This is a genomic window from Neobacillus kokaensis, from assembly GCF_014656545.1.
GTDB lineage: Bacteria > Bacillota > Bacilli > Bacillales > Cytobacillaceae > Neobacillus > Neobacillus kokaensis.
In genome coordinates, this window is record NZ_BNDS01000014.1 from 57,672 (window position 1) to 115,342 (window position 57,671).

Consider the following 57,671-nt stretch of genomic DNA (forward strand, 5'->3'; position numbering starts at 1 on the left):
GGTAAAAATTAAACCCTTTCAGAGGTGAAAAAACATGACAATCGTGCGGCTTGGTTATGTTGCCATGAGTATGGAACTAAAAAACGCATCGCCATCGAAAACAATGACGTTTGCTCAATTTCAGAAAATCGATGACCGGGAAGCAGCCATTCGCAAATTAGAGCGGATTGCACTAACGAATTTGGAACATACATTAAGACTGCTTAGGCATAATGCGGCTTCTGATATTCATTTTTACCGCTTAACCTCCCGCCTAATTCCATTAGCGAATCATGAGGAGCTTCTTGATTGGAACTATCTAAAGCCGTTAAAAGGGCTTCTTCGTGAGATTGGGGATTTTGCCAAAACTCATAATATCAGAGTTGATTTTCATCCAGACCACTTTGTTCTCATTAATTCTATGCAAGAGCATATATTAAAAAATTCAATACAAACATTAAAACTGCATTATTTACTATTAAAAGCGATGGGAATTAACCCGGTTCATCGCTGTGTCATGCATGTTGGAGGCAATTATAAAGAAACGGAAAAATCGCTTGAACGGTTTGTTGACAATTGGATGGACGTCCCAAGACCGATTCAAAAAATGATCATGCTGGAAAATGATGATACATCTTTTACCTTAGAAGATACCCTTTACTTATGCGAAAAACTGGAAATACCCCTTGTATTCGATTATCATCATCACCTTGCCCATCATCAAAATCCAAATTGGGAGGACAGCTGGGATCGAGTGATTCAAACATGGCGGCATTCCCCGCTTCCTATCAAAATGCATATATCTAGTCCGAAGAGTGATAAGGAGTTTCGCCATCATGCGGATTATGTAAATAGTGAAATGTTTTTCGATTTTCTCCGAGTCATTAAGGGCAGTGTTGAGCTAATTGATTGTATGATTGAGGCTAAGCGAAAAGATGAGGCGCTTTTTCATTTAATGGATGAAATTAAAAAAAGGCAGGATGTTGAAATTATTGACGGTTCTTCTTTCCACTTAAAATAATGGTTCTATATACCGATGCTAAATTTTTCACCAACTCGGACAATAGAACCATTGTTTAAGCTTTGCATCACTGAAGGCTTTCCATGTAGACGGATTCAATTGAAAATATATTTATTTTTCAATAACACAGCATTATAATTTTAGTCTCTAGACCCAAATCCGATTCCATGCAAGATATAGGGAACAACTGATTTGATAAAATCCTCCGGCGGCTGTACCTTCTCACTATTTCTTCTCCACTCTGTTGAAGCACCGTAAATTCCCCAGCTCAACATAACAGTAGCAGTCTTTAAGGCTTCATCCTTTTCCGTTGTATGTTGTTTTACCAACATTTTATAAAGTGTAATTTCAAGCTGTTCCCTTATAATTCGTGCAATAGTATCCTCGTATCCTCGATGGCAGCGATTGGATAAGGATGTTTGGAAGTTCGTTATAGCTATGAACATACTAACAATCGATTCTTCATTCAGTTCGTTCTTCTCAAAGACCTCGTAATCTAAATTAATCAACAATACTTCTGATAAGACCTTTTCCAATAAGTCATATATATCTTCAAAATGGTAATAGAATGTTGCCCGATTAATCATGGCCTCTGTTGTTATATCCTTAACGGTAATATCTTTGAATTCCTTTTTACCCGAAAGTTCAATGAAAGAATCCATGATTAATTTGCGGGTCCGCACAATCCGGGGGTCCGTTTTTGATTGCGTCACTCATTATCCCTCCCACTTTTTCAACAATTTTTACAATGTGTTGGATAAACGACAAATCCACCGAACTATTGGTGTTGATGGTTTAAATTATGTACTAAGATACAATTGTAAAGCAAATAAGTGGACCTATTTAAAACATAGATAAAGTAAAACAAAGTTATAGTTTAGGGAGGAAAATGAACATGACGAACAAAAATAATATGATTTGCGATTTGGAAACAGGTGTATGTGGGGTATCTGGCGAAGAAGAGATGGAAATGATTGATTTGAATCAGCCTAAAAAGTCCATTGAAGTTTATTATGTAACGGACCCCATTTGCTCTCACTGCTGGGCACTTGAACCAGTTCTTCGCCGTTTTACCGAGCAGTATGGCGATTATTTCAATTTCCACACTGTTATGGGAGGGTTGCTGGAAAAATGGGGAGACGGACCAGTTGATCCGGCAAACGGTATTTCAGGACCTGCTGATGTTGCCGGCCACTGGAGGGAAGTTGGAGAATACTCACGGATGCCTATCGATGGGGCACTCATGATTGACAATCCAGTTCAATCATCCTACCCGCCTTCACGTGTATTTAAAGTCATACAAAAAAATCATAATGACGAAAAAGCGTATGAATACTTACGCCGTGCAAGGGAGGCTCTTTTTGCATTTAATCAAAATATTGCCGAACCGTCCGTCATGATAGAAATTGTAAATAAACTTGGACTTGATGGAAAAGCCATTGTAAAGGAAGCAGAGCAGCCACTCGGGCAGCAATTATTGAATGAAGACTTCGCTCTTGCAAGAAGCCTGGGTGTCAGAGGATTTCCAACGATCGTCGTAATCAATGAAGAAAACAAAGGCATAAAAATTGTTGGCAGCCGTCCATTTGAATACTATGTTGAAGGATTAAAACAAGTTCTAAATAGAGAAGAACTGCAGCCAAAACAGCAGCCATCCCTTTCAACCCTGCTCAAAAAAGAAAAACTGCTTTTTTCGAAAGAAATTGAAGTGATGTACAATGTGAATAAATCAGATATCCACTCTTTTATTGAACAAGAGCTAACACCGAATAGTTATGAAGTGAAGGAACTTCTAGGGGAAGCATATTTTAAAACCACACAAGAATAATCACGGCATATTTAGAAAAAAACGTGGGCAGCGCTGCTCACGTTCTTTTTTTACCGATTTGGGTAAGAGAAATCTTTTCTTTTTACCGGGAGCTCGTTTTTTTCGCCGCCTTGGGCAATAGAGACCATTTTTTATGATTAATTTTGTTAATTTATAGCCCAGAAGGTGAAAAAAGAGGCTCTCCAAAAGTTTATTCAACACTAAGAAAACCTCTTATTATTTATCTTTTGAAGCCGCATTATAATTTTTTAATTTTGCAGGCAGCTTTTTCTTTTTAACGTACCTTTCGTTAAGTACAAGAACTTTCCCGTTCTCAGCCGTATCGTATTTGCGATAAACTGATTTATATTTTTCAAAGGCAAAGTGGCCTAGAACATAAATTGGTATGATCATAATCATGAGAATCACTAACGGCAACAGCAATTTGAATTCATTCCCAAAGAAGTAATTATTCATTACAGCCTGTGCCGCAAAAGAAACCATTAAAATAATGACAACATTACATATATGAAAAGGGGCCACATCTTTTTTTTCACGAAACAGGCGCTCAAGTTCATACTTGACACAAAGGGTAATAAAAACTGAAATTATAATCACAATAAGGGAAACTACATATGTAAGAACCGTATGCATTTTGCCAATCCCCCCGCTCTCATTAACCATATTTATATACCCATTATAACCAATTATAGGGAGCGAGGGAATATTACTATTTTAACGGCTGATATTAGAATTTATAGTAGGAAAACTTCTGCTATTCATTGGAGGACATTATGATTGAATGAAAAGAATAACTTTCTAAAAAACCACTCCTTAGTTCCATTGGAAGTGTTTTTTGCCGTTGCACTATTTTTCAAGCGAATATGATGAGATTTTTTAACTTTCTCGGCGGTAATTCCTATCCTTTATTTCCATCATCTTTTACTATTTTTTCTAAAAAACTCCTCACCTCTTCAAGTTGCATCCCCATATTTTTTGCTTCGATAATTAAACCTACCCATTCCTCGTCCAGTACCAACAGATCGACCATGTTTTCCGATTTAATCTTCCTCGCCCCCATATATTTATTTATGATTCCGTGTTTTGCAGTCCATATAAATAGATATCCACAATTTCGTTTGCTAATTGCTGTGGAGTACTTTCATTTGTGAATAGCTTCGTGATGGTGAGTCGCTCTATGGCACCGATGATGCACTCTGCAACTATTTGCATATTTAAATCCTGCCGAAAGTATTTATCTTGTTGCTCCGCTAGCAGATTCTCAGTAATATGCGCTACCATCCCTCGCTTTATTTCCTCCGCTTCGTCCGCGATGAAAAAGCCAATCTTCGTCAAGTGACGATGATCATCAAAGAACTTAAAAATTGAAATCAGACCTCTAGCTATTTTAGAAGCGAGTATGTTTTTATCCAGATTTGGTTCTATTCTACTGTTTTTCGTTAGATGGATTAGTTTGTGATGAAATGTATGTATGAGTTCTTGAAAGATAGCTTCCTTACTGGAGAAATAGAGGTAAAAACTTGGTTGCGTTAGACCAGCCTTTTTTACAATCGTACTTATTTTTGTTTCATGAAATCCATGTTCTGCGAATTCTTCTGCTGCAATCGTAAGAATCGCCTCTTTACTTTTGACCCCAACCGATCCTTTCTGTCTGCCACGTTGACCCATTATGCATGCCTCTTGTCTTTATAAAAATTATATTACTCATGAGTATTATCTTACAGAAAATACCTTTTTGTCAACGAAATAGTTGATAAAAAAGACTGCCTCCAAGCATTTTATTAACTTCTTCTATACTACAATAGGAGAAAAAGCTTCATTGTTAATACGTTCCCTTAAACATGTATGGTACAATCCTTTGAAAATGATGTGTTGAATCTAACAGAAAAAGGGGAAGTGTGAAAGTTAAAGTTTGATGAAAAATAAATGGGCGGGAGCAATCCCGCTTTTTTAAAACACCAAGCTCCTCTATTTTTTGTCGATATTCACTCATAATTTGTAGATATTTCCCGGGAATTTTGTTGAAAGTTGAAATATAGTAAACCTAATAATCGAAACAAAAGAATTTTTCCTTTTTATTTAGTTTCCTTAAGTGTTATGAACTCTACTTTACACCTTGGCCGTATCGCCTAACGATATAAGCGCTACGATGTCTGAATGAACAAAGATACGTTGATTCCCCTCCTTCAAAAACTCATATCCACTCCGCTCTAAGATTTGGCTATACTTTCTTAACAGTAGGAGCTGCAATCCCTACTTTTTCTGCTCCTTCCTTGGTAGAGAAAGCTTGTTCATTTGGTTGTATGTTGCTTCGCATATGAACCTCCTTTTCTATTAATAGGAGAGTTTTTAGATTTATAATGCAAAGGTCATATCGCCTAGCGATACGAAACAAAAAAGGCTCCATTCAGTCCTTTTTATGGAATACTATTTAGTATAGTTTTGTCGCCCTTTTTAGCGGAGAAAATAAAATAAGAGGCTTCCAGTAAGTTTGCTCAACTAATGGAAAACCTCTTAATTCTTATATTCCCCTGATTTTTCCTTTGATATAGGGAAATAGCAAATATTTTTCTATTTGTTATAGCATTAAACTCGTTGTTTTAGCCTGCATATGCAATATGAGATAATCAGGACCGCCAGCCTTGGAGTCTGTACCTGACATATTAAATCCTCCGAACGGTTGATATCCAACAATGGCTCCTGTGCAGCCGCGATTAAAGTAAAGATTTCCTACATGAAATTCCTTTTCCGCCCGTTTGATATGCTCTTGATTATTCGTAATTAATGCACCGGTTAAACCATAATCTGTGTTGTTTGCAACCTTCATTAGATGGTCAAAATCTCTTGCTTTGCAGAAAGCAACAACGGGACCAAAGATTTCTTCCTGCATTAAACGTGCATTTTCGTCTACATCTGCAATAATGGTTGGCTGGATAAAGTAACCATCCTGATGATTTCCTTCTCCCCCCGTTACTAAACGTCCTTCCTCCTTGCCGATTGCGATATATTTCATGATCTTATCATAAGCAGCTTGGCTGATAACAGGTCCCATGTAGGTATTTACATCTTCAGGGCAGCCTACTTTTAATGTTTTTGTTAATGCGGCAGCCTTCTCAAGTACTTCATCATATACATCCTGATGGATGACCGCACGAGAGCCGGCTGAACATTTTTGTCCGGAGAAGCCAAAAGCAGAATAAACAATAGAAGAAGCTGCTAAATCCAAATCAGCATCTTTATCCACCAATACCGTGTCCTTGCCACCCATCTCAGCTATAACACGCTTCAGCCAAATTTGACCCGGCTGTACTTTCGCTGCACGCTCATATATGCGGCAGCCTACTTCACGAGAGCCTGTAAATGAAATAAAACGTGTCTTAGGATGCTCCACAAGATAATCACCAATCTCTGCACCATCTCCAGGAATATAATTAATGACGCCATCAGGAAGGCCTGCTTCTTCTAACACTTCAACAAACTTGGCTGCTACAACCGGTGTATGGTCAGAAGGTTTGAGAAGGATAGTGTTTCCAGTTACAATAGCCGCTGCAGCAGTTCCTGCCATAATGGCGAGCGGAAAATTAAATGGTGAAATGATTATTCCTACTCCTAGCGGGATATAAGAATACTTATTACTTTCCCCATCCCTGCTTTGAACTGGTACACCGTCTTTTAATTGCTGCATTTGACGACCATAATATTCTAGGAAATCGATCGCTTCCGCTGTATCAGCGTCCGCCTCCTTCCAAGGTTTCCCTGCCTCTTTTACAAGATATGCTGAGAACTCGTGCTTACGCTCACGGATAATAGCTGCAGCACGGAATAAAATAGAGGAGCGGATCTTCGGGTCCTCAAACTTCCATGTTTCAAATGCAGAAAGGGCTGCTTGCATTGCTTTTTCTGCCCATTCTTTATCTGCTTTAGAAACCGTGCCGATTACCTCATTTTTATTACTTGGATTAATAGAAACGGTTTCGTTATTGGTCTTAAATCGCTGGCCCCCGATTACAAGCGGATATTCTTTGCCTAATTGTGATTGAACAATTTTTAAGGCACCCTCAAACGCAAGTTTATTTTCTTCTATTGAAAAATCAGTAAATGGTTCATGTTTATAAGCTTTTACAATGTTTTTTTCTTGAGTAATCATAAGAATCTCTCCTCTTACTTTTTTTAGATTTGTGTATTTATGCTAGATTTTCTTAATTAATCTTTTGGCCTGCAATATCTATCAAAATGGCAGGTTCTTTCCTGGCTTTTGCTATAAAAAGCCCCATCAAAAATCCAATAATCCCTGTAACAATCCATCCTGTGCCATTTGTAAATAATGGGATAAAACCAAAAACATGATTAATAGTTTCCGGTGCAATGTTTGCCTCCTTTAATGCATCAAGTATTGCTACAAAGCCAACTCCAATCATAGTAGCGGAATAAACTGTTTTATGTCCGTTAAATAGATTATTCGCAAAGATTAAGGCAATCAAAGCAATGGCTAATGGATAAAGCAGCAGAAGTATAGGCGATGCCAAAGTTAAAATGGTATTTAAACCAAAGTTTGTAATGATTAAACTTAAAGCAGAAAAAATAATGAGCCACTTTTTATAAGAAACGGAAGGAACAATCCTTTCAAAATATTCAGCAACAGCAGCTAAACATGCAACATTTGTTGTGATTCCTGTTAAAAAGATAACGGTTCCAATCATATAAATTCCAACTTGGCCAAACAGGGCCATGGCACTTTGGGCTAATAATTCTCCCCCATTTTCTTTAAAGCCAATTGCCTCCACACTGGTAGCACCTATCCATGCCATTGACATTTGCAAAGCAACTAATCCAATAATGGTGATTAAACCTGCTTTAATAAATAGCTTAGACACTTCCTTTTCAGAATGGATGCCTAAAGAACTAATCGTTTTAATAAAAATACCTCCAAAAACAAAAGCCGCAAGCACGTCCATTGTGTAATACCCTTGAGTGAACCCTTTTATAAATACACCGCTCAAATAATCCTTTTGCGGCTCACCGATTCTTCCCATCGGAGTAATAAATGACTTAGCAATTAGTACTATTAATAATATTGAAAAAATTGGTGTGATAATTTTTCCTAGTCGATCAACAAACTTGGAAGTATTCCAGGAGAGGTAAATCGTCAGGATAATAAATAAGGCAGAGAAAGTAAATAAATAAAGACTTGTATTTGACTTATTTTGAACTAAAGGATTTACAGCAATTTCATATACAACAGAAGTGGTCCGTGGAATAACATAAATGGGACCAAGCGATAAGAAAAGTAAAATAGAAAATATCGTTGCAAAAAGCGGGCTTACTCTTCCTGCAAGTCTTTCCACCGTACCGCCTCCGCGGGTTAACGCAACGATTGCCAATAAAACTAAACCGACACCTGTAATTAAAAATCCAGCCATAGCAATCCAGACATTTGTTCCCGCCTGCTGACCTACCATTGGAGCAAAAATTACATTACCGGCACCTAAAAACATTGAGAACAGCATAAGTCCAATCGCCAGCACTTGAGAAAAAGGCAGTTTTTTATCCATTAAGCTTCCTCCTTTTTATGGAAGGGGAATGTGAAAAAAGCATCCCCTTTTTTGTTCATCAATAGTAATTCAATTTTTATATGAAATTATAAATTATACAAGCAGATTAAAATGCCGTTATTTGGAAGGGAAGTCATTTATCTCGATGCTTTCTTTTTGCTTACTCTTCCGGCTATAAAAGCGCCGGTGCCAATTCCCAATAAAGTATTAGTTCTCTTGTTAAACAGTTGTTTAAATACAAGATTTAAATTTTGAGGACGTTCTGCTAGACGCCGCATGAAGTAACCATACCAATCCTTCCCGAACGGCACATAGGTACAGAAGTTATATCCCTCCTTCGCGAGCTCCAACTGTAAATCGTTCCTGAATCCATAAAGCATTTGAAATTCATATTTATCTTTAGAAATTTGATGTTTCTCGGCAAAAGCCTTTACATGATTAATAATGTGATGGTCATGTGTTGCAATTGATGTGAATTTTCCATTCAATAAGTGGTATTCAATTAAACGAATAAAGTTTTGATCAATTTCCTTTTTATCCTGATAAGCTAAGTTTTCGGGTTCTTTATATGCGCCTTTTACAATTCTTAACCGATAGTTCTTATATTTCTTAATATTTTCTTCAGCTTTATAGAAATACGCTGAATGACCGTACCAATATTATCGTATTCTTTAGAAAGTTCATCCAAAATATCAAAGGATGGCTTTAGATGGCCATAATCCTCCATATCAAAATTAATAAATATGTTATACTTATGGGCTAAAGAGACAATTTCCCTTAGATTCTCGAGGCAAAACTTAAATTCAATATCCAAGCCGAGCTGCGTTGGCTTCAAAGAAATATGAGCATCCAGGTCATGTTCGTGGATAGCCTTAATCACTTTCAAAATTTGATCCTTTGCCTCAAGTGCTTCTTCCTTCTTAAAAACAAATTCACCTAAATTATCAATTGTCGCTGAAATACCATTCGCATTTAATGTCTTAACACTTTCCACCATTTCTGCAATATTCGTACCCGCAACAACTGACTGTGCCCCCAGCTTTAATCCCCAGCGTTTAGCCCCGCTGTTTAACATTTTATTTTGTGAAAGATGGATAAAAAAATCTCTAGTAAGTCCCACTGTTGTTCCCTCCGTGTAAAAAAATAATTATGCTACTGATTATTTCAATAAAAAGCCTTCCTTATATGGGTCAGATAGATCCAATGAGAATTTATGAATCCCCGTCACCCAAGCTGATCCTGTAATTTTGGGAATAATAGCTTTATAGTCTTCAACCACTGTGTAATCTACTATCACTCCTTTGAATTGCGACCCAATAATACTTTCCTGAATAATATGCTCACCACAATCAAGGGTCAATGTCGAAAGCTTTGCACATGTACCTGTTCCGCAAGGTGAACGATCAATTTGTCCATCGCCGAAAACAACTGTATTCCGATAATAATTTTTTCCTAATTTTAAACTGAATTCTACAAGATCGATTGTGTTAATCTCTGGAATTTCAGGATGGATAACAGTCAATTGTTCATTTGCTGCCTTTCTAATAGCAGTCCCAAGAGCGGCAATTTTGTCTTGTTCATCGATCGTCAGCTTCAGATTAAATGGCTCTGCATCCACAATTGCAAAGAAGCTGCCGCCAAATGCTATATCCATATATACATAACCAGTATTCTCTACATAAACGCTTACATTCTTTTTTAGTACAAAGGCCGGTACATTAATAAATGAAACCTCTTTTACCCTATTACCCTCATACGATACATAGCATTCAACCATTCCAGAGGGCGTATCTAGTAATACTTTTTCCTTTTTTTCAATTAAGCCATTATTAATTGCCACTGTAACCGATGCAATCGTTCCGTGGCCGCACATGTTTAAATAGCCGCCGCTGTCCATAAATATGACGCCCATATCACATTTTTCCTGGCAAGGCTCGGTTAATATAGCTCCGAACATATTTAGATGTCCCCTAGGTTCATGCATCAGCAGCTTTCTTATATGGTCCATAGTGGACTTCATATAGTTTTTTTTATCCATCATAGACTGTCCATGGATCTCTGGTATACCGCCCACGACTATTCTAGCTGCCTCGCCCATGGCATGAGCATCAATTGTTTCGATATAACCCTCTAATGTCACCATTCATTGATCCCCCCGTTAGCAAAATTGTTTGTATATATTTTATTTTGCAAATATCGTGCCAATATGAAAGAGACCCTTTAACCTCATATATTGCTGTTTTTTGGACAATAACGTACAATAATAATGTTTAATAACTTTACAATGTTGTAAATTTTACATTTACACTTTACATTCACTTTAATAAGGATGCTGATTATGACAACTCATTCCCTAAAACATTCCTACTATTATTTAAAAACTTTAATAGAAACCAGCTCAGATGCTATTACCATTATTAATTCGTCAGGAGAGGTTGAATATTGGAATACTCAGGCAGAAGAGATTTATGGAATCCCTTTAGAGGAAATTAAACACAATAAAATAAGTAAGTTTTTTAAAAAAAGGGATTTAAAATTACTTGAGATACTAGAAACGAAGAAACCCGTCTATAACGTATATCACCAACCTCGGCCGGACAAGCATGTATTAATCAGTTCAGCTCCCATTTTTGATGAAAAAGGAGATTTAATAGGGGCCATTTCTATTGATCAAGATATTACGAATATTGTTCAGTTAAATGAAAAATTAACTTTACAAGCAACACAATTACAAAAAATAAAACAACAATATAAATTACAGGAACAAATTGGCCCTTTAGCTGAAATCAAAGGGCATAGTGATGCAATCCATCTTGCAAAGGAATTAGCGCTAAGGGTAGCAAAAACTGACGCAACAGTGATCGTCTTCGGAGAAAGCGGCGTCGGCAAGGAACTGTTTGCTCAAGGCATCCATGAAGCCAGCATGAGAAATAATCAGCCGTTTATTCCTATTAACTGCGGCGCTATTCCTGAAGCCCTTTTTGAAAGCGAGTTTTTTGGATACGAAAAAGGATCTTTTACTGGTGCACATAGGGATGGTAAGCCGGGTAAAGTGGAAATGGCCGATGGCGGTACATTATTTTTAGATGAAATTGGCATGCTTCCCCTCGATATGCAGGTTAAATTATTAAGAGTCCTGCAAGAAAGAGAAGTCTATCGCATTGGTGGTAATACGCCTATAAAAGTAAATATTAGAATTGTCGCTGCCACCAACAGAGATTTAGATGACATGGTGAAACAAGGTACCTTTCGCGAGGATCTTTACTATCGGTTAAATGTAGTTACTTTAGCCCTTCCGCCGCTTCGGGAAAGAATTGAGGACATCCCGCTATTAGTGAGAAATTTTGTTCAGGAGTATTCTACAAAGTATCAAAAGGAAATTCCAACGCTTGGAGACAGTGCTGTGGAGATGTTCCAAAACTACGAGTGGCCCGGAAATGTCCGTGAACTTAGAAATGTGGTTGAACGATTAATTATTTTTACAGACAAACCTGTTATCCAAGCGGAAGATATACTAACGCTCTTTCCAAAATCCACAGGTAAAAAGGAAGGTAAGGAAGGGCTGGCAAAAGAAAAAGCTCTATTAGAAAAGGACCGAATTGAAGCAGTACTGAAGGAAACCTTTGGCAATAAAAGTGCAGCCGCAAAAATATTGGGAATATCCAGGGTTAGCTTATATAGTAAAATTAAACAGTATAATATCCAACTTTAAACAAGCTTCTATTTTTTGTCGATATCTACTCATAATTTGTAGATATTTCCCGGGAATTTTGTTGAAATTTGAATAATAGTGAATTTTGATAACCGAAAAGTTTCCTTATGTTTAAGTAGACATTAACTATAATTTATCACTTATATATTATAAAGATGGAAAAGAAGTGCAGGGGAAATTTTCATGTATAGCGGCTATGACAATCTCCGTTTCAGTGGATTCATCTAATCTTTCTTTTAGCTGATATTCAAGGTCTTTTGCTGAAACGTCTAGCGGTTTGACGTATCGCCTGCCGCTATAAGCGCTGTGAGTGTACTCAGATACGGCGAACTCTTTCACACCCTTGTATCAATTTCCCTTTTAAATTCGGCCAAAACAGCGGTAACTACATTTCCGCTTATTGGATAATGATGCTCGTTTTTTCCGATGTATATCGTATCGCATATCGTGATTCTCTTTCCTAAAAGACGAAGGTTCCGGGGATATATTTACGATTATATCGCCCAGCGATATGAACAAAAATAGGAGCGATACGCCCCATGTCTTGTAGAACTCTATTAAGAATGACTCTTGTTTTTGACTGAGTTTCTTAACTGCCTTAACATCTTATTTTCGGAATAGGGAGGAAAGCCATCCCCGTTTTTCTTTAGGCTTTTGTATCGCTTCTTCCAATCGTTTATTAAATTCATTTTGTGAACTCCATTCTTTTTTCTGTTCGTCCCGCATATTTTGTATTTCCTTTTGTAAGAGTTCACTTTTTTGTTTTTCTAGCTGCAACAATGTTTCGTAGTTGGTATTTTGCTGTTCTGCTAATTTTTCAATTTTAGTGTTCGTTTTTTTTGCTGAATTTCCAATAGTGGCACTTATAACATGATGATCCTGCTGGAGTCGGGAAACGGTTGTTTTAAGCTGTGCCATATCGTTTGTCAGTCTGTCATTCATTTCTCGTGTAACTGCGAGTTCATTGACTAAAAACATTAAGGCCTCTTTTAATTGACTCGAATCATAAGGTAAATTTTCATATGTACCGGGTATCGCAATCTCTATTTCATTGGATTCTTCTAATCTTTCCTTTTGCTGATACACAAGGTCTTTAGCCATATCGTCCAGCGGCTTGTCCGTATCGCGTAACGCTATAAGCGCTTTGATGTCTGACTGAACAAAGATACGGCGATCACCATCTTTCAAAAACTCATATCCATTCCGCTCTAAGATTTGGCCATACTTCCGTACAGTGGGAGTTGCAATACCTACTTCTTCAGCCACTTCCTTAGTAGAGAAAGCTTGTTCATTTGGTTTTATATCGCTTCGCATATCGAACCTCCTTTTCTATTACTATGAAGGTTTTTAGAATGATTTGCAAGGGTCATATCGCCCAGCGATACGCAGGCATCCTTCAATCCTTAATTAAGAAAAACAATTTAGCATAAACTTGTGTTTAATAGAAACTCCTTACCGCCTAATCTTTCACCAATTACTATAGTTGTTATCACAGAAATGCATTCCTCTTTCTCCTTTACTATAAAAAAGAAGATACCCCCTAAGTTGCTTAACCTATGGGTATCCTCTTGCTTAGTAAAGAAAGATATTCGGTCATTCTCTATTTCCTGTATGGATTAACTTAGTGGTTTTCCCTATTAAAATAAGTTGTTTATAGGACTTTTACAAAACGAAGCTAATGATGATACCGTTAAATCTATTCCATTCTTCCGACAACTTTTACTCTTAATCTCGTTGCGTTTTCTGGATGATAAGCAAGTGGAGTTTCTTCCACTTCAACTAATTCAATCGTATTAGCAGCCGCTCCAGCTAATACAGCTTGTTTCACTGCCTTTGCTTGTGCGTCTTTCAATGATTCCTCGCGTGGTTCTCTAGAATAGATATAGATTTGCTCATATTGCCCGCTGATTTGAGCAATGGATGCACCAATCGCATTTGCTACATCACCATTCTCAGCTTGAATAATATTGGAGACCCCTTGAATAGAGTCTGGAATAATAATACTGCCCCCGCCTACTAAAACCAGTTGAACATCTTCTGAGGATGTCTTCATTTTATCAATAGCCTGTTCAATTAGTGATGATATTTTTAATTGAACGTCTTTGGCGAACTCTTCATCAATATGTTCTACTAAACTCTTATCACCCACATCAGCCAAGCCAAGACGAACAGCGATGTCCGTTGTAGTGAGTGTATTACCGCCAAAGACAAGTGCTTCTTCACCAATCTTGTATCCTACGCTATCAGGACCCACAGTAATTGTGCCATTGTCTACACGAACAATACTTCCTCCACCTAGTCCAACAGAAATTATGTCCGGCATTCTAAAATTGGTTCGGATATCACCTACCTCAACCGCTACAGAAGACTCTCTTGGAAACCCATCTTGTAATACCCCGATATCGGATGTGGTACCGCCAACATCAAGGACCATCGTATTTTTAATCTGTGCTAAATATGAAGCACCTCGTATACTATTTGTTGGTCCGCATGCAATGGTTAATATAGGGAAATGTTTAGCATATTCGACCGACATTAATGTTCCGTCATTCTGGCATAAATACACTTCTACATTAGTAATTCCCTCTTCTTCCAATGCATGTACAAACCCTTCGGTTGTCGTTTTTATTACCTTGCATAATGCCGCATTTAAAATCGTTGCATTTTCACGTTCAATTAAACCTACAGAACCAATCTGCGAAGAGCAAGAAACAGGAAATTCTTCTCCATATACTTCATGTATAAGATCTCGAACTCTGAGTTCTTGATCATTCTTGATGGAGGAAAAAACCCCAACAATCGCTATTGATTCCACTTTCTCCTGCCATTCCTCCAAATGTGCTTTAATCTCACCCTCATCAAGTTCGCTCAGTAATTGACCATCGTATTCATAACCGCCATGAACTAAGCAATAGTTCCCTGAAAGGTTTTCAACCATATCTTTTGGCCAGGCAGTATATGGAAGGACAGAGGCAGTTGCAGGATATCCTAAACGAATTACACCGACCTTGGCTAATTTTTTACGTTCTACAATAGCGTTTGTACACTGCGTAGTCCCTAACATGGCATGGGTAATTTTGGACTTATCAATGTTTACTTCTTTTAATAAATTACGTAAAGCTGTTTCAATACCCGTTTTAATATCTAAACTTGTTGGAGATTTTACACTATGAATTAAATGATGATTTTGATCTAAAATTATAGCATCTGTATTTGTGCCGCCAACGTCAATTCCAATTCTATACATGTTCGATAACCACCTTTTCAACCAAGTCCTCAATTGGAACATAATCATAATCATAGCCAAAATATTTCGGACCTGCTGTTTCAATCCCCTTTGCTGTTCTCCATTTTTGATGAGCTGGTAATCCAATCACACGTACACGTTTTCCATATTTTAAACTTTCAGTTGTAACAGGTAATAGCGTTTCATAATCCACTAGACAAATTAAATCCGGAGTCATAGCTACCACTTGATCATTTTTTTCTGCAATTAGATTTTCATTTTGAAAATGCACCTTCATATTTTCGTTTTTATTCACATCAATTCCTTCGAGATCCATTTTCCCAAGGTTAAAGCCACCCTTGGTCTCTCGAATAACATCCACAATTTTACCTTGGAACAATTGATAGCCAGAAACCAGTTTTAACAATTCTTGAAGTTTTTCTTTTGACTCTCTGCGTTTTGAGGAAATAATTTCACCAATCTTTTCAGAAAGCGTAATGATATGATGAACTCCACTCTTTTTGATTTGAGCACCAGTCGTTGGATACAAACTAACCAATGAACTGGCTCCCATTTCAACAGTTGCTGCACGAGCTATACGTTCTGTCCATTTATTATTAATTGTTTCAAAAATCCCTATATTTCCTTTTTCATCTGTTATCGCCATTGGTGTAGCTGAGATCCCATCTAAGTGAAATGTTACCATTTGCAATTCTGGGAATGCTCTTCCCATACCATCACAATCAATTAGCGGTAAACCAAGCTGTGCTGCCACTACAATTGGAACCATGGAATTCACTCCGCCTGCTTCCATGGGATACGTTCCTGCAATTTTCTCTTTTCCTAAATACTTAGCGAGCTTTTGAAAAACCTTAACAAACTCGTCCCCTTTTGGGAATTTCTCCACTAAAACAGATGGCGCTCCCATCATTGCTGCGGGAATAAAAAATTCTTCATCTTCAATTTCATCTACAGAAAATAACCGTACAGGTCCATTTTTTTCAATTGCAGAAAGCGCCATTAATTTCCCTATATAAGGATCTCCTCCTCCGCCTGTACCTAAAAATGCAGCACCAACGGCGATATTTTCAATAGCTTCTTTATCTAAATATCTCATTTATTTTCCTCCAATATAGCTGTTTTTTGAGCAGTAAAATGTTGTCCAACATAGTAAATAACAAATGAAATGACTATCCCAATCAATGGCTGATTAGATATTTGCGGCAAACTTGGAAATAAAGATAACACAACGGGAAGACTGGCAATGACTGCTCCAACCAGCCAAGAAAAAACCCCTAAACGATTTATGCCTTCTATTTCTTTCCAACAATGTTTATTGCCTTTATTCATCACCCAATAAGAAGCAATCATGACACCGGCTACTGGCGGAATCATCGCAGAAAGGATAGACATAATAGGTGTGAAGTAATTTAATATGCCTACTACAGCCAACACGGTCCCAATTGTTCCAGCAATACCGACTGCTAACTTTTCCTTTTCTTTGGAGGTGTTAAAAACATTAATCAATGCAAAGCCACCCGAAATGGCATTTACCAGATTTGTTTTCCATGTAGCTAAAATTAATGCGACACCACCAATAAATGGAGTTGCGATTCTTAAAAAGACAGCTGTGATATCACTTGTTTGATAGGCGATCGTTAAAACAGCTCCTACTCCAATCATTAGCACTCCAGCTGGAATAATTCCAAAGATTGCTGCTTTTATAACATCCGAACGTTTTTTTGAGAATTGAGAATAATCACCTGCAATCACCGCACCTAATGCAAAGGAACCAATCGTTACGGCCAGCCCATCCATAAAACTCATATTCCCTTTTGGTTTGTAATCCTGAATTACCTGTAATTGCTCTCCTGTCAAAGTGTGAACCAAACCATACACACAAATGACAACTAATAAAGGTACGGCAATATAACTTAATACTCTTAGTACTTTTATTCCGTAAATAGCCGATATTACCATCACCATCCCACTAAAGAAAGAGGCTAATGGAACTGGCACACTAATATTAAATGCAGCTAACAAACTAGCTAACGCAGCCCCGCAAACATTGGCTTGGATTCCAAACCAGCCTAAGCAGGCAATTGCCAAAATAATGGATATTATGGTCCGTGACCCTTTCTTACCAAAAACTTGGCCAGCGACTTGAACGGCTGGCTTACCTAAATCACTGCTTTGAATCCCTTGCAGAATCATGAGCAGGACTACGATTGAATATCCAACAAACGTTGCTAATAATGCTTTTGGTAGGCTCATGCCACTTATCAGTGCATTTCCTACTAAAAGGCTTGGTATGCAAACCAGCGCCCCAGCCCAGATAATTCCTAGACTAAACCATGACTGATATTTTCGATCACTTCCCATATCGTCCCTCCTGTGTTTCTTAATAAATTGATTTTTCTTATTATAAAAGAAAAATAGAGGAGAGTCTTTTTCGAAAATGAAAAAAAAATCCGACTTTTTGTTGTTTTTGACAAAAAGTCGGATAAATTTATCGATTAATTAATCGATAGATCATACAGGCTATATAAACATCGTAAAACTCGGAATAAACGGTTACGTCATATCCAATTAGTTCACTAATCTTTTTGATTCGATACTTAACCGTATTTTTGTGAATAAATAGCAGTTTTGCACAATTGTCAAAATCGCCATTTGCATCCAGAAGGAAGGTCATCAATGTCCTCAAAGATTCTTGGTCATTCCGAATAGGAGCAATGACTGACAAACTTTCTTCAATTGTTTCTTCCCCTTGCTTACTTAAATCCACGGCTCGCTTCATGGATCGGATTTCCGCTGCTGTAAACAATTTACGCATTTGATAAACTGTATGAACTTTCTTTCCTACATTATTTACTAACTGATACATACGACGAACATCTAGCGTATTTCTCATTTTCGGACAATAAACAATTTCCGAAATTTGCGAGAAGTAATTTGTTGTTTCGATAAACTCCCTAGCAATTTCAAACTCATGGTATTTATAGGAGTAATCGCCTAACAGTACGATAGTACAATGATCGATCGTTTGAATGACCGCAGTTTTATAATATTTTGAAAGCTGCTCTGCCAATTCTTCTCTAATTTTCTTTTCATCTGACAAATCCTTAATATAAACTAGCCACATCATTTCGATTGCAGAAACATCAATATGAAGCAGATTGGCTAATCTTCGCATCTTTTCACTTTCATCATTCACAATCGCTTTGACTAAAGCATATTCACTAACTTCCGCATGTTTGTCTCCCCATAGATTTATAGCCACTTGTACCACTTCGCTAGTTTTTTCGATGGTCTTAGCCGGTAATTTCATATTCTCTTTAATCAGAAAGAGATAAAGGATCTCTCCATTTTTTTGGTGAATACTTTTATATTCAACAAAACAGGGTATATGATTGATTTCCAATTTCTCTTTTTTCTCTTTGCCATTCGTAATATAGGGCGAAAATTCTTGGATTACTTTCAAGACATCTAAAGATGAATTTCGCGGCCACATTACTTGGTTCATAATATCAAAATTGGCATTTGTGATCAGGATATTAACTTTCAAGCGATCAGATAAAAATTTAAGTGTAATTTCCACACTCCGTAAATGTTCTGGAAGCAAAGAAACCTTTTCAAGAGATTCATTAACAAAATTCTCATTAACAGCCTGATTACTCACAATCGCTTCCATTACTTCATAAATTACTTCATTATAACGAAGGGAATAATCGTTTTTTGGCATACAAATAATAATAAAACCTTGAGAGTCTGCTAAGCGGAGCACCTCTTCTGGTATCTCTGGCAAGATAATTCCCACATAATATAAAATAAGACCTAATTCCCCTAGATCATGTAAATGTTGAATAGCTGTACATTGTTTTTCCACACTATCTTTAATGGAATACAAGGAGCTTATGACAAGTTCTTCGGCATACCATTCTTCTTGAACAGTTTGGATGCTCTGGGAGAAAAAATCTACATTCGAAACTTCTAATACCGATAAAGAGGAGACCGTTCGATTCAAGTTATCTTTTCCGGCTAACACCTCTGCACCTCTAAATGATGGCAATTGCAGTAAATCTTTTACTGTTACCCCATTTTCAATCACCACTTTTTCTCAATTATTTTGGCTAACAGTTTGCTTAATTTTAATTATATCCTAACGGGACATAGAATTATGGTTAGAAATTAACATATTTTAGATACCGTCATTGCAAGCGAGAAAAGTCCATTATTAAGAATATTATTAGAGGCAGCTCCCCCTAGCTCATGATCCTATTTTCTGTATCATTGTTTTATGTGCCTATTTTAAAAAAACCTAACACTTTTAGTGTTAGGTTCAGACAGCAAACGTTCAATGTGATCGTCTTTTGTTTATTCTCATTAAGCACTTTGCTCGGTTTGTTCCGCTAAAAGCTGGTTATATAGCTGTAAATCATTCTCATATAAATTCAAATAAGTCGACATTCCTAGATTCTTCACTTTTTCAAAGCTTTCCCAATCAACAATACCATATTCCATATTTAACTTTTGAGCATTCACCCAAGCAGTTTCTTCAAAAACAATATTCATTTGATGCTCTTCGATAAGCATCGCAAGAAGAGTGTAATCACTGTAACGTTCGTATATTGTATGGTTTTTTTTCATTTCGTGATATTCAATAGTTTTTGTCATTGACTCCATTAAAGCTTTCCGGTCTAACACATGCCCTAACTCATGAAGTGTAAAAGCTTTAATATACGTTTCGAGTGATACTAGAGACTGCATTTCCTTTAGGGCTTCTTCTATACGATCAACATCATAACCTATATAATCAAGGATAAAATTATAGCTCATATTCACACCGGTAAGTGTTCGCTTCAGTTCAATGTCTAATCCAACATTTGTCATCGTTGACTGTATCAATTCCTCAATCAACTTTATTCTATTTTGCTGGTTCAATTTTTCCCCTTACTTTCTAAATTAATTTATCTTTTGGGATCATAATATGTTACTTATTAAATTATTATTCCAAATACAGGAGATGGAAATTCTCCCAACTATAGAATATATCAAGATAAATTTGTTTTCAACAGGGAATAATATGTACTAACATTTAAAATTTATCAAAAAAAAAGCTGGTGAAAAACGAAATGTTTTTCACCAGCTTTTTGCTATATTAGGGACCTTTCAACAGGCCAGCTCGTATTTAATTTCAATAAATGTTTTTTAAGATTTAATCGTTATCACGTTTTCTGGCACGAGCCTCGCCGCCTTTACGGCCTGCTTCTTCTCTGCTCATTTTGCCATCACGATCGTCGTCGCGTTGGTTAGCGCGCGCTTCGCCGCCCTTTTGTCCAATTTCCTCGTAAAATTCTCTGTCATGATTTTTTGAAGTTGCTTCGCCGCCTTTGCGACCAATCTCCTCATAAAAATCTCTGTCATGGTTTTCTGCCGTCGTTTCTCCGCCTTTGCGGCCGATTTCCTCATAAAACTCTCTGCCGTGGGATTCTGCCGTAGCTTCTCCGCCTTTGCGGCCGATTTCCTCATAAAACTCTCTGCCATGGGTTTCTGCCGTAGCTTCTCCGCCTTTGCGGCCTGCTTCCTCGACAGTCATCTTTCCGTCATCATGATTATTTCGTTTTTTGTCAGCCATTTAAAATCCCTCCATTTTTTTACTTAATTTCGACTACACTCTTTATATTCCCACCTTCTATTAAATTAAACACCTTTTTTCTATTACTCTTTGAATTTCTAAAAAAAATGATAGACCTGTCTGCTTTGTTTCCCTGCTGCAAATAGCGGGAATATACAAATAAATAAGTTACAACAGGTGGTTGATATTATGAAACTAAAGGTGTCTCTATTTACTATACTTTTTCTGTCCTTTCCCTCTATTATTTTGGGGGCTGAATCCAACCATTCCACCGATATGGTGATTTCGTTTGACGGTATGCGGCATGACTTTTTAGAAGAATATATGGAACAACAACAGCTGCCGCATTTTAAACAGGTGGTGAGCAGGGGCAAAATGGCTGACAATATCCGTACAATATTTCCTTCTTTAACGTCTGCCTCCCATGCTGCCATAGCAACCGGTGCTGCATCGGGTGCCACAGGCATGGTAAGCAATGAACTACATAAGCCGAATAAAAAGTTGACTGATAGCGAAAGTGCCTTCTATTCAGGACTGGACGCTAAACCGCTCTGGTCGGTCGTACGTAAGGAAGGTAAGAAAACGGCGACTATCCTTTTTCCAGGTTCTAACCCCAAATACGGCCACCAAGCGGATTATTCGATATATTATGGGAACACATTGGCAGAAAGTGAATTAATTTCGCTTGGATTTAAAAAAAACACCAAAGAACGTCAATCTGCCGTTTTTCCTTTAAAAATAGGAAATGGCCATAATCTGAAGGTGTATGTTACGACAGAAACACCTGGAGAGTTTTATCTCTCCTTTGATAGAAACATGCAGAATAAAGAAAAAGTTAGCCTTGATGAGTGGGGTTCTCTTTCATTTCAAACCCACGATAAAGAGATGGCAGGATTTGCTTTTAAAATTAAAGCGACAAAACCTGACCTTTCCGATGCCAAACTATATAGGACTGCCGTATCTTCCGGAGTTGTCAAAGGTCCAAAACATTTTAAGGAAGATATCTATAAGCACTTTGGATATTTCCCCATCCAAGAAGATGACAAAGCTTTGGATAAAAAGTGGATAACAAGAAAGGAATATGAAGAAATTAGTATAAGGTTTGCACAATGGACGACAGATGTTTCCCTGTACATAAAAAAGAAGTACAAGCCAGATCTACTATTTTTCTATTATCCACAGATTGATCATGAGTCCCACAAATACCTGCTTTCTGACCCAAGACAGCCAGGTTATACAAGCGATAGGTCCAAACAATACTTAAGCTACATTCGCTGGTCTTACAAATTGGCTGACGAAATGCTTGGACAAGTTTTAGCAGAAACGGGCCAGGATGATCGTCTTTTCATAGTGTCTGATCATGGAATGGAGCCAGTTCATTCACGGCTTTCTCCAAATGAAGAATTGGAGAAAAAAGGGCTCTTGGTAAAATACAACAACGGAAAAGTAAATATTAAAAAATCGAAAGCCTTCGCGGTAGCTAGCGGCTCCATAGCGCACGTTTACATCAATTTGAAAGGCCGGGAAGAAGGCGGCATAGTGGACCAAACCCAATATGACAAAATCCAAAAAGAGATTGCTGATATTTTCAAAGGTGTAGAAGTAGATGAGAAGAAAATACCGTTAACCACCTTCTTCTCAATCGCCCCCATCCAATTGTGGGGCAAAATAGTTCATAACAATGAAAAGCTCCCTGGTTCGTTTAATAGCTTTACTAAGACAGCGAAAATGACCTTTTTCCATAAAAAAATCCATCCTTACGACAAAGTCATTCTAACTGGAACCGATAATAGCTATGAGAAAGGGCAAATCCAACATCCGAACGCGGGTGATATCATCCTCGTCGCCCAAAAGGGATATTATATGGCTCAAGGCAGCGGTGATGAGGTAATGGAGCCCGGGGATTTAGGGAATCATGGCGGCAATCCCTCAAGAAAAGAGCTGCGCCCTGTATTTTTGGCCGTTGGGAAAGGGATTAAAAAAGGAACGATCGACACGAAGATTAGCACACTAGACATTGCCCCTACCCTGTACCAGCTAATCGGCATACAGCCTCCCGATTTTGTAGAAGGAAAAGCTATTGGTGAACTGACAGAAAAAGCGGAAAGAAAAGTCCAACAAAGGGATTGATGAGAAAGAAGTTATGCTAATCCTTCAAAAGAGTATCGCTCATTTTTTTCTCTGGCATCAGGAAAGACCCCTTTCAAAATGCTTCAAATGGAAAAATAAGAAAGCATCCTCCACTTGTAATCCAGTGGAGGATGCTTTTTATAAAATGACTAGACGATTCGTTTCTCCTTTAATCGTGGCTCTACGGTCACAACTCCTGCCCGCTTTAATTTCCCCCAGCCTACCCGGGTTCCTTTTAATGCAGTAAAAAAGGATTTCCACGTTACCCATAATAATAAGTAGCGGTAAACAATTCTTTGCAGGAACAAGAAAAGGAGCGGTTTAATGCTTAGCTTCTCCATTCTAAAAGCAACTAAGCAAGCAAGGAAATCAACCAAAAGGTAACTAGCAAAAATAATTAAAGATTTTTGGGTATTCCCTGTCATGATCCCTAATATAAACAATAAATCTAAAAGCGGAGCACATAAAGGAACAATAAATTGAAATAAAAGCATATTAGGGAGGGCAATGAATCCCAGTGATTTATGCTTTATTCCCCCAAACGCTTTCTTATGCTTCCAAAAACATTGTAAAGTTCCAAAAGTCCATCTGAATCGCTGTTTCAGGAAATCTCTAGTCGTTTTAGGTGCCTCCGTATAGGCACATGCTTGTTCATCAATCACCACTTTATAGCCTTGGCGGAGAATTTTTAATGTCATGTCTGTATCTTCTGCAAGAGTATCATTGGTAAAATAGCCCAGCTCTTGAACAACCTGTTTACGCCACGCCCCCAAAGCTCCCGGAACGACAGGGACACAATTAAGAGTGGCAAAGCTGCGTTTCTCCAAGTTAAATCCAGTTACATACTCAATATGCTGCCAGGCAGTTAACAGGTTTTCCCTGTTCCCAACCCTTACATTTCCAGATACCGCCGCAATATTTTCATCAGCAAAATGCCGAATAAGCTTTGAAATCGAATCAGGAGGAATAATAGTGTCCGCATCAATGGCAACAAGGATGTCCCCCTTTGCCTTCCTAACGCCTAGATTGATGGCTGTAGCTTTTCCCCCGTTCTCTTTGTGGAAAAGAAAGACTTTTTTATTCGCTTGGTACTTACGGGATACAACCAAGGAGGTCTGGTCTTTGGAACCATCGTCAACAACAATGATCTCTAGGTTTGGATAATCGCTTTTCAAAATCGATTCGATGGTTCTACCTATAACCTTCTCTTCATTGTAGGCCGCAATAATGACACTTACAAACGGAGCAGACTGCCCTACAGGATGGCTGACATGCTTTTTATGTATAAAAGCTAAAATGCCTAGGATCAAAATGCGCAGGGCTAAAATGAACATCGCACTATAAAGCAAAAAAGATATAACTTCTTTAAAGTTGGCTAGATTGAACAGCATCACTTTGTAGCTTTGCATAATCGGATTTTCTGCCTTTGTGACAGGAGGCATGATTTTACTTTTGCTTTGGCCCATTAAATCGTTGATTGTCACAAATTTATATCCTTTATTCTGTAACACTTCAATAATTTCAGGCAGTGCCTCAACGGTAGCCTGTCTATCTCCTCCGCCGTCGTGAAGTAAAATAATATCGCCGCTTGATACCTGGCTCAAGACATTCTTAACAATAGCCTCGCTATCACGCAGCTTCCAGTCCTTTGAATCGATATCATAATTGACAGTGACGTAGCCCATTTGCGTTACATCCTGTAACTTTTGAAAATGCGATGGCAAATACTTTGCCTCCTCATCTCCATATGGGGACCGATACAACGAGGTCGTATGTCCAGTAATTCCTTGAATGATGCGTTGAGTACTATTTAGCTCAAACTTTATCTGTTTATCAGACATTTCTATTGTTTTAGGGTGAGAAAACGTATGGTTGCCAATTCCATGGCCATCCTGATAAATTCGTTTCAGAATATCTTGATTGTGGATTGCCTTATTACCTATGACAAAGAACGAAGCCTTTACTTGGTGTTGTTTCAGGATCTTCAATATGCTTTCCGTATATTTAGGATCGGGCCCATCATCAAAGGTTAGTGCAATCTCTTTTTCCCCCGGCTGGCTTAAACGCTCAAATTCGGATGATATTGGGTTAGATATATAGGTTTCACCCGTAATAAAGCCAGAGCCATCAAACCGAAGGCTGCGTTCCCCCTCTTTCCAACTCTTTTTCGCTCGGAAAATCTCCCCTTTTCCTGTGCTGTAAATATTTCCTCCATTCTTGACGGTAAGTAATTCCTCCGTTTTATGCCCTTTGAGAATATCCCAAACAGATGGATCCTCCGACCCTAGCCTCCAGAGTGCAATTCCCTGCGCTCCAGCTTCAGTAGACATTTTCAATTGGTTGTAGAAGGTTGCACTATCTAGGAACCATAATTCATGTACTTTGTTGTTCTCCGTATATTTAAGGTAAGGAGTTTGGCTCATATCGTCCCATTGGATATTCAAGTTTGCTTTTTCAGCGAGTCTTGTGACGTCATCAAAGGAAACGACTTCTCCCGGCTGCTGGCTTTCCCACTCCCAGTCGTATCCATAATTCCCAAGCCCAACAATAAGCTTTTCCTTAGATAATTTTGATAGAGTCTCTTTAAACCAGGAGGATGAAGCAATGGTGCCAGGGTTGTTCACATTCTCATCGTATGCCATCACAATCATCTGATCAACATACTTTTCCAGTTCTTTATAATCAAACGCCTCATTAGCAGCCTGTACAGCAATGGATACAGAGAGGCCGTCAGCATGGAAAACCGTATCAAGCTCCTTTAAAAACTGGGGCAATAAATCCCGGTCGTTCTTGTTTAGATTCTCAAAGTCAATATTGATCCCGTCAAAGCCCTGCTTTTTTATTAGTTCATGCAGTTTTTTAATTAATTTCGCTTGTTCTTCAGGAGAATTTAACAGTTGATGCACTGTCTCCTGATTCCACTTGCCATCCTGTATGTTGTGAATTAACGGTACAATCTTCACATTATTCTTTTTAGCGAGCTCTACTATTTCCGGCTGAATATTGCTTTCAAGCTCCAGGTCTTCATTTAAACTCAACCATTGCGGGATTAGAACATCGATTGTATCAATATTTTTCCTGAGCGATAGCTCACTGTTGCTGTCCCAATTGACATAGAATGCGTATACATCATCCTTATAGGCAATTTTCTGTTTAAGATAATCCCCATTCGTATCGGTATTTACAGTTGCATTCTGATGGGAAGTCATGGTTGCAGATGAACGGATGTGTGAAAATTCATTATTTTCTTTTGTCTCCAATGTGGGGAGATGGGGATTAGCATAAAGACCCAGCCCCCCAAAAAAGATCATCAGAAAGAATAGAACAACTAGAAGGGCCGAAAGAATGATAAGTATATTCCACCGCTTGCTCGATTCACTCTTAAAAATAAAATCTTTTTGACCTGGCTCAGATCCCAAATGTGTTTTTTTATTTTTACCTTCATTCCGGAAAATCCTTTTTTTCATTTTTAATACCTACCTCAAATCATTATTTATCCTTACATTCGAAAAATCTCCAAGGATCTACCTATTCTCTATTTAAGAACAGTGTATTGTTCATAGTTTCACAATAGCTAGGTATTTCAAATTTGAATGGAAACTGTAGATATCAAAAGCCGTAAATTCTACCAGTCTTCCAATCCATTAATAAGAGTAACAAATGGATCTATAAGAAAAAATAAGCTGATTTATCCAATTTTCATGGACATCAACCACTTCTAGCAAAACAATTACCTACTTACCAATATACCTAGTTCCTTAGCTCTATTTTTCTCTTTGTAATATTCCTTTTTATTGTTTAACCAAAGAATTTCAAGTGGGATCCAGTTACTATTTCAGTAATATAACGATTCTTAATATTTTCGCAATAAATTTTTAATATGGCAGAAACGTTTTGTTAATAAAAAAAGGGCCCTCTCGCCTAGGTACATTAATCTATTTAAGAAGAATTACTGGCGTTTTGTCGTTTCTCTAGTTATTTTGTCGAATACCGATATATTTTTTTGATGCTAAAATAAAACGAGATTACTGCAAAGGAAGTGTTTGAATGGAACAGGAACACACATCTCCAACACCTAAAAAAAGGAAGCTGGGCTTTAAAATTACACTTGGAGTCATTTTCCTTCTTATTATAGGAGCTTGCGCATACGGATTTTCCGTATATCACTCTGTTGCCGGCACACTCAAAAAAACACATGAACCACTAAAACGTTCAGCATCTGAGCAGCGTGTTATTAATTTGGCAGCAGGAGATCCCATCTCTGTTTTATTATTTGGGGTGGATCAGCGTGACGGAGACCGCGGGCGTCCAGACTCGTTAATTCTATTAACGGCAAATCCAGGAGATAAATCTATTAAAATGGTAAGCATTCCTCGTGATACATACACCGAAATTATCGGCAAGGGAATAAAGGATAAAATCAATCATTCGTATACATATGGCGGAGTTGACATGACCATTAAAACCGTTGAAAATTTCCTAGGTGTCCCGATTGACTACTTTGTGGAAGTAAATATGGATGGTTTTAAGGATCTTGTAGATGCTGTCGGCGGTGTGACCGTCAATAACACCCTGAACTTTTCTTATGAAGGGACAGATTTTCCTATTGGTAAAATGGAATTGAATGGTGAAGAAGCCCTAAAGTATTCTCGTATGCGTGCTTTTGACCCGCAGGGTGACTTAGGGAGACAAGAACGCCAACGTAAAATTATTAAAGCTTTTATAAAAGAAGCAGTACAAATCGAAACCCTAACAAACTATGGAAATATATTGGAGGTAATTGGCAAGAATGTAAAAACAAATTTAACGTTTGAGGAAATAAAAGACATTCAGAAATACTATTCCCAAACACGTCACAGCCTTGAACAAATCCACATAAATGGCAACGGCAAGGAAGTAAAGGGTGTCTATTACTACATTGTGCCTGAGAAAGAACGGACAAAGCTGTCTAAGATGGTTAAAAAACACTTGGATATTCAGTAGTCTCCGTTAAATCAAGAGTTTCTAAACCTTATTACATCATGCCGCCTTTATGATGAGAGCGTGTAATATCTTTAACGATGTGTGGAAAGGGTACGGTATATCGGATTCAGCAGAATCTGGTGTGTATCATCTTGTACCGGGAATTTACCGTTCTCATAAATGATACAGAGTCATTTGTGGTCTTAAAGTAAGTAAAGTGTCTGTTGTCAAACTGTTATTTTCCATTAACTAAACTGTAAACAAACTATGGTATGTTAGATACACCAAGGTTTTCTCCAGCAAATAGCCGGCAATCCTTTATTTAATAGGAAAGTCGGCCTTTTTAGTTTCAAAGGCAAGAGCAGTTTCCATGATTAAGCCATAAAGAAGAGGTAAATCAACTTAAGCTTAAAATTATTTACATTTAGAAATAGATATTATTCAAAGAAAAGGGGAAGAGGATAGAGATGATGGACAAAGAATGTAATTGTACTCTTTATGGAATTAATAAAGATGTTTTGAAACATTTGGAACAAAAAAGAAGGGGAATAATTACAAACATTTCGGATTTACCTCCTTTAAAAAAAGAAATCATAATTAAAAACATCGATGAATTAATTTTATTAGTAAATAAAGCCCATCAATAGTTTTTTATCTACTATATCTTAACCCATTCAAACCATAGCAATCAGAAAATATACATCTTAGATTGGAGGATTCTAGTTGAGAAATAGGGTGATTTACGCTGATATATTAAGGGTATTTGCAACATTTGCTGTGATGATTATACATGTTAGTGCCACTAATTTTGGAGAATTAAAGCCTTCTTCCTACGAGTGGAATATTTTAAACTTTTACGATTCATTAGCAAGATGGTGCGTTCCTGTGTTTGCCATGTTAAGCGGGATGTTCTTTTTAAATCCAAATAAACCGATTAGCATGAAAAAGCTTTATACGAAATCAATCTTTCGAGTTCTACTTGCGCTTTTTTTCTGGGGATTTATTTATGAATTGTATAAAAGGATATTAGAGCAGGCACCATTGAACATTCATTTTTTTAAAGACGCGGTAATAAGTATTTTTCAAGGAGACACACACTATCATTTATGGTTTTTATATATGATTTTGGGATTGTACATTGTTACCCCCATTTTTAGAATATTTATAAAAGCTGCCAGGAAAAAAGATATAGAATATTTTCTAGTGATTGGGTTTCTCTTTTCAAGTTTTTTACCAACCTTGGAATACTTTTATCCATTTAACTATCTCGTACCTTTTCTCATAAACTTTGATGTTAATTTAGCATTGGGCTGGGCGGTTTACTATATAATGGGCTATTACCTATCACAGTACGGCGTAAATGGAAAACTGAAAAAGGGAATATATATACTGGGCATATTGGGTGTTCTTATAACGATTGTAGGGAATAGCTTCCTTTCCATCGAAAAAGGCTCGCCTGATAACTTTTTATATTATTATTTAAGAGTAAATGTATTTTTTACTACCATTGCTTTATTTTTATTTATGGAAGATTTCTTTAGAAATAGGAATTTAAACAACATCAGCCTATCCATTATCTCCATTATTTCTAAATATAGCTTTGGTATGTATTTAATTCATGACATGGTGCGTACTTTAATAATGAATGCCGGATTTGACAACCTTTCATTTAATCCTATTATTTCTGTTCCGATCCTCGCTTTGTGCATATTTATTATTAGTTTCTTGGCAACTTCATTTATTAGAAAAATTCCTTATTTAGGGGAAAGAATTACTTAAAAAACGCATAACTTTAGGTTCTAGTCTTATGAGGGCGTCATCGATTCAATAAGTTTCTATGTTTGTAAAGGTTTTATACAAGGATAGGAACTTTTTTGTTTCGATGCTTTTCATTCGTATGTACCACCAAATGAGATTGATAAACAATTTCCCCCCTATCAGGTAAACTTATCAGGTACAGCTGGATCATTAAAATTATCCGTGAACTATTAGCTTCTCCACCATCCCAAGAAAGCGTCCATAACCCCATGGGGACCTGAGACATTTCTCTCAACCTTCAGTTGTAAACTTATATCCAATTCCTCTTAACGTCACGATAAAAGGATAATCTGTATACTTTGCAATTTTTTCTCTTAGATTTTTGATATGGACATCTACTGTTCGTTCGTTGATTACCTTTTCATTCTTTTTATAAATGGTATTAATGATTTGTTCCCTTGAGAAAATTTGATCTGGGTGGGTCATAAATAGATATAGTAAGCTGTATTCGAAATAAGTTAATTCAAGTACCTCATCGTGAAATTTCACGATTCCTTTTAATGGTTTAATTGTTAACCCTTTATAGCTTAGTTTACTGCAGCGATTGGCGGTTCTTCGTAAAACCGTTTCAATTCTAACCGACAATTCCTCTACATTATATGGTTTACCGATGTAGTCATCGGCCCCTTGTTTCAATCCTATGATTCTATCCTGTTCCGTATTATTAGAAGATACAATGATGATTGGTACGTTACTGTCTAGATCATAACGCATCCAGGAGCACACTTCGAGTCCATCCATATCAGGAAGCGATGTTTCTAGAAGTACAAAACAAGGGTCGTGTTTTAAGTACAATTCACGAGCCGTTTGTCCATTAGCAGCTTCCAATATTTCGAAACCTTGCCTAGTCAGATGAAATCTTAATACCGCTCTATTTTCACTATTGCTATCTATAATTAATATGGTTTTACCTCTTAATTTTTTATCTTCCAACTTTTTCAGCCCCTTGCCTCTATTATAATGATAGAAAAGAGTTTCACAAAAGGTTGTGTTTTATTATAGAAAAACGACCCGCTGTTAACGGGTCATTTTCTATTATTTCTTTTCTGCAGCCTTTTTCCCTGCAAGTGTTTCGTAGGCTGCATCATCCGGCGCATCGCCTTTCGGCCAGTCATAAATTTTATCAGGAAAATCAGGTCTAGTCATAGAGTTAATATATGCTGCGATATTCAACGCTTCTTCATCTGTGAAGGAACCTGCTTCATAACCAGCCATCGGTGCTTTAGGCATATATTTTTTGATAAAGCCTCCTGCCGTTCTTACTCGAGCCATACCCGCTCCAATGTTATAGGATTTTTCTCCCCAAAGAGGAAGTCCCGTGGCCCCCCCTTCTCCACCTTCACCATGACAGGTGATGCATGCTTTATTGTAAAGTTCTCGGCCGGCATCTACATTTAACTTAGTTAGATCACCGTCAGCTTTTGGCATTTTAGCCCAAGGTCTTTCTTTCGTATCATCTGGAACATTGGTTGAAATATAATTATAATAAGCTACCATTGCTTTCATTTCCTTGCTATCTAAAGGAAGCGGTTTTCCATTCATACTTCTTTTAAAACACCCGTTAATACGGTCTTGGATTGTAACTACTTTCCCAGCACGCGGATTGTATTGGGGATAGGTTTTTGAAATACCAACTAGGTCAAGAGAAGAACCAACGCCACCATCCGCATGACAGCTAGCACAACTTAGTTTATTTCCTACATATCCATCCAAAACCGTGCTTGTTTCATTATGTTCTTTTAACCCTAATTTGATTAATTCCCCTTCTTCCCCTGCAGGAACATCGTCCATACTAGGTGGTAAATAAGGATGTTCTGGTTTAGTTTCTGTTTGTTCCATAGGCGCTGATGCTCCAGAACTTACCGCCGGCTGCCCCTTTGAATCTTGTACAAATAGGAAAAATACAGTGAACCCCAGTGCGATCGTGGCAACAATAGCCGCAACGGATGAAATAAAAAATTTACTCATGTTTAAGCTCCTCTCCATATTAGGGGGACTTCTCATAAGAGAAGATTTTCCGAATCGTTTTTACAAGCTCATTATCCAAAAGTTTTGTTAAGATTGGGTTAATTAAAATTGAGCGTTTCGTGAACATCGGGTAAATGGGAGGAGAGTTCACTAAATCTACAAAAAGTGGGGCTAAGGCAGCTGTTAAAAAACATTATGGACAGACGAGGGCACTCAGGTGATGAAACAACTAGGAAGGTGTCATTCAAGTTCATTTAATAAAAGTCCAAGCAAAAATACCGTTCATAAATATATTAAGTAATAAATTTAGTTGTTGTTAAAAAAGTTAATGCCCTTTGAAAGGAATGAGCGGGAATGTTAAGAGTAAGCAAATGGGATAAATATATATTTTTAAAAAATAATGAAGAGGTTGAACGGCATCTTCCCAAGACGATAAATTTCTCCTCACAAGAGGAATTATGGGACTTTGTTAAAGAGCATCATACGGTGGTTATAAAACCCAGGTCAGGAAATAAGGGGAAGAGTATATTTAAAATTACTGCTTTAGAATCAGATGAAATCGAGATCCATTATTTAAATAGAAAAAGGAAATTTAGCAACAAAGATAGCGCCTTTGCCTACTTACAAAAAGCTAAAGCTCCTAAACATTATATTGCTCAAAGTTATATCCCTCTTGCCAATATCCAGGGTTACCCCTTTGATATTCGGGTAGTTGTCCAAAGACCAATAAACGCAAATGAGTGGGTCGTAACAGGGAAAGTTGCAAAATTAGCCGGGAATGGCTTCTTTGTTACCAACACTGCACTAAGCAGAGGATCATTATTACCTATTGCCGAAGCTATTAAAGCCTCAAATATTCATACATCAGATGAAAATAGCGAAAAGCTCATATCAGAATTAGAACGAATTACCTTGCTTGCTGTGAAGTCATTAGAGGAGCTTAATCCAGGCCATCGTATATATGGTTTTGATATCGGAATAGATAGTGACGGTTATATCTGGATTATTGAGGCAAACGTATATCCTGCTCTTTCTCACTTTTCAAAGCTCCAAGATAAAACGATGTACCATAAAATAAGAAAAATGTTAGGAGGAAACAGGGGGAAAATACGCAAAATAAAAAAATTACGCAGAAGAAAAAAATAAGAAGAACTTTCTGTTTAAAGGGCATGCCAAGGAACTCTTGGATAATCCAAGTAAAGATATGAGTATTGTTTAACAGCAAAAATCACTTCCTACTGTATTAGGAAGTGGTTTTGCTGTTTCACTATTTTTTAAATGAAGCGGAGTTTATACTATGCTTCGATTCTATAATCATAATAAATAGAAATTAAAAATTATATGATCAGATATTACAAGCATTCTACGTTATATTAACATTGAAAAGTTCCTACTTATAACTTACAATAGCACCAGATATTGTTTAAAAAATGAAATAATTAGCATTGTGTAACTCTTGATTAGGTATGGTGTTACAAGCTTGTTTACAATTGTTGCTGCTTTTTTTTTACATGATAATCAAGACCCAGCTTATGCTACATAAGGAGAGATGTCGAAATGGATAAAGGCAATCCAAATGCTCAAAAGCTATCTAATTTAAAAGGAGAGGAATTAGCCGGCTTAGCATTGCCAATCGTTCAATCATATAAAGTAGACTCAAAATATTATCAATGGACGATGAATGAATCTACTAGATTGGTGATCCCGAATACGGAAGAATACTTACAGAATGCAAGACTTAAAGAGGTTGTAGAATTAATTTCGTCTGAATTTTTCAAAAAGAAAATCCCTGCCGCTTTGAAAATCAATAAAATATATGCAGAGGGATCAGAAATAACGCCTCAAGATATTGTTATCACATTAGATGAGAACAGCTCAATTACAACAAAAAGTAATAGTGAAGAAGCCTATAAAATTGAAATCGGGGCTGAAGGAGTAAAAATAGTTGCTGCATCAGAAAACGCTGCTTTGTATGCATTACGTACCATACAACAACTCATGATTACGAATGGAAATAGTTTAGTTTATGGAACGATCATTGATTATCCCGATTTACCAGAACGACGTGTTCATGTTGATATCGCTAGAAAATATGTATCAAAAGATTGGATTATTCAACATATAAGAGAATTTTCTTACATGAAATTGAATACATTGCAACTTCACTTTTCAGAGAACCTGGGATTTAGAATTGAGAGTGATGTGGATCCGGCCATAGTTTCACAAGATGGGTATTTGAAAAAAACAGAAATAAAGGAAATTCTAGCAGAAGCAAAAAAATATGGGATTAATATCATACCTTCTTTAGATACGCCGGGTCATGTTGAACATATTTTAAAAGTCCATCCAGAATTCGGACAGGTGGATAAAAACGGAAACAAAAGCAAAGTAGCATTAGATGTTACAAATCCTGAAGCTGTTAATTATGTAAAAAGCCTTTATAGTGAATACATGGAACTATTTGAAGGTTTTACAGATTTTCATATTGGCGCTGACGAATATATGGAATTCGATCGACCACCATTTACCACTGATTACAAGGAAGTTTTAAATGACTATGCACATGAAACACTCGGAGAAGGATTTACATGGAAAGATGTAATAGCTAATTACATTAACATAATAGCAGCTCATGTGTATAATGGCGGGTTTAAACCAAGAATTTTCAATGATGGCATTTATTATGGAGAAAATGATGTAAATGAGCCAAAGCAGCAAATCCAAATGCATGATTATATTGGTATAGATTACTGGTCACAAATGAGCTGGAACCCAAGTATTGCAAACCTTCATACGTTTGTAGAAAAGAAACATAAAGATATATATAATCTAAATGCAGGTTATTTTTATTATGTATTGAGAAATGATATGCCAATGGATGGACGTAAACAACATTCATTTGACTTTTTAGATCAGGATAAAAGAATATTTAATGAGTGGACACCAGGAAAATTTGATCAAAATACTGTTGAAGATCATTCAGAATTTATTAAAGGAGCATGTTTATCTATCTGGAATGATAATCCTAACCTGGTGAGTGAAGACGTGATAACGGAGGATATCGCTAAAGAATTACGCTCCTTAGCAACAAAATCTTGGAATACTAAAAGTAATGAAGTAACTAACTTTCATACATTTGCAGAAAACCGCCAAAGATTAGGAAATGTTGCTGGATTTGAAAAAGGCAGTGAATTACCTGAAATCCAACCTTTTTCACCTATAGGTGATGTTAGCATTAAGTAAACCGATATGAAGAAAAAGGTAAATAAATAGCCGTACATTTAGTACATTAAAAAAAGCTTGGAGATTCCAAGCTTTTTTTTCATTTATGTTAATATCTATCCCTTCATCCAAGAACCTTTATTCCGCTGATTAGGACACAGTATTACAGAAAAGTGGAAAGAACACTTCTAGTCTCGCAGGAGTAAATTAGTTTCCAATGTTGTTAAACCGGGTAAGTATTATTTGTAAGCTTTGTAAGCAAACAAAAAACGGAATGGAGGCTATAACTATGAGTAAAACAGTTTTAGGTGTTTATAATTCTAGTGAAGAAGTGATTCGAGCCATTGAGGAATTCCGAAACGAAGGATATTCTGTAAACGACTTGTCGATAATTGCTAATACAACAGATGTCCCTTCCTCCATCGAAGAGGAAACAGGTGTAACATCCCAGGAGATAAACACAAGTAATCACACCCAAACAGTGGAAGACCAAGGGTTCTTAGCCAGTCTGTTTTCCCCGTTTGAGGATAATATGAATCAACAAAATGGGAGAAATACCTATCATGATCATTTGATCGCCCAGGGTATCAGTGAAGCAGATGCGCTAAAATACGAAGAGGATATCAATTCCGGAATGGTGCTGCTTCTTGCTGAAAAAGGACAAGAGAATTTTAGTGCTGCCGAGTTCTCGACAGGAACCATTGATCGTGAACATACTAACCTGGAAGACACTCTCGACACAGATAATCAGCGCTCACTAAAGCTCCGCGAAGAGCAATTGGATGTTAATAAAAACCGTATTCAGACAGGTGCAGTAGAGGTTAAAAAAGATGTTATTGAAGAACAGGAAACAGTAAATGTTCCAGTAAAACATGAAGAGGTTTATGTAGAGAGACGGGCAGTGGACAGTACTGATGCAGACACAACCACACCTATAGGTGATGATGAAACTATTCGCGTTCCAATTATCGAAGAAAGAATCGAAGTTACCAAGAAACCTGTCGTTACCGAAGAACTGGTAATTGACAAAAAGCAAGTTACGGAAACCCAACAGGTAACTGAAAATGTGAAGCGTGAAGAAGCAAAAGTGAAAAAAGAGGGCGATGCTTCTATCAATGAAACTACTACTGACAGCAATTGTGTGGATTCCGATAGATTCTAATGTTTAAAAAATATGGCTGTACTAAGAGGTTAATTTTATAGCACCTTTATTATTTAAGGATGATAATTAAGATGGTTTTTGTAAAAAATGCTCATCCTTTTGCTTACTAGAGCAAAAGGATGAGCATTTATCTTTCTATATTGCAGGTGAAATCCTATATCAAGGCTTTATGATGTTTATTACATCATGCCGCCCGTAGTCTGCGAGTGTGTAACATCGTTAACGAGAGGTGCAAAAATCGCGGTAAATAAACGTCTTTGATATTATTGACTGTAATATCTTTAACGGTGATTTACCGTTTTTTATAGGATGGTGTTAGCAAAATGTTAGCATTTTTCCTGACGCATTGTATCTTTATTCTAAAATACCCATTTCATATAAAAATCTTGAAGGTTGCTTTGGCCATCCATTGTATCTAATCGCATATGTTAATGTAAGCGTAGAGAGTGTACGTGTTATTGCGACAAAACAATTTCGTCTTTCTTCCTCCATTTCAATACTAATTTCACCTTTTTTCTTACTTGCAAATGAGGGTAGTTCGTCCTCTACTAGCCCCAAGATATATACGTGGTCAAACTCTTTACCTTTAGCTGAATGGATAGTTAAACACTGTACGTAACCAACATCTGGTTCTTTTTGTTTAGAGGACAAATCAAGCTCCTGTAAAAACGTACTAAGCGTTACATTATTATATCCGTATTTATAATAAAAGCTTGACATTAATTGTTTCCAAACTTCAAACTCATCATAAAATAATTCTTTATGTTCTTCTTCCATTTGATTAATATATATATCTGTATTTAACCATTGAAGAGTATCTTCTATAAAAGTAATAAAACTTTTCCCTTCAATAAGATTTAGATTTAATGATTGTAAATAAGTATTACTAAAATCTAGAGAAGAAATACAATTATAGTATCCCTTTAAATAATCACCATCTCTAGCTTCACTCCACGCTATTACCTCTTCAATATCTATTTCATATCTGGTGAAATACTCAAAAGTGTTTATTACTTCATTTAGAAACTTCTTATCATTCCTTTTATTTGCCAAACGAAGAAGACTATGCATCCAAGATATCTGTGGACTTTCAAATTCATTCTTCCTCTTAGAAATGACCGTCGGTATGTCCTTTTTCTTTAGCTCTTCATAAACCTTTAACAATAATTTATTAGAACGTGCAATGACAGCAAATGTTGAGCTATTTTCACGACTAACTCTTGATTCTAAATCTTTAACAATCCACTGCATTTCATCATCAAATGAAAGGAAGTTTTTTAAGCGTATTACTTCAGAATTATCCTCAATTTCTTTCATAGCATGAAGCGGCTTTTTATTATCTAACCGACCTTTATTATGAGCGATAAGGTTATTGGCTAACGTAACAACGGTTGAAGGGCATCTGAAATTATCAGGTAATTGAATAATATCAGCTTCATATTCCTCTTTAAACTCATGAATGCGCTTGTTACTTGCGCCATTCCACTGATAAATTAATTGGTCATCATCCGCTACAATAAATAAGTTTCTAAATTTGCTTTTAGTTAGTTGTTTAATCATTTGAAATTGTGCATAATTTGTATCCTGAAATTCATCAATACTTATATACGAATAAATTTTCCGGTAGTGATTCGCAATAAAAGGGTACTTTTTGAATAAAAGATACGTTCGAAATATTAAAGACTCAAAATCTAAAGCGTTCAATGAATTTAATTTATTAATGTACCCTATATATATTTTTTCAACTGCATTTCTCAAGTTAGGGTTTGTAATTAATTTATCCAATGGTGCACCAGACTCAATTAGATTCTTTTGAAGATATTGTATAACAGGTAGGAGATTTGTTGTCCCAATCGAACCTATCTCTTCATTACTTTCTAATTCCATTTTTACATCCTTAATAATCTCATCCAAATCTTTTGAATCAGAATAAATGGTAAAGTTTGGATTAACCCCTACATGAGAACCATGATTACGTAATACTTCTGCGCAAAAGCTATGAAACGTTCCTAAATACAATCTTTTATTCATATCAGGTACTAATTCATTTAATCTAACCCTCATTTCATCCGCTGCTTTATTAGTAAAAGTCAATCCTAATATCCTGAAGTTCTCATTTATTGATTCTTTAAGTATCCGTGCAATTCTATAGGTGAGTACTCTTGTTTTCCCCGATCCCGGTCCCGCTATGACTACTAATGGTCCTTCATTCCAATTAACTGCTTGCATTTGAACAGGGGTTAATTTGGACAGCTCTGTTTTAAATGGATCATTCATTTGAAAGACTCACACACCTTTCTATCATGTCCCTTATAAGTTCAGGCACTCTTTCACTATTGCATTTTCTTTCTTTTAAGATTTCTACTAATCTATTTGCGTTTCCCACTTTGTCTTTCTTAATAATTTCAGCTAATTCATCTTTATCTAAAATTCCCAGTGCATCTTCACTAATATTATAACCGTTTTCTATTGCAATAGCCTTATATTCCTCAGTAAAACCTTGATATGCTAAATACGTTTCAAAATCTTTTTGAGGGAGCATTGAAACAAGTTGTTCTATTTCTTCTTGTCTGTATCCAATTTTTTTAATTTGAGATAATGTACTTTCTCCTTGATCATCATTATCTGAAAGTAAAAGCCAAGGAAAATCAAGTAATTTAGCTAATTTAATAAATGCACCCGGAGAACCATTATTTTGATAATCAATTATACTTATACCATAATCATCAAGTGGAAGATCTAATAACTCTGAAAAATACTGTAAAAGTATATACTCAGTCTGTCCTTCTGCTAATAACCAACCTCTAGCAAAAAACAATTCACCTCTTGTCCTCTGGACAAACGTAAACAAGTCATTCTTCTCTTCTTTTGTAAGGATTAATTGAGATTTGACAATAAAATTGTCAATTACCTCAGCAAATTCAGTACCCTTATACATACCACATAAACCTCTGGATTCTTGTTCACTTATTGGCTCAAAAGCTACTAGTGTATTAGTAGTCTCATTAAAAGAAAATTTATTACCTTTGGCTTTAATAAATTTAAGTAAACTATCCTTTCCATCCACTCTAGCTTCAGCTTTATCTATTAGCAAGTGAACAAAAGTTTCAGATCCCTTTTTTCTGAATAATCTGAGGTCCATTAAATTCATATTCTGAACAAAATACGGAGAATGAGTTGAAATAATTTTTTGGCAATCAATTTTATTTATTTTAGAGGCTAAAGATCGACTTGCTTGAGGATGAAGATGTGCCTCTGGTTCTTCTAAAGTTAGTATTGCTTCTGTTTCTTGCTCAAAAGTTGTTTTTAATAAAACATCAATATATGCTTGAAATAAAAATAAGGTTGCTAGGCTTTGAGTACCTTGCCCATGCCTATCAAGAGGAAAATTAACATTACTTCCTTTCCCTTTCATTACAACTTGTGACTTTGAAAGTATATCCCATGTTTTTAACGGCAACGCATTTATTGACACAACTTCTTTATCATTTAATGACAAGACTTTGTGAATATTTTCTAGAGACTTTATCATTTCCTCTATATTTGAATCACTTTTTATTATTTCTTCATTAATTTTAGAAAGACTATCTTGAATGTTCTGTAGCTTTCCATCAGGGATATTTACCTTTTTCAAAAATCTCCCCCAAAATGGAGAATTTGAACTAAATGTATCATGAATATCGCGTAAAGCTTGCAAATAAAAGACTGGTGTTAATTGAAGAAAATCATTATATTTACTATTTGAAGCTTTACCAGAAAGTGATTCTCCTTCAGTATTAAGAAAGTCTGTTTCTATTATAAAATCTTTTTGACCTTCATCATATTTAGAATTTACCCTTAACCAAATTTGGTTTATTGCTTCTTCTTCATCTTCCTCCCACATTATAGGTTGTACAATTCCACCTAATATCTGAGGTATTTTTTCAGGCCACTGGTTAGGCTTTTCTTCCCTAAATATAAATTCGATAGTTATTCCATCAGAATTCTTTGGTTCACCTTTCTCATCATTTACATAGTAGTCATATTCATTAAAGGGGGAAACTCTTTTATTAGATCTGCCAAGTCCTAATTTAATAGCATCAAGAAATGCTGTTTTTCCTGAATTATTCTCACCAATTAAAATCGTATTGTTTGATAGTGGAACCCTGATCTCTTTTAAACTTCTAAAATTTTTTATTCTAACTTCTTTTAAAAACATTCAAAACACTCCCTTCAGTAAAATTTTCGAATTCCAATTTTTCAATACTTCTATATATCCAGTTTAGCTTATATTAAAATTTTCACTTAAAAACTTGAAAATACACGTACCACCCCTGAAAGATATCATGATGAAAACATTGAAGCATATGATTTTACTTAATAAGGGTATGGAAGTCTTGTATCTATTACATCGATAAATGTGTTGTATTTTTCAATGCTTTCAATTAATTCAACTGGTGTTCCTATATTTCTATCATTAAATGCGTGAATAGCATTTCTCCTTTGTTGAACCATTTCAACCCATTCATCCCATTCAGACCCCTTATCCCACAATATTCCTCTACTAAATACAATTTGTGAGTTCCTTTATCCAATCTAATCTCGCAGCTGTTAATTTATCAATGGCAGAATTTGGTACCCAGCCCATTGGAGAAGACCAAAATGATAGAATTTGATTCGACTTCTCTTTTATTTCTGTTAAATAGTTCACTAATTGTATCTCCCATTATTATTTTGTATTTTAAATTACCAGTCTATTATTGATTCTATCTATTTTTTATCCTCGTATATCATTTCTTAAATCTCGTCGTTAACAATCCTTACAAAAAAAGCAGTGCTAAGCTTTACAAATAATCATTTGAGTCCCAATAGAACTGCTATTTGACATATTATCTCTGCTAATTAGGTAGTCGTAACTTAAATTAGACTGTAATTCTCCTATCTACAAAAATGGCCTATCTTCTGATGTATTAATAATTGCCTAAACGCCCAGTCAAATACCTATTCTTCCTAAAGAAGTACTATTTTCTGTGTTTTGAATAAATAAACTTCCAAAATTTAAATTCAATGTATAGCACTAATATTAAATCTTAAACTATCCATTCTTCTGGAATAAGCTTATTGTTTTTACCTCTCCATTCACATACTTCATGCACTCCAGCTATATCGCCCCAAATACTATTATCAGCATGTTCCAAAACTATTACTTGGAAACCATTGTTTGAATTCTTCAATGCTTTTGACATTGTTAGGAATATTTTTTTTACTGCAATTTGATCTTCATCATTAATTAGCTTAGGATCTAGATCCTTTTCTGAATCTTTAATTGATAATTTTTGAGGAAAATAAACTTGACTTGGTTGATCATAAACTATGAAATTAGGAACAGAAGAATGGGTTTGACTATTAAAAAACAAATGGAAAGCTAGCGTTACAGAAATATGATATGCCAACCAGTTTGATCCACTACCAATTTCCCACAAGTAATCATCACGGCCATCTTCACCACTAACCTTAATAGAAAGATTTTCATAATCCATTTCTACAGGATCATTGGGTCTTTCTGAATCAAGGTGAGGCAATAATTTGATAGTAAAACCTTCAATTTTTCTTAATGCTGAATTTATCCTTTGTTTTATAGCAAATTCATTAACTTGGGACCTTAATCTTGTAAGTCTATCATTTATTTCAGTTATCTCTGTTGATAAATCACTATCTAATCCAATTGTTTTAAATGTCTCACTCACATATTGAATTTGTCCTAAAAATCTTGAGATATTTTCAATGGTATACTTTTCTTCAGCAGAAGCGTTTAAAATATTACTTTGAATATTGATTCTCTTCTGTATTGCTACTAGTTGCTCTGTTAGTTTCATTATTTCAGTTTTAACATTCTCATATTCTCGTTCAAATGCAGCTGGTATACTTGCGGTAAATCCTGATTCTTCCTCCAATTGAGTTAAACTAGAATAGAATTTTTCAATTAATTCTTTGGGGTGTCTATCTATCTTTCCGAAAATAGGGCAAGTCTCTTCGTTATTACTTAGACTTCTTAACCATTTTGAAACGTGTAATCTTTCAACTTGGATTGTTAATGATTCTCTATAACTTTCTACACTTTCCATTAATTGGGACATTTCGGTGTATCTTTTTTTAAAGGATGTTAGCATAAGGGAAATCTTATTTTCTTCTTTTCTTAGTGATACAATTTCCTGAGAAGATGTTTCGATATTTTCACGTAAAACACCGGCATCAGAAGCTTTTTTTTGAGATAATGAAGCTAATAACTCAATTTGATCTTCAAATGTTAATTGCGACAAATCATCATTTGTTTTTAATAGCCCGTACTCAACGGCAGCAGCTAGCCACCCGCTCATCTCCGTTTTCCACTTTTGTGCCACATCTTTTAATTTTGCTAAATCCTTTTCTTTACGTCTTAATTCTTTTAACAAAACATTAATTTCATGTCGTTTAGCAATGATTTCCGGTGTGACAGCCCCAAGTATATATGGAAAGATATTAATTAATTTTGTCCTATGCTCGGTAGTATCAGCTTTATAAAATAAAGTATTAGCATTGGCTACAATATTTTGCGGTTGAAAACAAAATGCCATTAAATCCCTGAACGAAGGCCTTCCAAAATATTTATTATCTGTATCTGCTTCTAAATCTAAAAAGGAAAGGGCTGCTAACTCGTCTAGATATTTCTTTACTACATTTTTATTCGTGTTTTTTACAGGTAACTCAGGTGTAACAACATCTCCCCCTTCCGCAATATACATATCGTCAGTAGACTTTTGTATACCCGGTTCACGTCTTGCAAGAAGTATTTGCTTATTTTCCGCTTGAATGACAATACCAAACCAACTACAAGCATTTCTTATAGTTTTTACAGGAATATAACAAGTACCTGAAGCAAGACAATAATCAATAATTGGAATAATTGCAGATTTCCCAGTTCTAGAAGCTCCAGTAATAATATTGATTTTTTTGAGCTTAAACTCAATTTCTTTAGGTTTAAAATTTGGATTTTTGGGCCATAATATTAATTTCTTTATTTGGAAATTCATATTAAAACCTCACTTTCAAAATTTGTGAGACCTCATGCATTGTGAGCTGAGAACACCAGAATCCGAGCTTTTCTGATGCTTTTCCAAACTTAACTATTGATTTGGGTTCGCTCTTATGTTCAGTTGTTGTAATTGGAAAAACAAGGGCATTTTCATAATCCATTGATATCAAAGATGAATATAAAGCAACCCTTATAGAGTCAAGAGTTAATCCTTTCATATTTGAACATCCACTATGTATCTGCAATAACATATCATTTTTTAATACTTTAGTAGTCAGAAATTTATCAGCAAATTGCCGTAATCCAGATGGTCTATTGGTACTATTTAATACTTCTACAAGGTCTTCTCTACATACTATTGGCAATACAATGAACAGTAGTGGAAAAGGTGTAAATGAAGAGTTATTACTGTAAAATCCACGTACAAAATTCCAAATAACAAATCCCCCAAAAGTTGGATTTTGAATATTCCTTACTTCTTTACTCAGATGTCCCATCTTTTTCGCATCCAATCTTGAATAATTTTTTGTACTCAGGATGCCAACCTATTATCAATTCATCAGATAATGCATGATAACAGCCCGGTGTGAAAAATCCCGGTACACTTAAATAATCAATATTTAAACTATCATCTTTACACCGCAAATATAGAAGATTTCCTTTTTCTTCGGGAGATAAACTTTTTTCTGTAAGATTAATAATTTTTCTTTTGTTGTTCCACTTTTTTACAAGTTCTTCTTCATAATTTAATAAATTACTCTCACTTATATCACCATGACTCGCCCATATTGTTCTGTTTATTGATGCTCTTAAATAATCACTAATTGCTTCAATTTTATCTGTATAATCACATTCAATAAGATCTAATTGTCCCAAGTAATTTTTCAAGATAACCAATTCATTTTCAATTTCTTCCTTTGAAGGTCTTGGAGCTAATTCTTTAAGACTTAGTTTTTGATTTAATTCTCGAGTGATTGCAACAAGCTGAGCTTTATATTCTGAATAGCTTATAGACATAACATGATTTGCTTCTATCAATTTTGCAGTTTTTTTATCAATCCACCCCAAAATATAATCAAATGCATATTCTAAAAGCTCGTCAGGAATTATTGTTTTCTGACAGAATTTATTGTATAAAGCCTTAGTATGACTACTATCAATTGTAACTAGTTTGAAATTTTTTATTATATTACATGCAGATGGCTTATTTACTGGATTAAAAAAACCTCTAACATAAAGTGAATATTGATCACCCATACTTTTTTCATTTCCTGTGTCATCATAAAATGCAGTTCTAGCTTTTTCCCACACTTCTTCCGCTTTTATGGGACAGTTTGCATTACTAAATAGATTAACAATGTTCCCTTTTCTATCTGCCGCAATAAATAACTTAAAAATAGTTTTATCTGGGTCCAGTTCCCCTTCTTGAACAGCTATCAACCAGTTGTATAATGTTTTCCATAAATCAACAGTTCTATCTGAAATTGGATTATTATTTGAAAGAACACTTTTCAATTGCACTGCTTCAATACTTCCATCATCTTTTTCTATAGCAATGTCATCAAAAACTTCTATACTTACTATTTCAGTATCAGTACAATCTAGTAGTTCAAAAAACGCGTGCCTTACTTGTAATGAATACGCATAAACTTTGTCAGGCACATGAGTATTTTTTAATCTAACCTCCTTACTATTAGTTTCCTTATTATTCACCAAAGTCTGTCAACTCCTTATTTATTAGTAAAATTCAGAAAAGTTCTTATTCATGGAAGATCTATAACTATTAAAATATGTAAAAGAATTAGGTCAAAAGTCTTCTCTATGAGAATTATACATAAACCTACATATTTCCTGCTTTTCTTACAAAATTCCAAATCTCATATCATACGTACTTAAAAACAAACCCCATTCCTGATACCGAAGGAATCTATACCTATTTTTCATTTCTTTAATTCTAAAGGTTACGAACAAAAAGTTGATTTTTCAGGATATAAAAAATGCTGTGGTTGCAATAACTTTACCTTTGGTAATGTCATTGCAACCACAGCATTTCTTTGAAAGTACTTTATTGATATATTTAATCAGTTTTACTAACATAGTTACCAAATTGCACCATTACTGCCTCATCACCCATATATTCCACAATCTTCTGTGTGAGCATTTTATTCTCAAACATAGCCTTTCGAATATCCGAATGAGATTTTACGTATTGAAGATTATTCGCATCATCAATTATTACCTTTACCAGTAAAACTTTTACCAAAAGAGTATCATCTGTCTTATCAATCCATTCCCACGCTTGCTCTGTTAAAATCATACTAAATTTTTCATTAACAAACGCAGCCAAAATTAGCTTTAGTTTCTCTAATGGTACAGAGAAAAATTCATTTAATGCCTCTTTACCCTCTCTATTTAAGAATGTCTTAATACTATAAGCAATGGCTTTTAAAGTTAATTCTTGTTCGTCAGTTAGTACAATCTTACTGCCGTCATAGTATAAAAAAGCATCTTCGTCAGCTAAATACATATTGTCTTCAGTAGAAGCTTCCGTAATTTCAAGCACTGGTCGGATTTGATTATGGAAGGCCAATAATTGCTCTTCAATTTTAGAAATTTCCTGTTTTAACATCGATTCAATTTCACTTGCTGGAATAGGTAGATATTCCCCTAAGATTATAGAAACATCGGTTAATGGGATATAAGTCTTCATCTCCCTACCAGCAAACATCATGTCCAACATCACCGTACCAAATTGTCGTTCGGTCAATTCGGGATGACCAGATATTTTACCGAAAGCGTCCAAAAAGGAGAACTTTTCTCTTGGCAGGCATACCCATGTTCGAGCAATAGCTCTGATAACTTCTGACTTAGGAAATTGCGGTCCGTTTTCGGAACTACAAACCATATTAAGTAATTCATTTAAATCAGCTGCTACATTCAAATAATAGATAAGCAATTTCAATGCACCTAGCTGGTTAGGGGCGGAGTATGCTTTTAATTCATTACAAAACCATTCCGCATAGGTGGTTTTAGTAAAACGTGTGTAAATCGTTTTAAATATTTCTTCCTGATCCGCAATCAACCATTCTTTTATGAACTGAATTCGGTCCACCTCATTTTTTAAATGAGTAGCTCTGGAAATGAGTTTATCAACATCGGCTCTTACCGGAATTTCTATTGGGGAAGAAAGATATTGATCAGCCCATTTTTTTGCCTTTACACATTGCTCATAATCGATATTTCCACTTACCAACGCTTGATGTGGCAGACGACTTTCAATTAACATGGCGATGGCTAAAATATACAAGTGATATTCATATCCTTGTGTTTTAGAACTAAAAATATCGATTTTCTTTTGATCTCCTTCAAATAAAATGTCGTTTTGACTGCATTCTAATCTTGCGGTCTGATAATGACTGAAATCCCTATATAATGTAAATGTCTCAGCAAATCTTTTGCTATTCAAATCACCTCCCGCAGACCAATGCTGCTCAGGAGCTATTTTTTCTTTTGCTTTCACATAGACTGGCAGCTTGTATCCAAAAAATCCCCGTTCGGCAACATCCGCAAATGGAAATGCATTTACCAGCTTTAAACTCTCATCATAAACTTGTTCCCATTCTAAATTTGATATGCTTCTTGATAATATTGATAGATTAATATACGTTCCCACTATAGAATCTCCTTAGTTTTTAGTCCATTTCCTATTCTTTATGAATTATCAGTCACAGGCGAAACCAAAATACTTAGTCCATATTCCCCGTAATCCCACATCTTTACCCAAGGGTAAGTTCCTTCTGGCAAGATAAATTCCCTTTCCTGTAAAGGCTTAATTGGTTCTTTGTTAACAACACATCCGTGATTAACAGTGGCTGGGTGAATTTTCACTAATCTCCCAGTATCATTAAAATACACTAATTTCAAAATAGAGCGCTCCTTTCAACATTCCATTGCATAATTTATATCGTGATCATTTTTCTCTATTCCCAATACATGACACCTCTTCTAACGGGTAGGGGTTCCACCCCGTTGTATAATAATTGCCTAATCGCCATTCCCTTTGATTACAATTTGTCACAAACTAATCCAATTAATACGTGGAAATATTAATATTTTTCAGATATCTGAGATAACCAGATATCTAGATATCTAAGAATAAGTATATTTATTCTTACCACTTTTCATAATAATGCTTATAAGGAATAAATCGTGAAATAAGGGATGGGCATTATTATCAAATATGTTAAATATATTTAGATCGAGATTGAAAAAGAAGTAGCGACTTTTCTTATTAAAATTTCTAACTAAAATGCTGAAATTAAGATGGTTTATATTGTGTAACAATTAAAAAATTACAAAAAAGGACCATAACATACTCCCTTTAATACGAAGTATGTTATGGCCCTTTATGTTGGAAGAGTGTAATATCTTAAATATTGTTTACTAATAGTGTGGTGATACTCAAGCACTTGCGGCTAACGACTTTAGCATTGAATAATTTCTATGTTAATGTTTTAGTGAAGTTCCGTCCTTTTAAAATTCAGGCCGGACCCTACGCATTAAACGCTTGCATCTACCGAGGATTTACTTTCTGAACCAATTATTACAGATTTTATCCTATCATAATGTATTCAGCCTTATTTCCTCGATGTATTCTCCCGTTATTAAATAAACGTATGTCTTGTCGATAATATTATTCAAGTCCTCTAAGTGGGATTCGCTAATCAAAAAGTCTGGCTTATCAGTTAAGATGATAAACCGTTCTTCACCATTGAAACGTTCGCTATAAAAATCAACTAATCCAAAGTTATCGTACATTGTTACTAGCTTACGACCATTTGCTTTCTCATGGGCTACAACTAAATTGTAATAATCAGATGCTATAACACGATAAGATGAACCATTAGGAATTAATTCAAACTGAGCTATTTTTTTAGGCGGCTGCAGAATAATTGTTCGCTGCTTATTTAAAGTATCTATCCGCTTTTTCTTCTGTTCTTCAATATCTATTAGCTGCGCGTTCATTTGATTGATAAGTGCTGAATTTTTATTGTCTAGATTATCAGATTGATATTGTAAAAGACGATCATATACCTCATTATATTGTTGCTGAAATGTCTCCACCAAGTACTCATGCATTCGATTTAACTGGCTGGTTCGCTTTTTCTCAAGCAGGTTCTTTTCTTCAATTGCTAATTGTAAAATATGTTTTTGGAAAATGTGTTGTTCTACAAATGGTAATTCCGTTACAGAATCCGAGAAATTCTCAAGTGCCAACCAATATAAGTTTAATTCAATAACAGAACCATCCTCGCGTTTTCCGATAAATAGTAATTGATTCTTCAATTCTTTTCCAGTTCCATCTTTATAGACTAAACGATATAAATCAACTTCTAAACGCTCTGGGACATTATACGTAAATAAATAACGTTTGAATGCAAATTGATCGTTTGTTTTATGAAGGATTTTTTTTGCTAAAGAATATAAAGGATAGGATTTCGTTACATATTGAACGTCTCCAGTACTTTCTTCGACAAATCCTGTATAACGATACGAATCAGTTAAACTAGTTTCTTTAGCAAATTGATCACGAAGAAGTTTTGGAAATCGGTCAATTCGTTTAACCCGATTTTCTTGACTACTGAATACTTTTACATTTGATTCTACAAATGCATAATCCATAAGCTCTACATACATTCGATTTGGCACTCGGTTAATTTTGATATCGAACTGTGAGCTTTTCATTGCATTGATATCTACAGTATCCGTATCAAATTGCATTTTGTTCATTGTTTGTAATAGCTCTTTATGTTCTTCACTTAGGCCTTTATCCATTTTTGAGATTACTTCATCTAATTTTTCACGGGTTAAAATGGCTTCTTTCATTAAATCTGCTAGATTGATATCTCCCTCAAGTAAATCTCCCATAAAGTTATAGACTAAATCATTCCCTAAGTCCTCTTTCATTGTTTCTAACTTAGCAAGTAAACGAGTCATAACGTAACCTTCACGCGTATTGGCTGCTACAAGATTAAATACGAATACTTCATTTTTTTGTCCAATACGATGAATACGCCCCATTCGCTGCTCTAAACGATTAGGGTTCCATGGAATATCATAGTTAATCATCTGATTACAGAACTGTAGGTTTATAGATTCTCCACCTGCATCTGTTGCTAGCATAATTTGAGCATTATGACGGAATAACTCGACTTGCTTTCTTCGTTCGTCCATCGAATAACTACCGATAATCTTTGCTATATGCTCAACCCTTGTCGAAAGTTTTTCCTCCAAGTATTTAAGTGTATCAACAGATTCAGTAAAAATTAAGATCTTCTCTCCTGTATAAACAAGCCCTTCTACCCCAAATAGCATTTCCTCTAGTTCCAAGTATTTCTTCTCGATTCCATACTTTTTAAGGGAAGTTGTTTTCGAAAGCAGCTTTTTCAACTCTTTAATTTCTTCTTGTAATGCATCTAAATCAATCGAATCAAAAGCAAGTTCTAACTTTCTCTCCAAAGTGTCCTGCGATTCTGTTACTTCTTCCTCAAGATTATTTTCATACAGTTTTTCGAGTTTTTGTGTAAACTTTTTTCTTTCATTTTCAGTTGTCTCTAGAATCGCTAACAATTTCTTATAACGACGAATAAGTGACTTATGAATAGCTTCGATTGAAGAACTTAATCGGCGTTGGAGTAGCATCATAGCGAAAGCAGTACTATTATTACCAGCATTAATTGCACGATTAAAATGTGTCTGAACATAAGCTGTCACAGCTTCATATAAATCTAGTTCCGGTTCTGTTAATTCATATTGAATCGATTTTGTTGTTCTTTTAGGAAAGATCGGTGTTCCATCAAAATTTACCATGGATTCTTTTAAGCGACGAATGATAAATGGATTACTTTTATCTCGTAGAGTTTCACTTGCAGAAACATGATTGAATAAATCTGGTTCAATTAGTTTCATTAGTAAACGGAAATTCTCAGCATCCCCTTTGTGTGGTGTTGCTGTTAGCAGTAAGCAGTGATTTGTTCTTGCTAATAATTTCTCCCCAAGATGATAAAGCTTTGTTTTAGATGTTTTCTTTTTGATTTTCCCATAAGAATAAGCCGCCATCTTATGAGCTTCATCAACAATGACCAAATCAAACTGTGCCTCTAGAATTAACGCCTTAATATCATCACGAGTAGACCAATGGATCGAAGCAAGACAACAATCATTTTCGATAAACGGATTTAAACTACCATATTCATTCAATACGGCACGATTAATAATTTTAAATGTTTCTTGAAATTTCTCCGACATCTCTTCCTGCCATTGGCGTAATACTAATGGCGGAACTAAAATTAATATTCGCTGGATACTTTCACGTGCTTTTAATTCTTTAATCAACATCCCCGACATAATGGTTTTACCTGCACCGGGATCGTCTGCTAATAAGTAACGGATGTTGGACGTTTGTAACATCCTGCTATATACAGCTTCGATTTGATGAGGTAGTGGTATGACTTGTTGATTTCCTAATGCACGTGTTTTTGAATACTTATCTTCTATTTCAAGAGCTAGGTGTAGAAGGCGTTGCTGAACATCTTGGCCACTGAATGTTAAGTGTGTTGCTGTAGATGTACTTAATATTGTCACTTGATTTAAATCAGTTGTAGTCAGTAACTGTTCATAATAACTATTCGATTGCCGCCCAATACCTTCAAGTAAAACATACTCTTCTTCAAATGTTTCAATTTTTTTTACTTCAATGGCTTCTGGGAAAAATGGTCCACTAATAATATCTCCAATGTTCATGTCAATTTCCTCCAAAAAAATCCCTCACTCAAAGGAGTAAGGGATTTTAGGATTTCGTTCAATAATTGTATCTCGAATATTTTTTATAATTGAATAGCGTTCTTTGTCTAAATCCCCTATACGTATATGGTAATCGAATGGATAGAAGATTGCACTATTATTTACAATATCTGTAGATACTGTATTTGCTTCATAGTGCATCATTAATACTTCAATCATTAAAGCTTTAAGTAAAGGATTCTGTATTTCAATTTCTATTTTTTTTGCTTGGTATACTCCGGGCTTTGGCATTGTTAGAAGTAGCCAATCTTTTGCAGAAGAAAAAACTGCACCAACAGCAACTTCTACACGGCGACGATCTCCATATCGATTTTTCATCTCGTTAACAATAGATCTGCTCTGTATTTCATTTGACATTTTTAGCAGTTTTCCAATGTAAAACATTTGTTCTCTGAAGAATGGATAGGCTATGCACGTTAGACAATAATTCGTTATTAGTTTTTCTGTTGGCGATAGATATGGATATTCATTAAGTAATGCATCACGGATATCCATAATAATAGGGGTTACTAGATTCCATGTTTTCATTAGCATAGTAATGGCATTCTTACGTGATTTATCACCTTTAATAGAATTCATCAGCTCAACATTTAGTAAACTGTACATCTCTTTTGAAGGATATTGCCGTAATAAATTTGCTGTTAAATCAAGATGAGCCAGCTGAATTTTTTGATCAAACCCTACTGCTTTCATACTCGCCCCTACTTTCTAGCGCTTAACTTTTACAAATGGTACAATCACTTCCTCAAAATGAATGCCACCATGAGTAACAATTTTATCACCTTTTGGTACAAAAGCATAATTGTCCTTAGCTAATAATATATTATAGTCTTTTGGCAATCCTGAATGGTACCATGAAATTGTTGAATCAGCATGCATGAGATGCGTTTGGTTTCGTATATTTTCAGATTGATAAATACGAGTACGTTCGCCTTTTGAATTCACTAGTACTCCTTCATGAATTCGGCCTATTCCGTGGCATTCCACGTTACCATGATCAGAAGTAATATATACATCATAATCTTTATCTGCTAAGTCCGCTAAAAACCGATTTAAATAGTTTGTAGATAGCCAAGTCGAAAGTTCAGAAATCATTGTTTGATTACCTTGTACAGCACCATGCATAAATTGATCAATAACATCTATAACAGCCCCATATATACGAATAGAAGGGAATTGCATATAAGAAAGTGAGAGCTGATTATACTCTTCTAATCCAAGGGAATTTTCATAAGCAACATTTTGCCTAGTAAAACCCGCTTGCTCCCAGAATTGAAGCCAGTAAGTTTTTTCTTTTCTAGTTGAATAGATGGTGTCGGCAAATTGTCTAGGCTCTAAACCAGAAAAAATAGCTTGTCTTGAAACCGATGTTACGCTAGGTATCCAAGAAAATACAGCATCTTCTTCAAATAACCATCCATCACTAGCTAAATGCTGTTTAATCATATTCCATTGAGTAAAGTTCATTCCGTCCATCACAATTAAAGCCATTTTGTTATCTATTTTCCTTGCTAAAAAATGAGGAATTTGATGGACCATCTTTGGCTTTGGAACAATAGGTAATGTTCGAAGATTTGTGTATTCTTCTAACATCCATTTTTCAAAGTGTTGATTTAATGTTTGCATTTGCATGTTCCATGTTGCTGGTAATATGCCATTGTTTAAATAGTTGTACTGAATTTCTCCAATCTGACTAGCTAAATTGCCCCATTCAAGCCGTGAAAAGTTTGTAAAGTCTTGATTGAATAAAATATTTACATCAATAGAAGGTTTACTCTCCATTACTAAACCTGCCATCATCCAATTTTCAAATTTCACCATATTAGATATTGGAATAGGCGTAATATAATTTGGGAGTGTTTGACGTACTATTGGGTCATTAAAATAAGAAAAATCATAATTGGTATTCGACTCAACAATTTGCTCATGAGAACGTTTTGAAAAGTCATGAATATATCTTTGCCACTGTTTATTTAGTAAATGGGTTAAATGATCCCTTGATTGGAAAACAGTAAGTAATTCTGTTGAAAACAATGGATGTGATTTTTTTATGTTTTGTTCTAGTCGTTGAAAAAATAGCGAAGGAAGGGCTTCGCTATTTTTTGAATAATAATGAACAGCTGCTTTTAAAAGGTCACTTTCACTACTAAAAATGCTGGTGTCTAGCTGGTATACCTTTGTCAATATAAAATCGATTGATTCATTATAGTTTAATTGTTTCAATTGATTACTTGAAGCATCAAATAATAACGAAAGTACTTTATCTGGGCAGTATTGAACAACAGTAGGATCAAGAGAAGGGAAGATTGATTCCCACGATATTACAAGTCGAATTGCGTTATACAATATATCGTAAGGCAACTGATTGAATTGGTTTTCTGCAATCGTGACAATCCAAGTTGGACGGCTCTTACGGTCTTCGTGTCGGAAAGATGTCTCGTATAAATAACGAAAAACGATTGAGTCTTGATAAGTATGGACAGTTATTCCCTTCTCAGCAAATACCTGTAGCACTGCCTCCCGCTTGAATAAGCTATACTCATCTGAAACAATATACAAGCTACCTTTACTTGGAAAAAAAGTTGCTAATTTTTCAACCCAATTCAATCAAATCACCTTCTTTTATTACATATCTAATCGTACCTGTGCATTGTCATAATACATTAACAGTTTGTCATCTTCTTGAATTACTTGCTCTGGCAATCGGTCACCTACTGTGACAATCTTCTCGTAATTTTTCTCACTCCATGCCTTTTTAAAGCCTGCCCGGATTGCCTCTGTACGGAATTGTTTTAATTTCTTCTTGCTGTTTCCAAGCTCTTCTACATAATGATCAAATTCACGTAACAATGTTTTTTCACGCAATTTCTCAAGGTCCGTCTGTTTATTTGGATCTGGTACATACCATCTATTCATTGCTTTTGCTCTTAGCTTACCATCTGTATTTTCTAAGCCACGCATATCATGGAAATTCCGGCGCAAATAACTAGCAATTTGATCTGGTACTGTTTCTTCTCCTTCATATCGCAAGAAGTTTTGGCCAAGTAAATCATCTAACTCAGGCAACTGCTCATGCTTAGCAATATGCTGAATTTCCTTCATGAATTGTGGATGTAAATCTTGACGAGTTTGTGGTTTCTTCATCAGTTGTTGACGAATCCATTCAATAGAACTATTCTCATCAGAAACGAATAAACTCATTTGAGTAAATTCTTTAACAACTGTACGTTTCTTGTCATATTCTGCTACTTGAGATTCTAAAAACGCCATCCCATCACGCATAGGGAATCTTTGAGCTACGCCAGCTTGGAACTCTGCTGAAGAGATTGGTACTGGTAAGCCATTTTGAACATGATATGCTACCATTCTGTCAAATAAAATACGTGGTGTCCGTTCAGCAATAACCGATGCTTCACCTTTTGAACCAGAGAATTTAATAAGTTGTTCCAAATACTGACTTACAAAAGTCCAAGCTGATTCAGGGGTATTGTTTTGTTCTCGAATTTTATTAATATTTTCTTCAGATGGTTTATAAGCTGATATTACTAAATCTTGCTTAACAGCAGTAGTAGAAGTGACAGCTTTGAAACTACCTTGTTTTTTATCTAGTGCAGCTACATTCGCAATAATAAATCCAGCTTTTTGAAGAGCGTTTTGGATAGAGTTCCATACACTGGCTTGTGAATTACTAAATTCAATTGTAATCCATCTCTCAGGCTTTAGTACTCTATATAATTCTTTTAAGGCACCGTTCATTAAATTTTCATAATCAAATAAACTTTTCTTTTGTGTACTATTTACAATAGCCTCAGTCTTATTGTCTGTATAAATTTTCATAAATGATTCCCAAATAAAGTTCAATTCTGAATACATTAAATTTGCACCGAATGGGGGATCTATAAAAATATAGTCAATACTTTCAGAATCAATATTTCTTAAATCTACAGCTGATTGATTAGTAATTATATTTTCATTGAATTCAGGTAGTGTCTTTATCACAGATTCCAACTTACTTTTAAATGCTGAAGTTATAGGTCGTTCGCCGTTAACACTTGGGACATATAAAGTTCCTGTTACAGCACCAAAAGAAAACAACCCACCATCTGTTAATAACCTAGAAATATTTACCTTTACCATCTTAGTAGAATACGAAAGACTACTTCTTAAAATCCCTAAAAATAGCGACTTATATTGGCTATTTTTAACCTTTTCTAAAATGAATGAAATTGTAAGTAGGTTTCTTCTAGTGAAGAAATGATGGGTATGCGTTAGTCCAATTTTATCATTCCTTCTAGATTCATCGCCTTGTATCATTCTATCGGTTCTAATTTCATAGGGCCATCCAATATTTTCAATTTCCTTTATTAATTCCAAATCACTTTCGTCTGGCTCCTTATCAAATCTTTTGCCATTATATGTGAAATTAATAAGAACCAACTTTTGTGAAACTTTTTCTACTATTGAATCAAGTATAGGGTCATACTCCTTGACTAATAGCGGCTTTATTCTTCTTTTAGTTAATGTAGCATTACAAGATGGACAATTGAATTCATCTTTTACTTTTTTCAACTCTTTATCAACAGCTATATCAAAGAAGTTAAAATCTATACCACATTCCGAGCATTCAAAATCGTCACTCCATACAGCATAATTAATTTCACCTTCAATTTCCTTGCCATTATGGAGGGCTTTTGTTATAAAAAATTTATCAAGGTTATCTGAAATTTCTTTTAAGATTTTTCTAGCTTCATCTTCGAATTTTTTCAAATTAATAGAATTGTTATAATTAGAGGATATAAGCGCTGCTGTTGGTGATAAGTCATTTAGGATAACTTTCCGCTCTCCTAGTTTATATATACCTTCTTCCGATGTAACAATATTATCTTCATTTACCTTGAAACCCAGCGATTCTATTTCCTTTTTGTTACCACACATGATCCCAGCAACACCTGTCATACCTGTACCTGAAAATACATCTAAAATAGTGTCACCCGGATTAGTATAGTGAAGTATATACTTCATTATTGCTTTATGAGGTACTTTTGTGTGATAACTATGGGCATTGTATATAGCTCCACTTTTTCCAATACTTACATCACTGGCATAGGGTCCAACCTTCTTTGTAAAATTATGCTTATTGATTAATTCATTAATCCACGGGTTCGGACAGGCTGTATAATACGGTGGATCTGATAAAGCAATAATATCCTCGTCCTCACCAATAGGGAAACCTTCAATTTGTTTTAGTTCAGGTAGTTTTTTTCGTAGCTCTTTACGAAAATATTCTCTACGTGCTTCTTCACTTTCAAATGTCATACCAAGGCAGACAACGGGTGTGTTGTCTGCCTTAGTTACCTCAAAAGAGAGCTGTTCGTTATTTGTCATGTCAATCTCTCCTTGTTATTTTTTCAACATTACTCTTACACGATTTGATGGTGCCGTACCAACCGCTCTAGCCAGCATGTCCTCAAAACGTTTTCGTAATTCTTCTACCGTTAATGGATGTCCATTGGCCATCATTTGTTCTATATCTGATAAATTTAACTCCACTTTATCGATACCTTTTAATAAATCGTTGATTGCTTGAATTAAACGAACATCAATTGGCAAATTAAATTCTTGATTATCGATAAATTCTTGAATCAATCGTTGTTGTTCTGTACTTAACAATGAAATGTTTTCTTTTACAGAAGCATCATTTAAGTTAATCATTAATGTTTCCGTCCAATTTTCATAAATAACTGGTAGTTCTTCTTCAAGTTTCTGTAAAACAACTTTTTCATTTGCGGTAATATCTGTCGGTCTGAATTTACACTCACCACAAATTTGTGTGTGTTGTAATTTGTCTTCAGAAACATGATAGCATGTCTTTAGTTCAGTCAATGTCTTTTCCCATTTAACAATTTGCTCTTTCGGTAAAATGGAAATACGGCTCGCTAGTTCTTTTAATGCTTTTAAGCGATCATCATTTAGGAGTGCCGTTTTTCGTAGGTTTTCTTTTGCATTCAAACGTGATTGATCGTGTGCCTCTATATAAAGTTGGATATACTCTTGTTTTAAGTTGTTTAATTTTACAAGTTCTTTTGAAATATCCTCTTGTTCCTTTAAACCATATTGGATTTCATCGAGTGTATCTTCTACATTTCTAGACCAATCTGAATGAGTCCCCATATTAGGTTGCGCGACACGCAAGTAGTTTACAAGTTGAGAAATATTTTTCAGTTGATTATCTAGTTTGAGCAAATTTTCTATTGTTTTAAGCGCTTCTCGTTGTACTTCAATGGTTGCTAGGTTATATTTTAAATTACGCATTTTAGCAGGTGTATTATATCGTTTTAATCCTTCACAAAACTCTTTGAAATCCTCAAGCAATCCTGTTTGCTCTTGTATTTCTGCTTTATTTAATAATTGACCATCCCATGTAGGAATTCCTTTTTTGACAAGTTGTACAAGTGATAATGTCTCTGCTATTTTTTTGTTTGCTTTTTCTGTAATACTGCCAATGGCGCGACTTAACATATCTTCTTCATAATTTGGAA

Annotated in this window: 42 protein-coding genes and 1 pseudogene (2 of these 43 cut by a window edge); 11 read left to right on the top strand and 32 right to left on the bottom strand. The window is 35.6% G+C overall.

Translation table 11 applies throughout. The features are described 5' to 3' along the window. Positions 1 to 5, top strand: partial view of a UV DNA damage repair endonuclease UvsE gene (gene uvsE, locus IE222_RS16030; protein ID WP_191274507.1) — the final stretch only. Its footprint begins 949 nt before the window's first position; only the last 5 of its 954 coding nucleotides appear in the window; its start codon lies off the left edge, out of view; it ends in the stop codon at positions 3 to 5. 29 nt (positions 6 to 34) lie between these two features. Then, the gene (gene uvsE, locus IE222_RS16035; RefSeq protein WP_191274510.1) at positions 35 to 1,000 is read left to right on the top strand and encodes a UV DNA damage repair endonuclease UvsE; all 966 of its coding nucleotides are present in this window, start codon (positions 35 to 37) and stop codon (positions 998 to 1,000) included. A 140-nt stretch (positions 1,001 to 1,140) separates the two neighbouring features. Here the strand turns inward: uvsE (IE222_RS16035) and IE222_RS16040 are convergent, their stop codons facing one another. Next, entirely contained in the window at positions 1,141 to 1,713 is a 573-nt protein-coding gene (locus tag IE222_RS16040; RefSeq protein ID WP_191274512.1) for a TetR/AcrR family transcriptional regulator, read from the bottom strand. Between the two features lie 182 nt (positions 1,714 to 1,895). Here IE222_RS16040 and IE222_RS16045 point away from each other — a divergent pair, with 182 nt between their 5' ends. After that, a complete protein-coding gene (locus IE222_RS16045; protein WP_191274513.1) occupies positions 1,896 to 2,828 on the top strand; it encodes a DsbA family protein in 933 nt (310 codons plus the stop codon). Positions 2,829 to 3,044: 216 nt separating this feature from the next. On the opposite strand, the gene IE222_RS16050 is transcribed toward IE222_RS16045, so the two are convergent. The 7 genes and pseudogenes from IE222_RS16050 to IE222_RS16085 form a co-directional block, all read right to left on the bottom strand. Further along, positions 3,045 to 3,461 carry a hypothetical protein gene (locus IE222_RS16050; protein ID WP_191274514.1) on the bottom strand — a complete coding sequence of 139 codons (417 nt, stop codon included), beginning with the start codon at positions 3,459 to 3,461 and terminating at the stop codon, positions 3,045 to 3,047. Positions 3,462 to 3,726: 265 nt separating this feature from the next. Then, positions 3,727 to 3,858, bottom strand: a complete 132-nt coding sequence (locus tag IE222_RS16055) for an anti-repressor SinI family protein (RefSeq protein WP_191274515.1) — start codon at positions 3,856 to 3,858, stop codon at positions 3,727 to 3,729. 38 nt (positions 3,859 to 3,896) lie between these two features. Then, positions 3,897 to 4,496 (bottom strand): TetR/AcrR family transcriptional regulator, encoded by a 600-nt coding sequence (locus IE222_RS16060; protein ID WP_191274516.1) that lies wholly within the window; start codon positions 4,494 to 4,496, stop codon positions 3,897 to 3,899. A 910-nt stretch (positions 4,497 to 5,406) separates the two neighbouring features. Continuing rightward, positions 5,407 to 6,975, bottom strand: coding sequence for an L-glutamate gamma-semialdehyde dehydrogenase (gene pruA / locus IE222_RS16070; RefSeq protein ID WP_370465059.1), 1,569 nt, complete (start codon positions 6,973 to 6,975; stop codon positions 5,407 to 5,409). Between the two features lie 52 nt (positions 6,976 to 7,027). Beyond that, positions 7,028 to 8,380, bottom strand: coding sequence for a branched-chain amino acid transport system II carrier protein (brnQ, locus tag IE222_RS16075; protein ID WP_191274517.1), 1,353 nt, complete (start codon positions 8,378 to 8,380; stop codon positions 7,028 to 7,030). Positions 8,381 to 8,517: 137 nt separating this feature from the next. After that, a pseudogene (locus tag IE222_RS16080) lies at positions 8,518 to 9,455 on the bottom strand (proline dehydrogenase family protein). A gap of 84 nt (positions 9,456 to 9,539) precedes the next feature. Continuing rightward, positions 9,540 to 10,523 (bottom strand): proline racemase family protein, encoded by a 984-nt coding sequence (locus IE222_RS16085; protein WP_191274518.1) that lies wholly within the window; start codon positions 10,521 to 10,523, stop codon positions 9,540 to 9,542. Between the two features lie 195 nt (positions 10,524 to 10,718). Between IE222_RS16085 and IE222_RS16090 the strand changes: the two genes are divergently transcribed. Beyond that, positions 10,719 to 12,092 (top strand): sigma-54 interaction domain-containing protein, encoded by a 1,374-nt coding sequence (locus tag IE222_RS16090; RefSeq protein ID WP_191274519.1) that lies wholly within the window; start codon positions 10,719 to 10,721, stop codon positions 12,090 to 12,092. Between the two features lie 606 nt (positions 12,093 to 12,698). Here the strand turns inward: IE222_RS16090 and IE222_RS16095 are convergent. The 7 genes from IE222_RS16095 to IE222_RS16125 all read right to left on the bottom strand — a co-directional run bounded on the left by IE222_RS16095 (position 12,699) and on the right by IE222_RS16125 (position 20,956). After that, the gene (locus IE222_RS16095) at positions 12,699 to 13,406 is read right to left on the bottom strand and encodes a hypothetical protein (RefSeq protein WP_191274520.1); all 708 of its coding nucleotides are present in this window, start codon (positions 13,404 to 13,406) and stop codon (positions 12,699 to 12,701) included. Positions 13,407 to 13,788: 382 nt separating this feature from the next. After that, complete coding sequence (locus IE222_RS16100; RefSeq protein ID WP_191274522.1) at positions 13,789 to 15,339, bottom strand: hydantoinase/oxoprolinase N-terminal domain-containing protein; 1,551 nt, start codon at positions 15,337 to 15,339, stop codon at positions 13,789 to 13,791. Next, on the bottom strand, positions 15,332 to 16,435 hold the full coding sequence (locus IE222_RS16105) for an S-methyl thiohydantoin desulfurase family protein (RefSeq protein WP_191274524.1): 1,104 nt from the start codon (positions 16,433 to 16,435) through the stop codon (positions 15,332 to 15,334). The genes IE222_RS16100 and IE222_RS16105 overlap by 8 nt, the downstream gene beginning before the upstream one ends. Further along, positions 16,432 to 17,700 (bottom strand): cytosine permease, encoded by a 1,269-nt coding sequence (locus tag IE222_RS16110; protein WP_191274526.1) that lies wholly within the window; start codon positions 17,698 to 17,700, stop codon positions 16,432 to 16,434. The genes IE222_RS16105 and IE222_RS16110 overlap by 4 nt, the downstream gene beginning before the upstream one ends. A 127-nt stretch (positions 17,701 to 17,827) precedes the next feature. Beyond that, positions 17,828 to 19,432 (bottom strand): PucR family transcriptional regulator, encoded by a 1,605-nt coding sequence (locus tag IE222_RS16115; protein WP_191274528.1) that lies wholly within the window; start codon positions 19,430 to 19,432, stop codon positions 17,828 to 17,830. 272 nt (positions 19,433 to 19,704) lie between these two features. Continuing rightward, complete coding sequence (locus IE222_RS16120; protein WP_223282742.1) at positions 19,705 to 20,262, bottom strand: integrase; 558 nt, start codon at positions 20,260 to 20,262, stop codon at positions 19,705 to 19,707. Between the two features lie 274 nt (positions 20,263 to 20,536). Beyond that, entirely contained in the window at positions 20,537 to 20,956 is a 420-nt protein-coding gene (locus IE222_RS16125; protein ID WP_191274530.1) for a KGG domain-containing protein, read from the bottom strand. Positions 20,957 to 21,145: 189 nt separating this feature from the next. Between IE222_RS16125 and IE222_RS16130 the strand changes: the two genes are divergently transcribed. After that, on the top strand, positions 21,146 to 23,086 hold the full coding sequence (locus IE222_RS16130) for an alkaline phosphatase family protein (RefSeq protein WP_191274532.1): 1,941 nt from the start codon (positions 21,146 to 21,148) through the stop codon (positions 23,084 to 23,086). Between the two features lie 149 nt (positions 23,087 to 23,235). Here the strand turns inward: IE222_RS16130 and IE222_RS16135 are convergent, their stop codons facing one another. After that, positions 23,236 to 26,553: a trifunctional glycoside hydrolase family 18/polysaccharide deacetylase/glycosyltransferase family 2 protein gene (locus IE222_RS16135; RefSeq protein WP_223282743.1), complete on the bottom strand. Its 3,318-nt coding sequence runs from the start codon at positions 26,551 to 26,553 to the stop codon at positions 23,236 to 23,238. Between the two features lie 580 nt (positions 26,554 to 27,133). On the opposite strand from IE222_RS16135, the gene IE222_RS16140 reads away from it, so the two are divergent. From IE222_RS16140 to IE222_RS16150, 3 genes are all read left to right on the top strand, one after another. Beyond that, entirely contained in the window at positions 27,134 to 28,069 is a 936-nt protein-coding gene (locus IE222_RS16140; RefSeq protein ID WP_191274535.1) for an LCP family glycopolymer transferase, read from the top strand. A 446-nt stretch (positions 28,070 to 28,515) separates the two neighbouring features. After that, positions 28,516 to 28,695 carry a hypothetical protein gene (locus IE222_RS16145; protein WP_223282744.1) on the top strand — a complete coding sequence of 60 codons (180 nt, stop codon included), beginning with the start codon at positions 28,516 to 28,518 and terminating at the stop codon, positions 28,693 to 28,695. A 76-nt stretch (positions 28,696 to 28,771) separates the two neighbouring features. Continuing rightward, on the top strand, positions 28,772 to 29,827 hold the full coding sequence (locus IE222_RS16150) for an acyltransferase (RefSeq protein ID WP_191274539.1): 1,056 nt from the start codon (positions 28,772 to 28,774) through the stop codon (positions 29,825 to 29,827). Positions 29,828 to 30,097: 270 nt separating this feature from the next. Here the strand turns inward: IE222_RS16150 and IE222_RS16155 are convergent, their stop codons facing one another. Together IE222_RS16155 and IE222_RS16160 are read right to left on the bottom strand one after the other, a co-directional pair. Beyond that, entirely contained in the window at positions 30,098 to 30,799 is a 702-nt protein-coding gene (locus IE222_RS16155) for a response regulator transcription factor (RefSeq protein WP_191274541.1), read from the bottom strand. A 102-nt stretch (positions 30,800 to 30,901) separates the two neighbouring features. After that, positions 30,902 to 31,834, bottom strand: coding sequence for a c-type cytochrome (locus IE222_RS16160; protein ID WP_191274543.1), 933 nt, complete (start codon positions 31,832 to 31,834; stop codon positions 30,902 to 30,904). 354 nt (positions 31,835 to 32,188) lie between these two features. On the opposite strand from IE222_RS16160, the gene IE222_RS16165 reads away from it, so the two are divergent. The 3 genes from IE222_RS16165 (at position 32,189) to IE222_RS16175 (ending at position 36,218) form a co-directional block, all read left to right on the top strand. Further along, positions 32,189 to 32,980 carry a YheC/YheD family protein gene (locus IE222_RS16165; RefSeq protein WP_191274545.1) on the top strand — a complete coding sequence of 264 codons (792 nt, stop codon included), beginning with the start codon at positions 32,189 to 32,191 and terminating at the stop codon, positions 32,978 to 32,980. A gap of 411 nt (positions 32,981 to 33,391) precedes the next feature. Beyond that, on the top strand, positions 33,392 to 35,077 hold the full coding sequence (locus IE222_RS16170; RefSeq protein ID WP_191274547.1) for a beta-N-acetylhexosaminidase: 1,686 nt from the start codon (positions 33,392 to 33,394) through the stop codon (positions 35,075 to 35,077). Positions 35,078 to 35,345: 268 nt separating this feature from the next. Next, positions 35,346 to 36,218: a YsnF/AvaK domain-containing protein gene (locus IE222_RS16175; RefSeq protein WP_191274549.1), complete on the top strand. Its 873-nt coding sequence runs from the start codon at positions 35,346 to 35,348 to the stop codon at positions 36,216 to 36,218. A gap of 354 nt (positions 36,219 to 36,572) precedes the next feature. Here the strand turns inward: IE222_RS16175 and IE222_RS16180 are convergent, their stop codons facing one another. The 14 genes from IE222_RS16180 to IE222_RS16245 all read right to left on the bottom strand — a co-directional run. Further along, positions 36,573 to 38,495 carry an ATP-dependent helicase gene (locus tag IE222_RS16180; RefSeq protein WP_223282745.1) on the bottom strand — a complete coding sequence of 641 codons (1,923 nt, stop codon included), beginning with the start codon at positions 38,493 to 38,495 and terminating at the stop codon, positions 36,573 to 36,575. Next, positions 38,488 to 40,416, bottom strand: a complete 1,929-nt coding sequence (locus IE222_RS16185) for an ATP-dependent nuclease (protein WP_191274553.1) — start codon at positions 40,414 to 40,416, stop codon at positions 38,488 to 38,490. The genes IE222_RS16180 and IE222_RS16185 overlap by 8 nt, the downstream gene beginning before the upstream one ends. 158 nt (positions 40,417 to 40,574) lie before the next feature. After that, entirely contained in the window at positions 40,575 to 40,751 is a 177-nt protein-coding gene (locus tag IE222_RS16190) for a hypothetical protein (RefSeq protein WP_191274554.1), read from the bottom strand. Between the two features lie 10 nt (positions 40,752 to 40,761). Then, complete coding sequence (locus IE222_RS16195) at positions 40,762 to 40,908, bottom strand: hypothetical protein (protein ID WP_191274556.1); 147 nt, start codon at positions 40,906 to 40,908, stop codon at positions 40,762 to 40,764. A gap of 379 nt (positions 40,909 to 41,287) precedes the next feature. Continuing rightward, positions 41,288 to 43,267 carry a DUF3732 domain-containing protein gene (locus IE222_RS16200; protein ID WP_191274557.1) on the bottom strand — a complete coding sequence of 660 codons (1,980 nt, stop codon included), beginning with the start codon at positions 43,265 to 43,267 and terminating at the stop codon, positions 41,288 to 41,290. 1 nt (position 43,268) lies between these two features. Continuing rightward, on the bottom strand, positions 43,269 to 43,766 hold the full coding sequence (locus IE222_RS16205) for a three component ABC system middle component (protein ID WP_191274559.1): 498 nt from the start codon (positions 43,764 to 43,766) through the stop codon (positions 43,269 to 43,271). Then, positions 43,750 to 44,982, bottom strand: a complete 1,233-nt coding sequence (locus IE222_RS16210; protein WP_191274617.1) for an ABC-three component system protein — start codon at positions 44,980 to 44,982, stop codon at positions 43,750 to 43,752. Before IE222_RS16210 ends, IE222_RS16205 begins: the two co-directional genes overlap by 17 nt. A 364-nt stretch (positions 44,983 to 45,346) precedes the next feature. Next, a complete protein-coding gene (locus tag IE222_RS16215; protein WP_191274561.1) occupies positions 45,347 to 46,942 on the bottom strand; it encodes a hypothetical protein in 1,596 nt (531 codons plus the stop codon). A gap of 38 nt (positions 46,943 to 46,980) precedes the next feature. Then, entirely contained in the window at positions 46,981 to 47,184 is a 204-nt protein-coding gene (locus IE222_RS16220) for a hypothetical protein (RefSeq protein ID WP_223282749.1), read from the bottom strand. A gap of 705 nt (positions 47,185 to 47,889) precedes the next feature. After that, positions 47,890 to 51,072 carry a helicase-related protein gene (locus IE222_RS16225; RefSeq protein WP_191274565.1) on the bottom strand — a complete coding sequence of 1,061 codons (3,183 nt, stop codon included), beginning with the start codon at positions 51,070 to 51,072 and terminating at the stop codon, positions 47,890 to 47,892. Between the two features lie 24 nt (positions 51,073 to 51,096). Continuing rightward, positions 51,097 to 51,825 (bottom strand): hypothetical protein, encoded by a 729-nt coding sequence (locus tag IE222_RS16230; RefSeq protein WP_191274567.1) that lies wholly within the window; start codon positions 51,823 to 51,825, stop codon positions 51,097 to 51,099. Positions 51,826 to 51,840: 15 nt separating this feature from the next. After that, positions 51,841 to 53,739 (bottom strand): BREX-3 system phosphatase PglZ, encoded by a 1,899-nt coding sequence (gene pglZ / locus IE222_RS16235; RefSeq protein ID WP_191274569.1) that lies wholly within the window; start codon positions 53,737 to 53,739, stop codon positions 51,841 to 51,843. Positions 53,740 to 53,757: 18 nt separating this feature from the next. Next, entirely contained in the window at positions 53,758 to 56,517 is a 2,760-nt protein-coding gene (locus tag IE222_RS16240; protein ID WP_191274570.1) for a DNA methyltransferase, read from the bottom strand. A 15-nt stretch (positions 56,518 to 56,532) separates the two neighbouring features. Then, positions 56,533 to 57,671 carry the 3' end of a DUF6079 family protein gene (locus IE222_RS16245; protein ID WP_191274572.1) on the bottom strand. The gene runs 2,566 nt beyond the window's last position, so only the last 1,139 of its 3,705 coding nucleotides appear in the window; the start codon falls outside the window, past its right edge; the stop codon is at positions 56,533 to 56,535.

Excerpts from the sequence above, each read along its gene's own strand:
- uvsE (WP_191274510.1), top strand. The coding sequence starts at position 35 with ATGACAATCGTGCGGCTTGGTTATGTTGCCATGAGTATGGAACTAAAA.
- IE222_RS16045 (WP_191274513.1), top strand. The coding sequence starts at position 1,896 with ATGACGAACAAAAATAATATGATTTGCGATTTGGAAACAGGTGTATGT.
- IE222_RS16050 (WP_191274514.1), bottom strand. The coding sequence starts at position 3,461 with ATGCATACGGTTCTTACATATGTAGTTTCCCTTATTGTGATTATAATT.
- IE222_RS16055 (WP_191274515.1), bottom strand. The coding sequence starts at position 3,858 with ATGGTCGATCTGTTGGTACTGGACGAGGAATGGGTAGGTTTAATTATC.
- IE222_RS16060 (WP_191274516.1), bottom strand. The coding sequence starts at position 4,496 with ATGGGTCAACGTGGCAGACAGAAAGGATCGGTTGGGGTCAAAAGTAAA.
- pruA (WP_370465059.1), bottom strand. The coding sequence starts at position 6,975 with ATGATTACTCAAGAAAAAAACATTGTAAAAGCTTATAAACATGAACCA.
- brnQ (WP_191274517.1), bottom strand. The coding sequence starts at position 8,380 with ATGGATAAAAAACTGCCTTTTTCTCAAGTGCTGGCGATTGGACTTATG.
- IE222_RS16085 (WP_191274518.1), bottom strand. The coding sequence starts at position 10,523 with ATGGTGACATTAGAGGGTTATATCGAAACAATTGATGCTCATGCCATG.
- IE222_RS16090 (WP_191274519.1), top strand. The coding sequence starts at position 10,719 with ATGACAACTCATTCCCTAAAACATTCCTACTATTATTTAAAAACTTTA.
- IE222_RS16095 (WP_191274520.1), bottom strand. The coding sequence starts at position 13,406 with ATGCGAAGCGATATAAAACCAAATGAACAAGCTTTCTCTACTAAGGAA.
- IE222_RS16100 (WP_191274522.1), bottom strand. The coding sequence starts at position 15,339 with ATGTATAGAATTGGAATTGACGTTGGCGGCACAAATACAGATGCTATA.
- IE222_RS16105 (WP_191274524.1), bottom strand. The coding sequence starts at position 16,435 with ATGAGATATTTAGATAAAGAAGCTATTGAAAATATCGCCGTTGGTGCT.
- IE222_RS16110 (WP_191274526.1), bottom strand. The coding sequence starts at position 17,700 with ATGGGAAGTGATCGAAAATATCAGTCATGGTTTAGTCTAGGAATTATC.
- IE222_RS16125 (WP_191274530.1), bottom strand. The coding sequence starts at position 20,956 with ATGGCTGACAAAAAACGAAATAATCATGATGACGGAAAGATGACTGTC.
- IE222_RS16130 (WP_191274532.1), top strand. The coding sequence starts at position 21,146 with ATGAAACTAAAGGTGTCTCTATTTACTATACTTTTTCTGTCCTTTCCC.
- IE222_RS16135 (WP_223282743.1), bottom strand. The coding sequence starts at position 26,553 with ATGAAAAAAAGGATTTTCCGGAATGAAGGTAAAAATAAAAAAACACAT.
- IE222_RS16140 (WP_191274535.1), top strand. The coding sequence starts at position 27,134 with ATGGAACAGGAACACACATCTCCAACACCTAAAAAAAGGAAGCTGGGC.
- IE222_RS16145 (WP_223282744.1), top strand. The coding sequence starts at position 28,516 with ATGATGGACAAAGAATGTAATTGTACTCTTTATGGAATTAATAAAGAT.
- IE222_RS16160 (WP_191274543.1), bottom strand. The coding sequence starts at position 31,834 with ATGAGTAAATTTTTTATTTCATCCGTTGCGGCTATTGTTGCCACGATC.
- IE222_RS16165 (WP_191274545.1), top strand. The coding sequence starts at position 32,189 with ATGTTAAGAGTAAGCAAATGGGATAAATATATATTTTTAAAAAATAAT.
- IE222_RS16170 (WP_191274547.1), top strand. The coding sequence starts at position 33,392 with ATGGATAAAGGCAATCCAAATGCTCAAAAGCTATCTAATTTAAAAGGA.
- IE222_RS16175 (WP_191274549.1), top strand. The coding sequence starts at position 35,346 with ATGAGTAAAACAGTTTTAGGTGTTTATAATTCTAGTGAAGAAGTGATT.
- IE222_RS16180 (WP_223282745.1), bottom strand. The coding sequence starts at position 38,495 with ATGAATGATCCATTTAAAACAGAGCTGTCCAAATTAACCCCTGTTCAA.
- IE222_RS16185 (WP_191274553.1), bottom strand. The coding sequence starts at position 40,416 with ATGTTTTTAAAAGAAGTTAGAATAAAAAATTTTAGAAGTTTAAAAGAG.
- IE222_RS16200 (WP_191274557.1), bottom strand. The coding sequence starts at position 43,267 with ATGAATTTCCAAATAAAGAAATTAATATTATGGCCCAAAAATCCAAAT.
- IE222_RS16205 (WP_191274559.1), bottom strand. The coding sequence starts at position 43,766 with ATGGGACATCTGAGTAAAGAAGTAAGGAATATTCAAAATCCAACTTTT.
- IE222_RS16225 (WP_191274565.1), bottom strand. The coding sequence starts at position 51,072 with ATGAACATTGGAGATATTATTAGTGGACCATTTTTCCCAGAAGCCATT.
- IE222_RS16230 (WP_191274567.1), bottom strand. The coding sequence starts at position 51,825 with ATGAAAGCAGTAGGGTTTGATCAAAAAATTCAGCTGGCTCATCTTGAT.
- IE222_RS16240 (WP_191274570.1), bottom strand. The coding sequence starts at position 56,517 with ATGACAAATAACGAACAGCTCTCTTTTGAGGTAACTAAGGCAGACAAC.